The organism is Hydrogenophaga pseudoflava (assembly GCF_004353865.1).
Lineage (GTDB): Bacteria > Pseudomonadota > Gammaproteobacteria > Burkholderiales > Burkholderiaceae_C > Hydrogenophaga > Hydrogenophaga pseudoflava.
Window position 1 is genome coordinate 774,465 of record NZ_CP037867.1, and the last position, 56,498, is coordinate 830,962.

Consider the following 56,498-nt stretch of genomic DNA (forward strand, 5'->3'; position numbering starts at 1 on the left):
TGCGGCACCAGTTTGGGATAGCCCGCGCCGGTGAAGCCGCTCATGCCGACGTGGTCGCCGTGATGGATGAGGGCGGCGGCCGCGTCGGCCGACATGATTTTCTGGCGCAACCCGGCGTGGGCGATGCGGGACGGGAGGATGGCGGGCGGGTTCTGGGTCATGGGTATGCAATATTAGGGTTAACCCTAGGTTGTGGATATCGTAACGGAACCGGGCAGGCTCCAAAACCCGGAAAAACAGGGGGATGTGCGCCCATGCACGGCGCGCATAATCCGCCGCCATGGAAACCAAGTGGCTGGAAGATTTTGTGAGCCTGGCCGAGACGCGCAGCTTCAGCCGCTCCGCGCAGCTGCGCCACGTCACGCAACCCGCGTTCTCGCGCCGCATCCAGTCGCTCGAAGCCTGGGCTGGCACCGACCTGGTGGACCGCTCGTCCTACCCGACGCGCCTGACCCCCGCCGGCCAGACCCTGTACGACCAGTCGCTGGAGATGCTGCAGGCCCTGCAGAGCACGCGCGCCATGCTGCGCGCCCACACGGCGGCGGCGCAGGACGTGATCGAGTTCGCCGTGCCGCACACACTGGCCTTCACGTTTTTCCCGTCCTGGCTCTCGGGCCTGCGCGAGAGCTGCGGGCCGATCAAGAGCCGGCTGATCGCGATGAATGTGCACGATGCCGTGATGCGGCTGGTGGAGAGCAGCTGTGACCTGCTGATCGCCTATCACCACGCTTCGCAGCCCATCCAGCTGGACGCCGCGCGCTACGAGATGCTGCCGCTGGGCCGCGAGACGCTCTCGCCCTACGTCAAGCCCAACGAGCAGGGCGAGCCCATGTTCCGCCTGCCGGGCACCACGGCGCACCCGCTGCCCTACCTGGCCTACGCGCCCGGCGCCTACATGGGGCGGGCGGTCGAGCAGGTGCTCAAGAGCAGCCCGGTGCCGGTGCACCTGGACCGCATCTACGAAACCGACATGTCCGAAGGCCTCAAGGCCATGGCGCTCGAAGGCCATGGCATCGCCTTCCTGCCCGCCAGCGCTGTGCGGCGCGAGCTGCGCGCCAAGCGCCTGGTGAGCGCGGGCGAAGGGCTGGACACCACGCTGGACATCCGCATCTACCGCGAGCGCCCCGGCACCCGCAAGGCCAAGGGCTCGGTGGACGCGTTCTGGAACGATCTCGAGCGGCACCTGGCGACCCACAGCAAGTGAGCCGCGCGGGGTGGGAAAATCGGGATATGAACGCCCCCACCACCTCCCTCACGATCACCCGCCCCGACGACTGGCACCTGCACGTGCGCGACGGCGCCGCTCTGAACACCGTCGTGCCGCACACCGCCGCCCAGTTCGGCCGCGCGATCATCATGCCCAACCTCAAGCCGCCGGTGACCACCGCGGCGCAGGCTGTGGCCTATGCGGACCGCATCCGCGCCGCCGTGCCCGCGGGCGTGGCCTTCGAGCCGCTGATGACGCTGTACCTGACCGACAACCTGCCGGCCGACGAGATCGCCCGTGCCAAAGACGCCGGCGTGGTCGCCTGCAAGCTCTACCCGGCCGGCGCCACCACCAACAGCGACGCGGGTGTGACCGACATCCGAAAGACCTACAAGACGCTGGAAGCCATGCAGAAGGCGGGCGTGCTGCTGCTGGTGCACGGCGAAGTGACCAGCCCCGACATCGACCTGTTCGACCGCGAGGCGGTGTTCATCGAACAGCAGCTCGAACCGCTGCGCAAGGACTTCCCGGGCCTGAAGATCGTGATGGAGCACATCACCACCAAGGAAGCCGCGCAGTACGTGGCCGAGGCCGACGCCCACCTCGGCGCCACCATCACCGCCCACCACCTGCTCTACAACCGCAACGCCATCTTCACCGGCGGCATCCGCCCGCACTATTACTGCCTGCCGGTGCTCAAGCGCGAGACCCACCGCCAGTCCCTGGTGGCCGCGGCCACGGGCGGCAACCCCAAGTTCTTCCTGGGCACCGACAGCGCGCCGCACCCGGCCCACCTGAAGGAACACGCCACCGGCTGCGCCGGCTGCTACACCGCCCACGCCGCCATCGAGATGTACGCCGAGGCGTTTGAAGCTGCGGGTGCCCTGGACAAGCTCGAAGCCTTCGCCAGCTTCAACGGCCCGGCCTTCTACGGCCTGTCGCGCAACACCGGCACCATCACCCTGCGCAAGCAGAGCTGGACCCCGCCCGAGAGCTTCGCCTTCGGCGAGGCCGAGCTCAAGCCGCTGCGCTCGGGCGAGGCGCTGCCCTGGCAGCTGGTGGGCTGAACGGGGCATGTGCGCCGTCGGCAACGCCGTCGCCGGCTGGCCCGCGCCCGACTGGGCTCAGCCCTGGAACGCGCCCTTTGCCGTCGTTGGGGCGGCGGTGCGTGCGGCCTGTGAGCAAGGCGTTCCGCTGCCGCAGGCGCTGAACCTCCGCATCGGTACCGCCGGCCCGCGTTTCGTGCGGCAAGCAGAGCTGCCCGAGGGCGTGGCCTACGAGCAGTTCATCTTCGAGCAGGGCGCCGTGCCGACGCGCGAAGGCCTGCACGACTTCTTCAACGGCCTGGTGTGGGCCCGCTTCCCCGCCACCAAGCGCCTGCTCAACCGCCTGCAGGCGGCGCAGATTGCCCAGGCCGGTGTGGGCCAGGTGCGGGGGCCGGTGCGCGACGCGATCACCCTGTTCGACGAAAACGCGGTGCTGCTGCAGGCCCCCGATGCGATCTGGGATGCGCTGATCGCGCGCGAGTGGACCCGGTTGTTCGTGGACCTGCGGTCCCTGTGGGGGCAGACCCGGCTGGTACTGTTCGGCCACGCGCTGACCGAGAAGCTGGTCTCCCCCTACAAGTCCATCACCGGGCATGTCTACCGGGTGCCCGTGCCCCCCGAACTGGGGGGCGATGTGGCCGCCTGGGACCGCTGGCTGGCGGCGCGCCTGACCGCGGCCGAGCTGGCGACCAAACCCTTCACCCCGCTGCCCGTGCTGGGGGTGCCGGGCTGGTGGCCGGCGAACCAGGACCCGGCGTTCTACGACGACGCCACCGTGTTCCGGCCGCCCCGAACCGCTTTTGCCCCGACGACATGACTTCTTCCGTCTCGCCCTCCTGGTCCCACCTGAACCTCGCCCTCGACGCCGACCGCGCCACCCTGGCCGCGCACTTCCGCGAGACCGGCGTGCGCGACGTCGAGTGCCTGTTTGCCGATGTTACCGGCTACCCGCGCGGCAAGCTGATGCCGGCCGCCAGCTTTGCCGGCGGCACCGAGCTGCGCATCTGCCAGGCCATCCCGATGCAGTGCATCACGGGCGAGTACAGCTACGACCCCGTGTTCCCCGACAGCGACCCGGACGTGCGCCTGGTGCCGGACCTGGCCACGCTCAAGCGTTCGCCCTGGGCCAGCGTGCCGCGCTACCTGGCGGTGCACGATTGCCTGGAGCTGGATGGCTCGCTGTGCGAGTTCGCGCCGCGCTCGGTGCTGAAGAACGTGGTGGCCCGCTACGCCGCCGCCGACCTGACCCCGGTGGTGGCGCCCGAGATCGAGTTCTACCTGACCGCGGCCATGACCGACCCGGCCCAGCCGCTGGCCTCGCCCACCGGGAAGGGCGGCCGGCCCGAGGTCGGTCAGTCGGCCTTCAGCCTGAACGCGCTGAATGAGCTGGCGCCGTTCTGGGACGCCTTCCACGCCGCCATCGACGGCCTGGGCATCCGCGCCGACACCTGGCTGCACGAGGTGGGCGAGAACCAGTACGAGATCAACCTGCTGCACGGCGACCCGGTGGCGGTGGCCGACCAGGCCTTCCTGTTCAAGACCGCGGCGCGCGAGATCGCTCTGCAGCACGGACTCAACGCCGTGTTCATGGCCAAGCCCGTCGCGGGCCAGGCCGGCAGTTCCATGCACCTGCACCAGAGCGTGGTGGACGCGCAGGGCCGCAATGTGTTCAGCCAGGCCGACGGCTCGGCCAGCGAGGCGTTCTTGCATTTCATCGGCGGCCTGCAGGCCTATACGCCCGACCTGATGCTGGTCTACGCGCCCACCGTCAACAGCTACCGCCGCTACGTGGCCGGCAGCCAGGCGCCGACCAATGTGCAGTGGGGCCACGACAACCGCACCGCCGGCCTGCGCGTGCCGGTCAGCGGCCCGGCCGCGCGCCGGGTGGAGAACCGCCTGGCCGGCGCCGACGCCAACCCGTATCTGGCCATCGCTGCGACGCTGGCAGCCGGTCTGGCCGGAATCGAAGGGCGGATCGCACCGGCCGAACCGGTGAGCGGCAACGGCTACGACCAGGCGCGCAGCCTTCCGCGAACCTTTGACGGCGCGCTGGATCAGATGTCGCGGAGCCAGACCGCCAGCCGGCTGATGGGAGAGCGTTTCGTGCGCGGCTACCTGGCGGTCAAGACGCTGGAGCACGACCACTACCTGCGAGAGATCAGCGCATGGGAACGGCGCTACCTGCTGCCCCAGGTCTGAACACATCTTGAAACGGGGTCGACCCACCCCCACTATCATCGTCCCTCTTTGCCACGGAGCCTTCATGAAACGCATCTTCCTGTTCGTTCTGACCAACTTCGCCGTGATGGCGGTGCTGATGGTCACCTCGCGCATCCTGGGCGTGGACCGCTACCTCACGGCCAACGGCCTGAACATGACCGCACTGGCGGGCTTCTCGCTGATCATGGGTTTCGGCGGCGCGACCATCTCGCTGCTCATGAGCAAGACCATGGCCAAGATGAGCACTGGCGCGCGCGTGATCAACCAGCCGCAGACGGCGGACGAGGCCTGGATCGTGCAGACGGTGCAGAAATTCGCCGAGAAGGCGGGCATCGGCATGCCCGAGGTCGCCATCTACGACGGTGCCCCCAACGCCTTCGCCACCGGCGCCTTCAAGAACTCGGCCCTGGTGGCGGTGTCCACCGGGCTGCTGCAGAGCATGACGCGTGAAGAGGTCGAGGCCGTGATCGGCCACGAGGTGGCCCACGTGGCCAACGGCGACATGGTCACCATGACCCTGATCCAGGGCGTGATGAACACCTTCGTCGTGTTCCTCAGCCGCGTGATCGGTTACGCGGTGGACAGCTTCCTGCGCCGCGGCGACGACCGCGACAGCGGCCCGGGCATCGGCTACATGGTCACCACCATCGTGCTGGATATCGTGCTGGGCTTCGTCGCCGCCATCATCGTGGCCTGGTTCTCGCGCCAGCGCGAGTTCCGCGCCGACGCCGGCGCCGCCCAGCTGATGGGCCGCAAGCAGCCGATGATCAACGCCCTGGCCCGACTGGGCGGCCTGACCCCTGGCGAGCTGCCCAAGACCATGCAGGCCATGGGCATCACCGGCAACCTGGGCAAGCTGTTCTCGACCCACCCGCCGATGGAAGAGCGCATCGCAGCCCTGCAGAAATTGTGACCCCCCTGCGCCGCCTTCGGCGTCACCCCCCCGGGGGGCGATGCCTGCGGCCTGGCGAAGCCAGTTCCGCGGCATCCTCGACAGGGGACACGGTCTCCGGACATGAAAACGCGACCCTCGGGTCGCGTTTTTTGTTTCTGGCGGGGTTGTTCAGCGGTAGTAACGGTCCCACTGTTCGTCCTCGCGGTCGCGCCAGTGGCGGTTGTCGTGGCGATAGGGGCGCTGGCCCCCGATGCGCACCACCTCCGGCGCGTTCGACGCCTGCGGGCGGTAGCTCGGGCCGTAGGCCGGCGCGGCACCGACCGGCATCACGCTGACCGGCACCCAGCGGCCCGGGTCCTGCGGCATCTGGGTGGTGTAGCGGCGGCCCGCGTACTCGTAGACCACGTTGTAGGCCACGACCTGGTTTTCCATCACGTTCTGCGTGCTGCATTCCTGCACCGTGCGGGTGTGCGACTGGCCCTTGCCTTCGATCTTGTTGCCCAGGATGGCGCCACCGAACAGGCCGATGGCGGTGGCGGCGGCGCGGCCGTTGCCGTCACCGATCGCATTGCCCATCGCACCGCCGGCGATGGCACCCATGATGGCGCCGGCACCGGAGGTGCGGGCCGGTTCGCGCACGGTCACGTTCTGGCAGACCTGCTGCGGCACGGCGACCTGCTGGATCACCGGGGTGCTGCTGAGCACGCGGCCTCGTTCGTCCTGCGCCTGTGCGGCGCTGGCGCCGGCGAGGGCCATCACGCCGGTCAGGACGGGGATCAGGAGGGAACGGGGGGAGGAGTTCATGGAGGTCTCCGTGTGTTGAAGGAGCCTCCACTGTGCGGGGCCTGTGTCAAGCCGCCCCGCACCCGGTGTAAAGCTGGCGAGCCAGTTGTAACCAGCGGTGTTCAGAGGCCGAGAACGGCCTTGCTCACCGCCTCGGCTACCTTGATACCGTCCACCCCGGCCGACAGGATGCCGCCCGCGTAACCCGCGCCCTCGCCGGCCGGGTAGAGGCCGCGTGTGTTCAGGCTCTGGAGGTCCTCGCCGCGGGTGATGCGCAGCGGCGAGCTGGTGCGGGTCTCGACGCCGGTGAGCATGGCGTCGGGCATGTCGTAGCCCTTGATCTTGCGACCGAACACCGGCAGCGCCTCGCGCATGGCCTCAATCGCAAAGCCGGGCAGGGCGGGCGCCAGGTCGCCCAGCTTCACGCCCGGCTTGTACGACGGCAGCACCTCGCCAAAAGCGGTCGACGGTGTGCCGGCCAGGAAGTCGCCGACCTTCTGGCCCGGCGCCTCGTAGCTCTGCCCGCCCAGCTCGAAGGCCCGGGCCTCCAGCTGGCGCTGCAGCACGATGCCGGCCAGCGGGTGGGTCTGGCCTTTGGCGGCCAGCGCCTCGGCTTCTTTCGCATAGCGCGGGCCGTCGGCCTCGCCGAAAGCGGCGGTCCACAGCGGCGCGTCCTGCGGGAAGCGGGTCGGGTAGTCGGCCAGGTCGATGCCCACCACCATGCCGGCGTTGGCGTTGCGCTCGTTGCGCGAGTACTGGCTCATGCCGTTGGTGACGACGCGGCCGGGTTCGCTGGTGGCCGCCACCACGGTGCCGCCCGGGCACATGCAGAAGCTGTAGACCGCGCGGCCGTTCTTCGCGTGGTGCACCAGCTTGTAGTCGGCCGCGCCCAGCAGCGGGTGACCGGCGTGTTTGCCCCAGCGCGCGCGGTCGATCACGCCCTGCGGGTGTTCGATGCGAAAGCCCACCGAAAACGGCTTGGCTTCAAGGTAGACGCCCGCGTCGTGCAGCATTGCAAAGGTGTCGCGCGAACTGTGGCCGAGCGCGAAGACGGCGTGGCGTGCGGGCATTTCGATGGCGTCGCCGGTGTCGAGCCGCTGCACGCGCAGGGCGGTGAGCCGCTGCTGGCCGTCGCCGGCCGGCGCCAGCGCCACGCCCGTGACCTGGTGCTGGAAGCGGATCTCGCCGCCCAGCGCGACGATCTTCTCGCGCATGGCCTCGACCACCTTGACCAGCTTGAAGGTGCCGATGTGCGGGTGCGCCTGGTAGAGGATCTCGGTCGGCGCGCCGGCGTCGACGAACTCCTGCATCACCTTGCGGCCCAGGAAGCGCGGGTCCTTGATCTGGCTGTAGAGCTTGCCGTCGGAGAACAGGCCGGCACCGCCCTCGCCGTACTGCACGTTGCTTTGCGGGTTGAGCACCTTCTTGCGCCACAGGCCCCAGGTGTCCTTGGTGCGCTCGCGCACCGGCTTGCCGCGCTCCAGCACGATGGGTTTGAAACCCATCTGCGCCAGTGCCAGCGCGGTGAACAGGCCGCAGGGACCCAGGCCGATCACCACCGGGCGGTCGGCCTCGTCGGCGGGCCAGCCGGCCGGCGCATGGCCGGGCGGGTGCCAGGTCATGTCGGGCGTGGGCAGGATGTGCGGGTTCTTCTCGTGCCGGGCCAGCAGCTGCGGTTCCAGCGACGGGTCGGCCAGCGCCACGTCCACGATGTAGACCGCCAGCAGGTCGGCCTTGCGCGCGTCGAAGCTGCGTTTGAACACCGACAGCGTGGCAATGGCCTCGGGCGCCACCTGCAGCGCCTGGGCGGCCAGGCAGGTGAGGGCGGCCACCGGGTGCGGCGGCGGCACGCGGTCTTCGTCGGTTTCGGTGGGGGCGTCGGCGGCGCGGCGGTGCTCGGCGGGCACCTCGGCCAGAGGCAGTTTGAGTTCGGCGATGCGGATCATGATCTCGTGGGGCTTGTGTTCATCAAGCAGCGAAGGCCGTTATTGTCGCTGGGCGCCCAACCAGCAACGCTGTCACCAAATTTACCCGGATAAAATGATTTACCCGGATAAAATAAACCATGTCCCAGACTTTCGACCCCTCCCATCCGCCGCGCACCAAACCCCTGTGGCGCATCTACCTGCTGTTCCTCGTGCCCATGGTGCTGTCGAACATCCTGCAGGGCCTCTCGGGCACGCTCAACGGCATATACATCGGCCAGATGCTGGGCACCCACGCGCTGGCGGCCGTCTCGGGCATGTTCCCGATCGTGTTCTTCTTCATCTCGCTGATCATCGGCCTGGGCGCCGGTGCGTCGGTGCTGATCGGCCAGGCCTGGGGCGCACGCGAGCCGCACAAGGTCAAGGCCATCGCGGGCACCGCGATCACCCTGGGTGCGGTGATCGGTCTGATGGCCGCGGTGGCGGGCACGGTGTTCGCGCGCGAGGCCATGGTGGCGCTGGGCACGCCGGCCGACGTGCTGGACGACGCGGTGTCCTACGCCCGCATGATGATGCTGTTCATGCCGCTGCTGCTGGTGTTCATCCTGCTCACCCAGCTGCTGCGCGGTGTCAGCGACACCGTTTCGCCGCTGCTGGCGCTGCTGATGTCCACCACCATCGGGCTGGCGCTCACGCCGCTGCTGATCAAGGGCTGGATCGGCCTGCCGCCGCTGGGCATCCGCAGCGCGGCGCTGGCCGGTTTCGTCTCGACCGCGGCGGCGCTGGCTTTCCTGGGGCTGCGGCTGCACCGCCAGGGCCACGTGCTGGCGCCCGACCGCGAGCTGCTGCATGCGCTGAAGCTGGACCGGGCCATCCTGGGCAAGGTCATGCGCATCGGCCTGCCCACGGGCCTGCAGATGGTGGTGATCTCGCTGTCGGAGCTGGTGATCCTGGCGCTGGTCAACGGCCACGGCTCGCAGGCCACGGCAGCCTACGGCGCGGTGACGCAGATCGTGAACTACGTGCAGTTCCCGGCGCTCTCCATCGCCATCACCGCGTCCATCCTGGCGGCGCAGACCATCGGCGCGGGGCGCATCGAACGCCTGACCCCGATCCTCAAGACCGGCCTGGGCCTGAACGCCGCGCTCACCGGTGGGCTGGTGCTGCTGGGTTACACCGTCTCCGGCTGGGCGCTGGGCCTGTTCCTCACGCAGGACAGCGTGCATGCGCAGGCCCAGCACCTGCTGCACCTGATGCTCTGGAGCATCCTGGTGTTCGGCTTCCAGGCGGTGATCGGTGGCGTGATGCGCGCCAGCGGCGACGTGCTGGTGCCGATGGCGATCTCGGTGTTCTGCATCCTGGGCGTGCAGCTGCCGGTGGCCTATCTGCTGGACGCGCGCCTCGGTCTGGAAGGCATCTGGATCGCGTTCCCCGTGGCCTATGTGACCATGCTGGTGCTGCAGAGCGCGTACTACCAGGGCGTGTGGCGGCACCGCAAGATCCGCAAGCTGGTCTGACCGGGCGGGGACTACGGGATAATGCCGCCCGTGGAGCGCGCCAGACCGCCGCTGGCACGAGACCCGAAAGGGTGTGCTGGAGGAACGTCCGGACTGCACAGGACAGCGTAGGAGGTAACACCTCTCCACCGACAAGTCGCAAGACCCTAAGGTGAGGATCAGAGCAACAGAGACGAGTCCGGTGGGAGTGCCGCAAGGCAGACCAGCCGGGGTGAAACGGGCAATCTCTACGCGCAGCAATACCAAATAGGCCAGCGTTGATGTGGTTCCGCGGAGCTGGCGGGTAGGTAGCACCGAGCCGGGTGGGCGACCCCCGGCCCAGAGGAATGGCGGTCACACCCGGGGCAACCCGGGTGCACAGAATCCGGCTTATCGGCGCGCTTCACACTTATTTCAGACGTTGAACCCACCCAGGCTCTGGATGTGTTCGACATGCGCCAGCATGGAGCGCTTGGCCACCGGCCACAGCCGTTCGGGCACGTCGTCGTAGGCGATCTTCACCCAGTCGTCCATGCTGCCATCCGGAATGGCCTGCATGGCGCGGGCCACCTTGGCTTCGCGCGCCAGCCGGTGCGCCATCAGATGGGCGATGGCGGCTCGGGCGCCGCCGCGTTCGGGCGCGCCGGGGTTGTCACCGCTGCGCGGGTGGTCGCCCAGCACGTAGCCGTGCGCCGGCAGGATGAAGTGGACACCGTGCTGCTCGCACAGCTGGTCGAGTTTGTCCAGCGAATCGAGGTAGGTGCCCATGTTGCCGTCGGGCGGATCGATGACGGTGGTGCTGCCGTTGAGGATGTGGTCGCCGCTGAACAGCAGGCCGTCTTCCTCCAGCAGCAGGCACAGGTGGTTGGCCGCATGGCCGGGGGTGTGCACCACCTGCAGGGTGTGTGCTGTGCCGTCGGGGGCGCTCAGCACCAGGCGCTCGCCGTCGGCCAGGGTGCGCTCGGGGGTGAAGCGGCTGTTTTCGCGCGACGTGGGCGCGCTGGGCAGGCCGAGGATGGGCGGCCTGGCCCGACCGGCGTTGGCGCACAGCACCTGCAGCCGGGGCGCGCCAGGCGAGTGGTCGGGGTGCGAGTGGGTGCAGACGATGGCGCGGATGTCGCCGCCCGCCGCGCGCCACAGCCGTTCGATGTGCGCCGGTTCGTCCGGACCCGGGTCGATCACGATGTGGCCGGTGGACGGGTCGCCGACGATGTAGCTGTTGGTGCCCGGCCCGGTCATGAAACCCGGGTTGGGCGCGGTGAGCCGCTGCACGTTCCTGAGCAGCGGCACCGGGCGCTCGGTCTGCCAGGCCAGCTCGTGCACCATCTGCCCGTCCGGGCAGACCAGCGCCAGCTCGCCATAGGGCATCTCGTGCTCCATGTGCCGCGACTCGTGGCCGTTCATCAGGCCGGCGCGCGGACAGCTGGTGAACAGCGGCTCGTCGTTGACCGCGCAGGCCTTGAGCACATCGTCCACCGAGGCATAGGTCTGCAGGCGCTCCAGCGTGCGGATGGTCGGGAAGATGATGAAGAACTGGCCCGCGGCATGGCGCGCCAGCGCGTCGGCCGGGCGCACCCAGAGCGGTTCGAACTGCTCGGACTCGTCGGCCACCGGTTCCTGCCCCTCGGGCATGCGCGCCACGAGGAAGGGCACATCGAAGCGGCGCGGCAGGTCGCGGTCGGTGACCCAGTGCGCCAGCACGAAGACCTCGCCTCCCGAAAGCGTCAGGCCCTGCGCGGCGCACTGTGCGGCGAACGGGGCCTTTCGGTCCAGCGCGGCGATCTGTGCCGTGTCCAGGTGCGAGCCATCGGCGTGTCGCGCGAGCAGGATGCCCAGCTCTTCGAAGCTCTCGCGGATGGCGGCGATGGCCTGCGTCAGGTGCCCGTCGCTTTGCGTGGCGCGGCGCGTGGAATGGCCGTGTGCCTGGGCATCGGCGGCGTCGATGCCGCCGCCGGGGAAGACGTAGGCGCCGGGCGCGAAGCTCGCGGTCATCGAGCGGCGCGTCATCAGCACTTCGATGCCCTGAGGCGCATCGCGCAACAGCAGGACGGTGGCGGCGGGGCGCACCGGGGCGGGTGCGCGCTGGGGGTGGAGCAGTTGGGTGGGGCGGACCATGCATCCATTGTGCGTGGACCGCCCGCCCGGCGCTGTCGCGCGGGCTTGGGGTTTACGCCAGCCCCAGGGCGTGCATCTCCGGTGAAAGTCCCTGCCAGGCGTTGTCGAAACCGGGCGTCGCACGCAGGGGGGGCAGCGGCGGCGTGCGCAGCGCCCAGTGGGTGCCGGCGATGACGCTGTCGATCACCGGCACGGGCACCTGGGCCTGCACCGCGGCGGCCATGCCGGCCAGGCCCGCGCCGCCCAGGATGACGGCCTGGACGCCCAGCTGGTGAGCGGCGTCCCGGCAGGCCTGGGCCAGCAGGCGGTGGGCGCCGGCCGGGTCGGCGGCGAGCTGCGCGCCGGTGGGCGCCACGGTGTGGATGCCGGCCGGTTGCTGGGCCTGGCCCAATGCCTGCGCGAGCCGTTGCAGCATCGGCGCCCAGCGTTCGCCGCCGGTGACGATGGCGTAGCGCCCGTGGCGCGCGGCCTCGATGAAGGCCGCTTCGGCCAGGCCGGTCACCGGGGCCGGGCTGGACTCGCGCAACGCCATCAGGCCCGGGTCGCCGAAGCAGCCGATCAGCACGGCGTCGGGTTGGGTCGGCTCGCGGTCGAGTGCCGCCGCCCAGGCGTCGAGCGCCGCGTGCGCGGCCACGGCGTAGCTGGCCTCGTCGGCGATGTAGGGCGCACCGAAGCGGGCGGTGACCGTCTGCACCACCACGTGTGAACCGGCGGCGGCCTGCACGTGGGTCTGCAGCAGCGCGCTGACGCGCTCCGAGGTGTTGGGATTGATGACCAGCAGCCGTTTCATGAGCCGAACAGTTCCAGGAGGTCCGGTGCTGCTTCAGGAGCGGACGTGAAGCTGAGTTGTGATTCCAGCCGTTCCAGATGCTCGCGCATCAGCCGTGCGGCTTCCTTCGCATCGCGCAGCTGGATGGCGGCAATCAGGCCGCGGTGTTCCTGGCAGCCGCAGGCGGTGGCGTCCTCGCGCGCCTGGGCGTGCGGCGCGCTGTAGGCCATGAGGATGAGCGAGGTGCGCGAGACCAGCTCGCGCAGGATGCCGCCCAGGGTCTGGTGGCCGGCGTGTTCGGCGATCTGCAGGTGGAAGTCGCCCGAGAGGCGGATCGCACGCCGCATGTCGCCGGCCTTGCGCGCCGCCTCCTCGTCGCAGATGCAGGCCTTGAGCGCCTGGATGTGAGACGGGGTGGCCCGGCCGATGAAGCGCTCGACCAGCAGCGGTTCGATCATGCGCCGCACCTCGAACACCTCGTGCGCCTCCTGTTCGCTGGGTTCGGCAATCGCCGCGCCGCGGTTGGGTGTGAGCGTGACCACCTTCTCGTTGGCCAGCCGCACCAGCACGGGCCGGATGCGCGTGCGCGAGACACCGAAGGCCGCCGCCAGACGGTCCTCCACCAGCTTGGTGCCGGGCGGCAGCTGGTGGTCGAGGATGGCCGAGACCATGCGCTCGTAGATCGCCTGGTCGGACAGCGGCTGCGCGGCTGCTTTCATTTTTTCTTCAGCCACATCGCGAGACCGACGGTGAGACCCATGACCGCGAACGACACCACTGTGGTGACGGTGCCCAGCGCGTAGATGGCTGGCGTGGTGACGGTCGAGGTCAGGCCCTGCAGCTCCAGCGGCAGGGTATTGACGTCGCCGATGGCCTGCGAGGTGCGGGCGATCTCGTCCCAGCTGAGCGTGAAGCCGAACATGCCGATGCCGACCACCGAAGGACCGATGAGGGGCAGCACCACGTGGCGGAAGGTCTGCCAGGGCGTGGCGCCGAGGTCGCGCGCCGCTTCCTCGTAGGCCGGGTTGAATCGGTTGAAGACCGCGAACATGATCAGCAGGCCGAAGGGCAGGGTCCAGGTCAGGTGAGCGCCCAGCGCCGAGGTGAACAGGCCCAGCGCGGTGCCGTACTCCTCCAGCGTGGTGGTCGCGCCCACCGCTTCCAGCAGCCACTTGAGGCCGCCGTCGAGCAGGCGGAACTGCAGGCCGATGCCCAGCGACACGATGATGGACGGCATGATCAGGCTGGCCACCGTCACGTAGAACAGTGCGTTGCCGCCGCCCAGTTTCTTGCGGAAGGCCAGGCCCGCCAGCACCGACAGCACGACGGTGGAGGCCATGACCACCGCGCCCAGCATCAGCGAACGGGTGAACGCCGCCCCGATGTCCACCGTGCCCAGGCCTTCGGCCAGCTGGCGGAACCAGTGCAGTGACCAGCCCCGCATCGGGAAGGTGAGCCCACCCTCTGGCCCCTGGAACGAGAGCACGAAGATGACGGCCATCGGGCCGTACATGAACAGCACAAAGAGCGCGAAGACGGCAGCCAGCGGCCAGAAGCCGGGCGCGCGGGCGTCGGAGACTCGGGCTTGCATGCTCACAGCTCCTTCCTGATGTCGACCAACCGGGTCAGCCCCCAGATGATCATCAGAACCACGGCCAGCAGGATCACGGCGTTGGCCGCGGCCAGCGGGAACTGCAGGTAGGAGGTCTGCACCTGGATGATCTTGCCGACCGAGGCGATCTGCTGGCCGCCCATGACGCCGATGGTCACGAAGTCGCCCATGACGATGGTGATGACGAAGATCGAGCCGATGAGGATGCCGGTCTTGCACAGCGGCACGATCACGTTCCACAGCGTCTGCCAGGCACTCGCCCCGGCGTCGCTGGCGGCTTCGAGGAGGCTGCGGTCGATGCGCATCATGCTGTTGAAGATGGGCACGATCATGAACATGGTGTAGAGGTGCACGAAGGCCAGCACCACCGAGAAGTCGGAGAACAGCAGCCACTCGATGGGCTGGTCGATCAGGCCGATGCCCTGCAGGCCCTGGTTGACCAGGCCGTTGCGGCCCAGCAGCGGGACCCACGAGATCATGCGGATGACGTTGGACGTCCAGAAGGGCACGGTGCAGAGCACGAACAGCGCCGTCTGCATGCCCGAAGACCGCACGTGGAAGGCCAGGAAATAGGCGACAGCAAAGCCCAGCACCAGCGTGATCAGCCAGACCAGGAAGCTGAACTTGAGCGTCGAGAGGTAGGTCGAGAGCGTGACGCAGAAGTCACCGTGGTCGGTGAGTGCGGAGCAGCCCTCGAAGATGGCCAGGTAGTTGCGGACCGTGAAGGCCGGGATCAGCTCGTACTCGTTGAAGTCCCAGAAGCTGACCATCAGCACCAGGCCCAGCGGGATCAGGAAGAACAGCACGAACACCAGCGTGTACGGCGCGGCCTGCCACCCGGCGGGCACGGTGCGGTTGGGGCTGTCGGTGACGGGGGCCGTCACGGCGGTGTTCGTGCTCATGGGCTCAGAGGGGCTGGGTGGTCAGGCGGCGACGAACTCGTTCCACTTGCGGACCATGTACTCGTTCTCGTCCATCACGGCGTTCCAGCAGGCGATGCCGCCCATGCGCTGCTCGTAGCTGCCGCCGTCGCGCTTGGCGCCCTTCTTGGCCAGCAGGTCGCCGTTGGGGCTCTTGATGTCCTGGGTGGCTTCCTTGCCCTCCATCCAGTAGGCCCATTCGTACGGCTCCATCTTGGCCTTGGCGGTCTCCAGCACGGCGCTGTAGTAGCCCTGGCGGTTGAGGTAGGCGCCGGCCCAGCCGTCGAGGAACCAGTTGATGAACTCGTAGGCGCCGTCGAGCTTGCGGCCCGAGAGCGTGGTCGGCAGGCCAAAGCCGGCGGCCCAGGCGCGATAGCCCTCCTTGAGCGGCTGGAACACGCAGTCGATGCCCTTGGTGCGCACGGCGGTCACGGCCGGGCTCCACATGGACTGGATCACCACCTCGCCCGAGGCCATCAGGTTCACGGACTCGTTGAAGTCCTTCCACAGCGCGCGGAACTGGCCGGCCTTCTTGGCTTCGATCAGGGTCTTGATCGTCAGGTCGATCTCGGCCTTGGTCATGTTGCCCTTGTCGGCGTACTTGTGGATGCCCATGGCTTCCACCACCATGGCCGCGTCCATGATGCCGATGGACGGGATGTTCAGGATGGCGGTCTTGCCCTTGAACTCGGGGTTCAGCATTTCGGCCCAGCTGGAGATCGGGCGCTTGATCAGGTCGGGGCGGATGCCCAGCGTGTCGGCGTTGTAGACCGTGGGGATCAGGCTCATGAACTGGGTCGGGCTCTTGGCGAAGACCTTGCTCTTCTCGCCTTCCAGGAAGATCACCTTCTTGGGCGCGGTGCCCTGGTCGCCCACGGCCTTGCCGGCCACGGTGCCGGTGGTGAACAGCGACGTGATCTTGTCGGCGTTCTTGATCTTCTTGGTGTCAATGCCCTTGAGGTTGCCGGTGGGCACGATCTTCTTGAGCGAGAAGTACTCGGTGTCGATCAGGTCGAAGCTGTTGGGCGCGGTGACGGCGCGCTTGGTCACGTCGTCGGTGGTCACGGCCACGTACTGGATCTTGATGCCGGTGTCCTTCTCGAACTTCTCGGCGATGGCCTTGTCCTGGTTCACCGCGGTGCCCAGGTAGCGCAGGGTGATCTTTTCCTGGGCGATGGCCGGCGAGAGGCCGCTGGCCAGGATGCCGGCCAGGCCGGCGGTGCCTTGCAGCAGGCTGCGGCGCGACAGGCCGTCGTGCTGGATGTCGGTGGAATCGGGCATGGAGAACTCCTTGGTTGCAGGGGGAAGGACAGGGGAGGGGAAAACGGGCGCCATCAGGCGGCCAGGGCGTGCGCCTGGGTCGGGTTCCAGCTCAGGTCGGCGCGCTCGCCGGTCGCCCAGGGGCGGTCGACGAAGGCGGCTTCGGACAACATCACCGACACGTTGCGGTCGGCGCCGTCGCCGTCGAGCTGCAGGCCCAGCAGCACGTAGGTGCCCTGGTACTCCACGTCGCTCACGGTGGCGGTCCAGCCGGTGCTGCCGGCCTCGGCCAGGCGGATGTGGTCGTTGCGCACGGCCACTTTGCCGTCGGCGGTCTGCAGCACGTTGTGGCCGCCCATGAAGCGCGCCACGAACTCGCTGGCCGGCCGGTTGTAGACGGCGTGGGGCGGGCCGGCCTGTTCGATGCGGCCCTGGTTCATCACCACCATGGTGTCGGCCAGCGCCATGGCCTCTTCCTGGCTGTGTGTGACGTGCACGAAGGTCAGCCCCAGCTCGCGCTGCCAGTGGCGCAGCTCGGCGCGCATCTGGATGCGCAGGAAGGGGTCGAGCGCGGAGAGCGGCTCGTCCAGCAGCAGCACGCGCGGCTGGGTGATGAGGGCGCGCGCCAGCGCCACGCGCTGCTGCTGGCCACCCGAGAGTTCGCCCGGCTTGCGGTGCGCCAGGTGCCCCATGGCCACGCGCTGCAGGATGTCTTGCGCGCGGGCGTGGCGCTCGGCCTTGCCGATGCCCTTCATCTTCAGGCTGAAGGCCACGTTGTCCAGCGCCGAGAGGTGCGGGAACAGCGCGAAGCTCTGGAACATCATGGCCGTGCCGCGCGCGGCGGCGGGCAGGTTGGTGATGTTGCGGTTCTCCAGCAGGATGTCGCCGCTGGTGGTGCTCTCATGCCCGGCGACCATGCGCAGCGTGGTGCTCTTGCCGCAGCCCGAGGGGCCGAGCAGGCAGCAGTAGCTGTTGGCGGCGATGCGCAGGTCGATGGCGTCAACGGCCACGGCGCCCGGACCATACTGCTTGGTCAGGGCGATCAGTTCGACGGCGGCGGGGGCGGGGGTGACAGCGTCCATGCCGACCCTGTTGCACGAGCCGTGCCAGCTTTTTTGTATGCAATCCGCACAAGATTGCATACAAAACAGCACCGGCTTTGTGCGCAATGTGCTCGGTGGGGTGCGCCGCAGTCCGCGGCGGTGCGCATGCACCGGCACGGCGCGCACCGGGGTGGGCGGATAATCGAACCATGCGAGTGCACTTCACCAAAATGCAGGGCGCGGGCAACGACTTCGTCGTGCTCGACGAGACCCGTGGCCGCCTCGGTCTGAGCGCGGCCCAGTACCGTTTCCTGGCCGACCGCCACTTCGGCGTCGGCGCCGACCAGATCCTGTCGGTGCGCCCCGCGCCGTCGGACGGCGTGGACTTCGAATACGTGATCCACAACGCCGACGGCGGTGAGGTTGAACACTGTGGCAACGGTGCGCGCTGCTTTGTGCGCTACGTGCGCGACAAGGGGCTCACGGATCTGAACCCGGTGCGCGTGAAGGTGAAACACGGCGAGATCAGCCTGGCCCTGAACGACGATGGCCGCGTCACCGTGGACATGGGCGCGCCCATCTTCGACCTGGCGCGCGTGCCTTTCGACTCGGCGGGCCAGACGCCCACACCGATGGGCAACTTCGAGCGCTGGTCCCTGCCGCTGGCCGCTGGCGATGTGGCGCCGGTGGCCGTGCTCTCCATGGGCAACCCGCACGCCGTGCTGCTGGTGGACAACGTGGACACGGCGCCCGTGCCCACCTGGGGACCGCAGATCGAGCGCCATGCGCAATTCCCTGCGCGCGTGAACGCGGGTTTCCTGCAGGTGCTGGACCGCGCCCATGTGCGCCTGCGCGTGTACGAACGCGGCGTGGGCGAGACCCTGGCCTGCGGCACTGGCGCCTGCGCGGCGGTGGTGGCCGGCATCCGCCTGGGCCTGCTGGACGACAGCGTCGACGTCGAGACGCGCGGCGGCCGGCTCACCATCGCATGGGGCGACAATGCGGCCCATGACGCACCGGTCTTCATGACCGGACCGGCCACCTCGGTGTTCGAGGGCGAGATCGACGTCCCCGAGCTGGCCTGAACATCAGGATCGACACACTTCCATGACCGACCCGACCATTCCCCCGATCACCGAAGACGACATCGCCAACTACCTGGCCAACACGCCCGACTTCTTCGAGCGCCACGCGGGCGTGCTGGCGACGGTGCAGCTGAGCAGCCCGCACGGCCAGCGCGCGGTGAGCCTGCAGGAGCGCCAGGCCGAGATGCTGCGCGAGAAGATCAAGGGCCTGGAGCTGCGCTCGGCCGAGATGATCCGCCACGGCCAGGAAAACTCCGCCATCGCCGACCGCCTGCACCGCTGGACCCGCGAGCTGCTGATGACCCGCGACACGCAGGACCTGCCCCTGGTGGCGGCGCGCGAGATGGCGGCCCAGTTCAATGTGCCGCAGGTGGCGATCAAGCTGTGGGGCGTGGCGGACGACTTCTCCGGTCAGTCCTACGCCCAAGGCGCCAGCGACGACGTGCAGGCCTTTGCCTCGTCGCTGCCGCGGCCCTACTGTGGCGCCAACCCCGGTCTGGAAGCGGCCGGCTGGCTGGTCGATCCCGGTGCGGTGGCCTCGCTGGCCCTGATCCCGCTGCGCGCCGGTGAGGGCCAGGACGCATTCGGCCTGCTGGTGCTGGGCTCGCCCGATCCGCAGCGCTTTGCCGCCGACATGGGCACCGAGTTCCTCGAACGCATGGGCGACCTGACCAGCGCGGCCCTCTCGCGCCTGCGCCCCTGAACCTGGCAGAACCGTGGAGAGCGGTGCCGCGCCGATGAATAACGTCGACGACGCGGCGCTGGTCGAGGCCTACCTCGCCCATGTGCGCATCGACAAGCGGCTGGCGGCGCGCACCGTCGATCTCTACACCGGCGATCTGGCCCGGCTGGCGCAGAACGCGCAGACCGCCGGCGTCGGCCTGCGCCGGGTGCAGAGTGCGCACGTGCGGCGCTGGGTGGCGCAGATGCACAGCGCCGGCCGCAGCGCCCGCGGCATTGCACTGATCCTTTCAGGCTGGCGCGGCTTCTACGTGTGGCTGGGGCGCCAGGGCCTGGTGACCCAGAACCCGGTGCAGGACGTGCGCGCGCCCAAGGCCGGCAAGCCCCTGCCCAAGGCGCTGGGCGTGGACGAGTCGGTGCAGCTGGCCGCGCACGTGGAAGAGGGCGACGACCCGGCGCTGGAGACGCGCGACGCCTGCATCACCGAACTGCTCTATGGCTGCGGCCTGCGCATCGGCGAACTGGTGGGGTTGGATGTCGCCGCCAGCGGCACGGCGCGCGGCTGGATCGACCTGCAGGCGGGCGAGGCCCATGTGCTGGGCAAGGGCTCCAAGCGGCGCAGTGTGCCGGTGGGCCGCGCGGCGCTGGAGGCGCTGCAGCGCTGGCTGGCGGCGCGCCCGGCCCTGGCCGCCGAAGACCCGGCGCTGTTCGTCGGCCGCCACGGCACCCGCTTGACCCCCCAGCACATCCGGGTGCGGCTCAAGCGCCGGTCGCTGCTGGCCGGGCTCTCGACCCCGGTCCACCCGCACATGCTGCGGCATTCCTTTGCCAGCCACGTGCTGCAGAGCAGCGGTGACCTGCGCGCGGTGCAGGAGCTGCTGGGGCACGCCAGCATCGGCACCACGCAGGTGTACACCCGGCTGGACTTCCAGCACCTGGCCCGTGCCTACGACGCAGCCCACCCGCGCGCCAAGGGGCGCGGGCCGGCCAAGTCCTGATGGCGGTCCTTCGACCGACCGGGAATACCCGCTGACGAAACAGGGCGGGTCGATCAAAAATTCTTCTTGCAAATATCATTGCTTGCTTCTTTTAAATGCGCTGTCTGGCGCGACACCACTGGAGACTCCACCATGCCCCGTCTGCTTCTGGCCTTCAAGGCCGCATTGCTCGCCCTTTTCCTTGCGGTGTCGGCGCCGTCGCACGCGGCCGACGACGTGATCAAGACGGTCTACCACATGAGCGAAGGCATTCCCCAGGCCTCGCGCGCCATCAACAACATTCGCAACCACCTGGCGGCCGACCCCAAGGCCAAGATCGTGGTGGTCGCCCATGGCCTGGGCATCGACTTCCTGCTCGATGGCGCGACCAACCAGATGGAGCAGCCGTTTGCCGGCGCCATCGGCGAACTGGCGGCCAAGGGCGTGGAGTTCCGGGTCTGCAACAACACCCTGGTCTCGCGCAAGATCGACGCTTCCAAAGTGGCGATGGAAGCCAAGATCGTGCCTTCGGGCGTGGCCGAGGTGGCCCGGCTGCAGGCCCGCGAAGGCTTCGTCTACCTGAGACCCTGAACTGGCCCACCCCTGCGCCGCGCCTCGCGGCGCGTCACCCCCTCAAGGGGGCGATGCGAGCGGCCCGGCAGAGCCGGTTCCGCCGCATCCTTGGAAGAAGGCACGTTCGCCGGAGGGGTAGCTGTTCCAGGGCACCGCGGAACTGGCTTTGCCAGGCCGCCAGTGCCGCCCCCTGGGGGGTGACGCCGCAGGCGGCGCGAGGGGGACAATACCTCTCATGAAGATCATCAGACTCAAGCCCGGCAAGGAGCGCTCGCTGCAGCGCCGCCATCCCTGGGTGTTCGACGGCGCGATTGCCAAGGGCGGCGCCGATGCCGGAGAAACCGTGCGTGTGGACAGCGCCGACGGCCAGTTCTTGGCTTGGGGCGCGTACTCGCCCAGTTCCAGGATCCGTGTGCGCGCCTGGAGCTTCGACCAGGCCCAGCGCATCGACGCCGTTTTCTTCCGTGACACGCTGCGCCGCGCCATCGCACTGCGCGAGCGCATGGGTATTGCCAGCAATGGGCTGCGCCTGGTGCACGGCGAGTCCGACGGCCTGCCGGGCCTGGTGGTGGACCGCTATGGCGACACCCTGGTGGCCCAGTTCGGTGCGGCCGGGGTGGAGCGCTGGAAAGACGTGATCGCCGACGCGCTGGTCGAGCTGACCGGCTGCCCGCGCCTGTACGAACGCTCCGACGCCAGCGCCCGCGCGCTCGAAGGCCTGCCCGAGGTGACCGGCTGGCTGCGCGGCGACGGCCCCACCGCCTTTGAACTGCAGGAACACGGTTGGCGCCTGGGCCTGGACATCGCCCTGGGCCACAAGACCGGCTACTACCTGGATCAGCGCGACAGCCGGCTGGCGTTGCACGGGTACACGAAGCGCCTGAAGTTCGCCCAGGTGCTCAACTGCTTCAGCTACACCGGCGGCTTCTCGGTGGCGGCGCTGGCCGGCGGGGCCGGGCATGTGACCAGCATCGACTCGTCGGGTCCGGCGCTGGAGCGGGCGCGCGCCAACCTGGTGCTCAACGGGCTGGACCCGACCCAGGCGACTTTCCTCGACGCCGATGTCAACGCCTCGCTGCGCCAGTTTGTGGCCGAGGGCCGGTTGTTCGACGCCATCGTGCTCGATCCGCCCAAGCTGGCGCCGACGGCGGCGCACGCCGAACGTGCCGCCCGCGCCTACAAGGACATCAACCGCCTGGCCTTCAAGCTGCTGCCACCCGGTGGCGTGCTGTTCACCTTCTCGTGCTCGGGTGGCATCGGCGTCGAGCTGTTCCACAAGATCGTGGCCTCGGCGGCCTGCGATGCGGGCGTGGACGGCGCCATCCTGCAGCGCCTGGGCGGTGCCTGCGACCACCCGATGACCACCGCGTTCCCCGAGGGCGAATACCTGAAGGGATTGGTCGTTATGAAAAAGCTCTGAACAGCCTGGTCACATCGCTGCACTACACTCCCGGCCTGCTTTTTGCATACGGAACCTGCCATGTCGCTCATCCCCGCCACCATCCTCACCGGCTTCCTCGGCTCGGGCAAGACCACGCTGCTCAAGCGCGTGCTCACGGAAGCCCACGGCCAGAAGATCGCCGTGGTCGAGAACGAGTTCGGCGAAGAAAACATCGACAACGAGATCCTGGTGGCCGACACGCAGGAAAACATCATCCAGATGAGCAACGGCTGCATCTGCTGCACCATCCGCGACGACCTGCGCGCCACACTGGCCGACCTGGCACAGAAAAAACGCAAGGGTGAGCTGGACTTCGAGCGCGTGGTGATCGAGACCACCGGCCTGGCCGACCCGGGGCCCGTGGCGCAGACCTTCTTCATGGACGACGAGGTGGCCGAGCAGTACCTGCTCGATTCCATCCTGACCCTGGTGGACGCCAAACACGCCGCCGACCAGCTCAACGACCGCCAGGAAGCGCGCCGCCAGGTGGGCTTTGCCGACCAGATCTTCATCAGCAAGGCCGACCTGGTGTCCCAGGACGAGGTGGACGCGCTGATCCACCGCCTCAAACACATGAATCCGCGCGCGCCCATGCGCCCGGTGCATTTCGGCGAGGTGGCGCTCAAGGAGGTGTTCGACCTGCGCGGCTTCAACCTGAATGCCAAGCTGGACATCGACCCGGACTTCCTGAGCGTGGACGACCACGATCATGGCCATGAGCACCACGACCATGACCACGAACACGGCGAGCACTGCAACCACCCCTCACACCAGCACGGGCACGCCCATGGCCACCACCATCACCACGACGACGATGTGAAAAGTTTCGTCTACCGGGCCGACAAGCCGTTCGACCCTGCCAAGCTGGAGGACTTTCTGGGCGCCATCGTGCAGGTCTACGGCCCCAAGATGCTGCGCTACAAGGGCGTGCTGAACATGCAGGGCACCGACCGCAAGGTGATCTTCCAGGGCGTGCACCAGCTCATGGGCAGTGACCTGGGGCCGCTGTGGGCCGAAGGTGAGGCCCGCACCAGCAAGATGGTGTTCATCGGCATCGACCTGCCCAGGGACATCCTGGTCCAGGGTCTCGACCAGGCGCTGGTTTGAGCAGACGCTTGTGCCAACAAAGCGGGAACGGAGCCCCTGATGCTGTTTGTCTCGCTTCTCCAGAGCCTGGGTTTTCCCTCGGATCCCACGTCAGTGTCTTTGAGGGCCGCGTCGTTACAATCGCCGCCCAAGTCGGCAGCCCGCAGCCTACCCGAGTCATCTGTCCGCCAGCAGAGGCAGGCAGGCGCTACCGACGTTCGCAAACGGGGTATAACCACAAACCAGCCGGCTTCGGCCGAGCAAAGCGATGCGGTCGGGGGCTCCACCCCGTCCAGCGCGCCACCCCGCCACCAGGCAGCGTCAGGCACTGAGAGGAGATCCTTTGTGAAAGCCCAGGCCACCCCCACCGCGAAGAATCGCAAACCCGCCGCGTCGGCCGGCAAGGGGCGATCCGCGTCTGCTGTGGCCCCGGCTTCCAAGGCGCCTGCCAAGGCCGCTGCGAAAACCACGGCGAAGCCGGCCAGTGCCAGGGCTACGGTCGGCAAGCCGGCGGCCAAGTTGGCCTCCAAAACCGCTCTGCCTGCCGCCAAAAAGACGGCTGGCCCCAAGGCGCTGGCTGCCGCCAAGCCTGCGGCAGCTCCCAAGCCTGCAGCGAAGCCAGCCAGCAAACCGGCTCCGGTCAAGGTGCCGGCGCCACCGGCCAAGGTGGTGACCAAACAGAAGACGACGGTCGTGCCACCCCCCGTGGCCGCTCCGGCGCCCATCATCATCGAACCGACGCCGCGCCCTCTGGGCAAGCGGGCCGCCAAGAAAGTGATGATGGAACAGATGACACAGGCTGCGGTCATTCCGACCCATGCTCCCAACGCCGCCAAGGCGACCTTCTCTTTATCGAACGAACGTGTGATGACTGCTCCCGCGCCCACCGCCATCCAGAAAGACCCGAAACGTGCCAACAACTGGAAGTCTCTGCCGGTCGAGAAACTGACCGACCAGGACGTCCAGTCCATGCCCGATTCGGAGTACATGAACGACGTGCAACTCGCTTTCTTCCGTCGAAAGTTGACGCAGCTGAAGGACGACATGCTGGCCAACGCCGGCGAAACCACCGAGCACCTGCGCGAAGACACCGTCGTGGTTCCCGACCCCGCGGACCGTGCGACGATCGAGGAAGAGCATGCTCTGGAGTTGCGCACCCGCGACCGGGAACGCAAGCTTCTCAAGAAGATCGAGCAGGCCATTGCCCGCATCGACTCGGGCGATTACGGGTACTGTGAAGAGACAGGTGAGCCGATTGGTGTTGGCCGCCTGATGGCGCGCCCGACGGCCAGCCTGTCGCTGGAGGCACAACAGCGGCGCGAGCTCAAGCAGAAGATGTTTGGTGACTGATTGCGGCCTTTTCTGCGGAACACTCTCATACCCTGATCCATGTCCAAGGACGATTCCAGCGGCGGCTTTCTGTCCAAGGTGGTGAAGTTCGTGCGTCATCCGACCACGAGCTGGGCGGATCTGGACACCCGCAACGCCGACCGGGAGAGCGAATACAACAAGGCGGCGCTCAAGGAGATGATCGAGCGCAAGCGGCGCAACGACTTCGTGCGCAAGCGCGAGTTCGACATGCTGCGCAAGATTCGCAGCCGTGAGGGCGCCGTGGACGGGGCCCAGGGTGTTCGGCCGTCTTTCTTCCAGAGCAGTCTTCCTTCCAAGCCCGATGACCGGGCGATGACGCTCAAGAAGATCGACGAGATCGAAGCCCAGATGTCGATGCAGTGGTGGAAGACCAAGGGGCCTGACTCGCTGGTGACCGGCGGGTCCAATTCCGGGACGCACTCTACCGGAGGTACGCCCCTTGAGCGCAAGGTGGAAAAACCGGTTTCCCCCAGGGAGGCGGAAGAGCAGAGGCGCCTCAGAGCCCAGTACAACGAAACCGAAGCGGCGACACTGAGCGACGGCGAACCCACCACCTCGCCACCCCAGCCGCTTTCGGTGCCCGCTGCGAAGACGCAGGCACCGGCACCCACCCCGGACAACGTGCCGGTGCTTCGCGAAGCGGTTCCTCCGCCCAAGTCGGGGCCAGATACTGGCCCGGCGCCGTCGACTGCGCGCACAGGCCTGATGGCGCCCACTTCGGGTACGGCGATCGCAGGCGCCGCTCGCGGCGGGTCGGGGTCGGGCTTCTCGGCCTCGCATTTCTATGCGCTGGACGTGCACGAAATTGCCCAGGACCCGGAGGTCGAGGAAGCCGCCATCCGCTTCGCCAATGGAGACGATGCAGGCGCCGAGCAGGGGCTCAAGGACACGATTGCAGAAGGCGGGCCGCGCGAGAACCAGCTGGACGACTGGCTGGCCCTGTTTGACCTGTACCGGGCGACCGGGCAGATGGCACCGTTTGAGAGCCGTGCCGTGGATTTTGTGAATCGCTTCGGCCGCTCGCCACCCCAGTGGTACGACATGCCCGAGCTGGTGTCGTCCATGACCGGCAAGGCCTTCAAGCCGTCCGTCACGCCGACCCGGGCGTCCTGGGCCTGCGATCCTGAGCTGGATGCCCATGCTGTGGGCACGCTGCAGAACGTGTTGCTTCGAGCGCCTCAGCCCTGGGTGCTGGAATGGACCGAGCTGGAGTCCATCGACGTGAAGGCGGCGCGCGCATTGCTGGGCATCTTCACGCTCTGGGGCGATCAGGAGGTCGAGATCTCCTTCATTGACGCACCTCGCCTGCGCGAGGTCCTCAAGCAACTCACGCCTTCGGGGCGCCGGGACGTCGAACAGCTCTGGTGGGAGTTGCGCATGGCCGTCTTGCGGGTGATGAACCGGCCCGACGAGTTTGAGCTGACGGCGCTGGACTTCTGTGTCACCTACGAGGTGTCGCCGCCGGGATGGGAGCGCCCGCGCTGCCACTTCAAGGCCATGACCAACGGCGCCGTGGACCCCGATGAGGGCGCCTCTGTGCTGGGCGAGGTGGTGCGGGAGACCGTTTCTTCCGGCTACACGACGGAGTCGGGGGCCGAAGGCCCGTCGACAGAGTTCAATCATCTGGGGCTGGTGGAACTGTCTGGCGAGATCCGTGGTGATCCGCAGGCCACCCTGGAGGATCTGGAGCATCGGCTGCAGGGGGCCGATGTCATGATCATTTCGTGCCGCAACCTGATCCGTGTGGACTTCTCCGCGGCTGGCACGCTGCTGAACTGGGTGGCCGGGCACCATGCCTCCGGGCGACTTGTGCAGTTCGTGGATGTGCACCGACTGGTGTCGGCATTCTTCAATGTCATCGGCATCACCGAATACGCCAAGGTCGTCGTGAGGAACGATTAGGCCCGCCCCTGCCGCGCTGCGCGCGATCCCCTCAAGGGGATGGCACGGGCGGCCCCGGCGTAGCCGGTTCCGCGGTGCCTTGGAACGACTCCCTTCAATGCGCCGACGGGCTTGAGTTCGGCCCAGTTGCCTCCACTTTCTTTTGCTATGGACACTTTTCACGGAACCACCATCGTCTGCGTGCGCCGCGAGACGCCCGACGGTGTTCAGGTCGCCATCGGAGGCGACGGCCAGGTCACCCTGGGCAATGTCGTCGTCAAGGGCACCGCTCGCAAGGTGCGCAAGCTCTACCGCGACCAGGTGCTGGCGGGTTTTGCCGGTGCCACCGCCGATGCCTTCACCCTGTTCGAGCGTTTCGAGGCCAAGCTGGAAAAGCACCAGGGCCACCTGGTGCGCGCGGCCATTGACCTCACGCGCGACTGGCGCACCGACCGGGTGCTGCGCCGGCTCGAAGCCATGCTGGCAGTCGGTGACCGCAGTGCCGCGCTGATCATCACCGGCAACGGGGACGTGCTGGAGCCCGAACACGGGGTGGTTGCCATCGGCTCGGGCGGCGCCTACGCGCAGGCCGCGGCGCGGGCGCTGGTGCAGCACACGGCGCTCAGCGCCGAGGACGTGGTGCGGCAGTCGCTGGCCATCGCCGGCGAGATCTGCATCTACACCAACATGAACCACACGGTCGAGGTGCTTTGAACATGTCCTCCATGACGCCGCAGGAGATCGTTTCCGAACTTGACCGTTTCATCATCGGCCAGAACGGTGCCAAGCGCGCCGTCGCCATCGCGTTGCGCAACCGCTGGCGCCGCCAGCAGGTCGACGAAAAGCTGCGACCCGAAATCACTCCCAAGAACATCCTGATGATCGGACCCACCGGCGTGGGCAAGACCGAGATCGCGCGTCGCCTGGCGAAGCTGGCCGATGCGCCCTTCATCAAGGTCGAGGCCACCAAGTTCACCGAGGTGGGCTATGTGGGCAAGGATGTCGACAGCATCGTGCGCGACCTGGTCGAGATCGCGGTGAAGCAGACGCGCGAAACCGATATGCGCAAGCAGCGCATGCGCGCCGAGGACGCGGCCGAAGACCGCATTCTTGACGTGCTGCTGCCGCCGCCGCGTGGCCTGTCCGGTGAACCGCAGCCCAACCCCGACAGCACGGCTCGCCAGACCTTCCGCAAGAAGCTGCGCGAGGGGCAGCTGGACGACCGCGAGATCGAAATCGACCTCGCCGAGTCGGCGCCCGCCATGCAGGTCATGGGGCCGGCCGGCATGGAAGAAATGGCCGAGCAGCTGCGTGGCATGTTCAGCCAGATGGGACAGGAGCGGCGGCGCAAACGCAAGCTCAAGATCGCCGAGGCGAGGAAGCTGCTGATCGACGAGGAGGCCGGCAAGCTGGTCAATGAGGAAGACGTGCGGACGCGTGCGCTGCACAACACCGAGCAGAACGGCATCGTCTTCATCGACGAGATCGACAAGGTGGCCTCGCGCAGCGAGTCGGGCGGTGCCGAGGTGTCCCGCCAGGGTGTGCAGCGCGACCTGCTGCCGCTGGTGGAAGGCACCACCGTCTCGACCAAGTACGGCATGGTCAAGACCGACCACATCCTGTTCATTGCCAGCGGGGCCTTCCACCTGGCCAAGCCCAGCGACCTGATTCCCGAGCTGCAGGGGCGTTTCCCGATCCGGGTCGAGCTGCAGTCGCTGTCGGTGGACGACTTCGAGGCCATCCTCACCAGCACCCACGCCAGCCTGGTCAAGCAGTACCAGGCCCTGCTGGCCACCGAGGGCGTGGCGCTGGAGTTCAAGCCCGATGGCATCCGCCAGCTCGCGCAGATTGCCTGCGACGTGAACGAGCGCACCGAGAACATCGGCGCGCGCCGCCTGGCGACGGTGATGGAGCACCTGCTGGACGAGGTCAGCTTCGGCGCCACCTCCCTGCAGAACAGCACGGTGGTGATCGACGCCGCGTATGTGAACGGCCGGCTGGCCGAACTCAGCCGCAACGAGGATCTGTCCCGCTACATCCTCTAATGGCCGTTCCTGGCATGCAGTCCCGGCCGCCCTCAGGGTCGCTGGGATTTTTCATTGACCCCTGGCGGGCGATGCCCGCATCACTGGCCGTCTGTCGCCCACCCTGTGTGTAACAGGGTTTTCAAGCATCACATTCACAGCGCGCTGTAAGTGCTTGCTTTTGCTGCGTATTTTGAAGTTGAAATTGCTTCAAAATGTGTTCTAAGTGATTGATTTCATTGGAAAAAAACTGCCCGCAGAAGCTTGCAGCCACTGCTTTTCCTGCTACAGTGGAAAAAAGTGCAATTAAGTGGTGAAAAGTGTTTTTAGCAGGGTGATTCCGGGTGTTCCAAGGCGCTTCCTCTCTCAGTCTCGATGCCAAAGGCCGGCTGTCCATGCCGACCCGGCACCGCGACGCCCTGAGCGCCCAGTCCGGTCAGCTGACCATCACCAAGCACCCTCATGGCTGTCTGATGGTATTCCCCCGCGACGAGTGGGAGAAGTTCCGGGCCCGCATTGCCTCGCTGCCGATGGATGCGCAGTGGTGGCGTCGCATTTTTCTGGGTAATGCGATGGATGTGGATATGGACGCCTCGGGCCGGATCCTTGTATCGCCCGAGCTGCGCGCCGCAGCCGGCATCAGCCGCGACGCCGTGTTGCTGGGCATGGGTTCCTACCTGGAACTCTGGGATGCGCAGTCCTACGCCGCCAAGGAGGCCGAGGAAATGCAGAAACCCATGCCCGATGTGCTCAAGGACTTCAGTTTCTGAGGACGGCGGTGAACGACCCATGGGTACACCAAACCGTACTGCTGAACGAGGCTGTGGAAGCACTCTCCGTTCGGCCCGACGGACAGTATGTGGACGCCACCTTCGGCCGTGGCGGACATTCGCGCGCCATCCTGGGGCGGCTGGCCGCGTCGGGGCGGCTGACGGCGTTCGACAAGGACCCGCAGGCGATCGCTGTGGGCGAGGCACTGGCGGCTGCCGACCCGCGGTTTGTCATCCGTCACCAGGGCTTCCGGCAACTGGGCGAGCTTGGGCCGCAGAGTGCGGACGGGGTGTTGATGGACCTGGGTGTGAGTTCTCCCCAGATCGACGACCCCGAAAGGGGTTTTTCTTTTCGTCACGACGGTCCTCTGGACATGCGCATGGACACCACGCGCGGACAGAGCGTCGCCCAATGGCTGGAAACGGCCGATGTGTCCACCCTGTCGGAGGTCATCCGTGAATACGGCGAAGAACGGTTTGCTCAACAGGTTGCAAAGGCGATTGATCGTCGCCGACAGGAACGGGGCCCTCTTCGAACCACCCGCGAGCTGGCCGAAGTCGTGGCTGGCGCGGTCAAAACCCGCGAGCCGGGCAAGGACCCTGCAACGCGCACATTTCAGGCTTTTCGGATTTTCATCAACGCCGAGCTTGAAGAGCTGCAACAAGCGCTAGAGGACAGCCTTCATGTCTTGCGTCCCGGAGGTCGGCTGGTCGTGATCAGCTTCCATTCACTGGAAGACCGCATGGTCAAACAGTTCATGGCGCGCCACTCGCGCGCCGTTGTGGACCGGCGCGTGCCCTTCGCCGAGCCGGCGCCCACGCGCCTGGCCGAGGTGCACCGGGTGATGCCTTCGCAGGCCGAGGTCGAGGGCAATCCGCGCGCTCGCAGCGCCGTGATGCGTGTGGCCACGCGCACGGAGGTGGCGGCATGATCCGGCTCAACCTCATGCTGCTCGCGGCCGTGATGGCCAGTGCCTTCTACCTGGTGCACACCCAGTACGAATCGCGCCGCCTCTACACGGCCATCGACAAGGCCAATGCCCAGGCGCACCGTCTGGCGGCCGATCACGAGCAGTTGCAGGTGCAGAAGCGCGAACAGGCGACGCCGGCCCGGGTGCAGCAGCTGGCCGTGCGCCAGCTCAAGATGCGCCCGGTCACGCCGGGCATCACCGAATACGTCACGGTCAACGAGCCGGCGCCTGCGGCCGGTGCAGTGGAGGGCGCGCGATGAGCAAGTCCGGCCACCGCGCCATCAACTACAGCGCCAGCCCGCTGCTGGCCAGCAAGACGCCGGTCTGGCGCAGCAAGTTCGTCGTGGCCTTGCTGGCGCTGGCGTTCGCCGGTCTGGGCGCCCGCGCGGCCTACGTGCAGGTGTTCGGCAACGAGTTCTTCCAGCGCCAGGGCGAGGTGCGTTTTGCCCGCACGCTGGAGCTGCCGGCCAACCGCGGCCGGGTGCTGGACCGCAATGGCCTGATCCTGGCCTCCAGTGTGGTGGCGCAGAGCATCTGGGCCATTCCCGAGGACGTGGACAAGTCCGAGCCCAAGCTCAAGGACCTGGCCAAGCTGCTGGAAATGCCGCTGAGCGCCCTGAGGAAGAAGCTGGCCAACGAGGACAAGACCTTTGTCTGGATCAAGCGCCAGGTCGACGAGCCGATCGCCAAGGAGATTGCGGCCCTCGGCATCAAGGGCATCTACCAGCGCCGTGAGTACAAGCGCCAGTACCCTGAAGGGGAGGCGGCAGCGCATGTGGTGGGTTTCACCAACGTGGAAGACCGTGGCCAGGAGGGTGTCGAGCTGGCCTTCAACTCCCAGCTGGCCGGCAAGGCCGGTTCGCGCCGGGTGATCAAGGACCGCCTGGGGCGTGTGATCGAGGACGTGCGCGACGTGATCCCGCCGGTCGACGGGCCGGACCTGCAGCTGTCCATCGACAGCAAGGTCCAGTTTTTCGCCTATGAGAAGCTGCGTGAGGCGGTCAAGGAGAACAAGGCCAAGGCCGGCAGCGTGATCGTGCTGGATGCCCAGACCGGCGAGGTGCTGGCGCTGGCCAATTTCCCCAGCTACAACCCCAACAAGCGCGTCAACCTCAGCGGCGAGCAACTGCGCAACCGCGTGCTGACGGACAGCTTCGAGCCCGGCTCCACGATGAAGCCCTTCATCGCGGCGCTGGCGCTGGAGAAGGGTTTGGTCCGGCCCACCACGCAGATTCAGACTGCGCCCGGACGCGTCACCATCGGCGGCTCGACCATCAGCGACGCCCACCCGCACGAGGTGCTGACGGTCAACGAGATCATCCAGAAGTCGAGCAACGTCGGCACCGTCAAGATGGCGATGCAGATGCATCCGCGCGAGATGTGGGAGACCTACGCCCAGGCCGGTTTCGGCCAGAAGCCGCAGGTGCCGTTCCCCGGCGCCGTGTCGGGCCGTCTGCGGCCGTACAAGACCTGGCGCCCCATCGAACAGGCCACCATGAGTTACGGCTACGGCCTGTCGGCGTCGCTGTTCCAGCTGGCGCAGGCCTACACGATCTTCGCCCGCAACGGCGAGCTGATCCCGGTGAGCATGCTCAAGACCGAGGGCCCCGCCACCGGCGTGCGGGTGTTCAGCGAGAAGAACGCGGTGGCGGTGCGCAAAATGCTGGAGCTGGCCACCGGCCCCGGCGGCACGGCGCCCAAGGCACAGACCATGGGCTATTCGGTGGGCGGCAAGACCGGCACGGCCCACAAGCAGGAGGGCAAGGGCTACGCCGCCAACAAGTACCGCAGCTGGTTTGTGGGCATCGCGCCCATTGAGCAGCCGCGCATCGTGGTGGCGGTGATGATCGACGAGCCATCCAACGGGGTCTACTTCGGCGGCCTGGTTGCGGCGCCGGTGTTCAGCGAGACGGTGCAGCAGACCCTGCGCATCCTGGGCGTGCAGCCGGACATGAACGTCAAGCCGCAGATCGTGACCGAAGTGGTTGAGGAGTCGTTCTGATGTCTCAGCACAGCGATCCCCGCCACATTGCCAACTGGTTGCGCGAACGCGTGACCGGCGAGCTGCAGTGCGACAGCCGCCGGGTGCGCCCGGGCGATGCCTTTGTGGCCTGGCCGGGTTTTGCGACCGATGGCCGCCGGTTTGTGCCCGCTGCCCTGCAGGCCGGGGCCACGGCGGTGCTGGTCGAGGCCGAAGGCGTGGAGGCCTTGGGCTTCAGCGACGAACGGGTGCGGGCGGTGCCCGGGCTCAAGGCGCTGGCGGGTCCGATCGCGAGCGCTTACCACGGCGATCCCAGTGCGTCGCTGGACCTCGTGGCCTTCACGGGCACCAACGGCAAGACCTCGTCGGCCTGGTGGATGGCGCAGCTGCTCAACGCCGTGGGGCGCGGGTGCGCGGTGGTCGGCACCCTGGGCATCGGCCGCCCGCCGGCGACCGGAGAGCGCAGCCACACCCTGGTCCCAACCGGCCTGACCACGCCCGATCCGGTGCTGCTGCAGGCGCGGTTGCGTGGCATGGTCGACGAAGGGCTGTCGGCCTGTGCCATCGAGGCCTCGTCCATCGGCCTGGTCGAGGGCCGTCTCAACGCCTGCCAGATCCGCGTCGCGGTGTTTACCAATTTCACGCAGGACCACCTGGACTTCCATCGCAGCATGGCCGACTACTGGGAGGCCAAGTCCCGGCTGTTCCACTGGCCCGGCCTGGCGCACGCCGTGGTGAATGTCGACGATGACCAGGGCATGGTGCTGGACCAGGCCCTGGCCGGTTGCCCGTCGCTGAGCCGCTGGAGCGTCGGCATCGAGCGCGCGGCGCGGTTGATGGCGCGCGACATCCGTTACACCGACCACGGCATGCGCTTCGTGGTGGTCGAACGCGACGCCCACGGGGCCGAGGTGGACCGGGGTGATCTCGCGCTGGACCTGATCGGGCACTACAACGTGTCGAACCTGCTGGGTGTGGTCGGGGCCGCGCGCGCCCTGGGGGTGTCGCTGGCCGAGGCCCTGCGCGCCTGCGCCGCGCTCAGCCCGGTGCCCGGGCGCATGGAGCAGGTGCCGGCCGTGGCCGGCCAGCCGCTGGTGCTGGTGGACTACGCCCACACGCCGGACGCGCTGGAGAAGGCTCTGAGAGCCTTGCAACCCATGGCCCGCCAGCGCGGGGGCGCCCTATGGGCCATCGCCGGGTGTGGCGGTGATCGCGACCCGGGCAAGCGCCCGCTCATGGCCGCGGTGGCGGAACGCGAGGCCCAACGGGTGGTGCTGACCAGCGACAACCCGCGCACCGAAGACCCGGCCGAGATCCTGCGGCAGATGGCAGCGGGGCTGGCGCATCCGGCATCGGCGCAGATCGAGGCCGACCGCGGCCAGGCGATCGCGCAGGCGGTGATGGCGGCCGGTGCGCGCGACGTGCTGCTGATCGCGGGCAAGGGGCACGAGGATTACCAGGAGGTCATGGGCGTCAAGCGCCCGTTCTCCGATCTGGAGCAGGCGCAGTTGGCCTTGGCGAAGCGCATGGCGGCAGGAGGTGCGGCATGAAGGCCCTGCAGCAACTGCTGCCCCGCCTGACCGGCGCGCGCACGGTGGGCGAGTTGCCGCCGTCGATCCGCCGCGTGCACACCGACACCCGCAGCCTGCAGCCCGGCGACCTGTTCGTGGCGCTCAAGGGCGAGCGCTTCGACGCCCACGACTTTCTGCCGCAGGCCCAGGCCGCTGGCGCCGTGGCGGCCATCGCCCACGGGGGCCTGGCGGCGGCCGGCCTGCCGGGCGCCGAGGTGCCGGACACGCGCCTGGCCCTGGGCGAGCTGTCGCGGCTGTGGCGCGAACAGTTTTCGCTGCCGCTGATCGCCGTGACCGGCAGCAACGGCAAGACCACGGTGACGCAGATGATCGCGTCCATCCTGCGGGCGGCGGCGGGCGATGCGGCCCACGCCACGCAGGGCAACCTGAACAACGACATCGGGGTGCCGCTGACCCTGCTCCGGCTGCGGCCCGAGCACCGGCTGGCGGTGATCGAGCTGGGCATGAACCACCCCGGCGAGATTCCCTACCTGGCCGCCCTGGCCCAGCCGACGGTGGCCCTGGTCAACAACGCGCAGCGCGAGCACCAGGAGTTCATGGGCACGGTGGAGGCGGTGGCGCGCGAAAACGGCGCGGTCATCGCTGCCCTGCAGGCCACGGGTGTGGCCGTGTTTCCTTCCGACGATGAGCATTCGGGCCTCTGGCGCGCACTGGCCGACGGGCGCCGCGTGCTCACCTTCAGCGACACCGACCCGCAGGCCGATGTGCGGGCCCTGCGCGCCGAGTGGCGCGACGGCGCCTGGGTGTTGGACTTCACGACGCCCTCCGGCGCGGGGGCCTGCCACCTGCACATCGCCGGTCGCCACAACGTGCGCAACGCGCTGGCCGCGGCCGCCTGCGCCCTGGCCGCGGGCGTGGCGCTGCGCGACATCGAACGCGGCCTGGAAACCTTCGAGCCGGTGGGCGGGCGCTCGCGCGCGCTGGCCCTCCCGCTGGGCGGCCGCACGCTGACCCTGGTGGACGACACCTACAACGCCAACCCCGACTCCGTGGTCGCCGCCATCCGCGTGCTCGCCGAACTGCCGGCGCCGCGCCTGCTGGTGCTGGGCGACATGGGCGAGGTGGGCGAGCAGGGGCTGGCCTTCCACCTGGAGGTGCTGCGCCACGCCATGACCTCGGGCATCGAGGCCGTGCACTGCAGCGGCGACTGGATGGCGCAGGCGGTGCAGGCCATGCAGGCCGCCGGCGAGGCCGCTCCGCGCCACTGGACCGACGTGTCGGCCCTGGTCGCGCACGTCTGCCACGCGGTGTCGGCGCCGCAGCCCTCGCCGGTGCTGAGCGTGCTGGTCAAGGGGTCGAGGTTCATGCGCATGGAGCGGGTCGTGCAGGGGCTGCAGGCCCTGATCACACCGGACGGACGGAACAACACAACAAAGGACGCTTCCCATGCTGCTTAGCCTGGCCCTCTGGCTGCAAAGCCTGGGACCCGAATTCGGGTTCCTGCGGGTCTTTCAGTACCTCACGTTCCGCGCGGTGATGGCCGCGATGACGGCGCTCATCCTCGGCCTGGTGGCCGGTCCGTATTTCATCCGCCGGCTGACCGCGCTCAAGATCGGCCAGCCGATCCGCGGCTACGCCATGCAGACCCACCTGAGCAAGAGCGGCACGCCGACCATGGGGGGCGTGCTGATCCTGTTTTCCATCGCGCTGTCCACCATCCTCTGGTTCGACCTGACCAACCGCTTCGTCTGGATCGTGCTGGTGGTGACGCTGGGCTTTGGCGCCATCGGCTGGGCCGACGACTGGCGCAAGGTGGTGCACAAGAATCCCGAGGGCATGCGCTCGCGCGAGAAGTACTTCTGGCAGTCGCTGATCGGTCTGCTGGCCGCGTTCTACCTGGTGTTCAGCGTCTCGGGCACCTCGAACCTGCGGGTGATCGAGCTGTTCTTCCAGTGGGTGCTCTCGGGCTTCACGGTCGAGCTGCCGCCGCAGGCCGGGCTCATGGTGCCGTTCTTCAAGGAAATCAGCTACCCGCTGGGCGTGTTCGGCTTCGTGGTGATGACCTACCTGGTCATCGTCGGCGCCAGCAACGCGGTCAACCTCACCGACGGTCTGGACGGCCTGGCCATCATGCCGGTGGTGATGGTGGGCTCGGCGCTGGGCGTGTTCGCCTACGTCACCGGCAGCTCGGTGTTCTCCAAGTACCTGCTGCTGCCCTACATCCCCGGCGCGGGTGAGTTGCTGATCTTCTGCGCGGCCATGGCCGGCGCCGGCCTGGCCTTCCTGTGGTTCAACACTCACCCGGCGCAGGTCTTCATGGGCGACGTCGGCGCGCTGGCCCTGGGCGGCGCGCTGGGCACCATCGCCGTGATCGTGCGGCAGGAAATCGTGCTGGCCATCATGGGCGGCATCTTCGTGGTCGAGGCCCTGTCGGTGATGCTGCAGGTGAGCTGGTTCAAGTACACGAAGAAGAAATACGGCGAAGGCCGGCGCCTGTTCCAGATGGCGCCGCTGCACCACCACTTCGAGAAAAAGGGCTGGAAGGAGACCCAGGTGGTGGTCCGTTTCTGGATCATCACCATGCTGCTGTGCCTGGTCGGCCTGTCCACCCTGAAGCTGCGTTGACACCACGATGAACGCCCTTCAAAACCAACACGTCCTGATCCTCGGCCTCGGCATTTCCGGGCTGTCGATGGCGCGCTGGTGCGTGCGTCATGGGGCACAGGTCACCGTGGCCGACACGCGCGAGAACCCGCCGTCGCTGGCGGCGCTGCGCGCCGAGTGCCCGTCGGTCGATTTCGTGCACGGTGCCTTCGACGAGACCCTGCTGGCGCGCGCGGCCTGGAACGTGATCGCGCGCAGCCCCGGCCTGCCGCCCGAGCAGCTGGCGCCCGCCCGCACCTGGGCGCAGTCGCACGGGGCGGCCTTCGTCGGCGAGCTCGACCTGTTTGCCCAGGCGCTGTGCGACCTGTCGCAGCGCGAGGAGCTGCCCTATCGCCCGAAGGTGCTGGCCATCACCGGCACCAACGGCAAGACCACCGTGACCTCGCTGACCGGCCTGCTGCTGCAGCGCGCCGGGCTGCGGGTGGCCGTGGCCGGCAACATCGGGCCGGCGCTGCTGGACGTGCTGTCCGCGTCGCTGGACGCGGAGCGCGAAGCCGTCGCACAGGACGCCGCCCGCGCGGCGGAGGAAACCGCACAGGACCCCGCCGAAGTGGTGCAGGACACCCCGGAGGTGCCCGCCAGCGCCGAGGCTGACGATGGCGCGGAAGAGGGCGTGGAAGAGAGCGTGGAAGAGGGCGACGCGCTGCAGGACGCCGCAGCCGCGGCCGACGACGAAGGCCCGACCCTGCTGGTGCCGCCGCCCCCGCCGGAACCCGAGCCGCCCCACCTGCCGCAGGCCTGGGTGCTCGAACTCTCCAGCTTCCAGCTCGACGGCACCGCCGGTGGCGCTTGGGACCAGGTGCCCACCGCCGCCACCGTGCTCAACATCACCGAAGACCACATCGACTGGCACGGTTCGATGGTGGCCTACGCCCAGGCCAAGGCCGCCGTGTTCGGCGTGCGGGCGCTCATGCTGCTCAACCGCGAGGACCCGCTGGTGGCCGCCATGGCGCCGGGCATGGTCACGGTCAAGATCGGTGGCCGCAACCGCCAGCAGCCGGCCCGCCCCTGGACCAGCTTCGGTCTGGACACCCCGGTGCGCGCGGGCGACTGGGGCATCGAGTCGGTCAATGGCATGGACTGGCTGGTGCGGGCGCTGGCCCTGGACGAAACCCGCCAGCGCGGGCGTGGCCAGGACGCCGGCGAAGAGATCTACTTCCAGCGCCTGATGCCGGTGGATGCGCTGCGCATCCGCGGTCGCCACAACGCTGCCAACGCGCTGGCGGCGCTGGCGCTCGCCACTTCCACCGGTGCGCCGCTGGCCCCGATGCTGCACGGCCTGCGCGAGTACCGCGGTGAGCCGCACCGCGTCGAGCCCATCGGCATCCTGGACGACGTCGAATACTTCGACGACAGCAAGGGCACCAATGTCGGCGCCACGCTGGCCGCCATCCGCGGCCTGGGCGTCGACCGGCGCCTGGTGGTCATCCTCGGCGGCGACGGCAAGGGCCAGGACTTCGGTCCGCTGGCCGAGCCACTGGCCCGCCATGCGCGCGCGGTGGTGCTGATCGGGCGCGACGGCCCCAGGATCCGCGAGCAGATCGCCGAGGCCCTGCAACAGGCTGGCGTGCCGATGGTCGAGGCCGAGACGATGCCCGGCGCGGTGACCCTGTCCGCCCAGCTGGCCCAGGCCGGGGATGCGGTGCTGATGTCGCCTGCCTGCGCGAGCCTGGACATGTTCCGCGACTACAAGCACCGTGCCGACGTGTTCATTGAGGCGGTGCGTGCGCTGGCCGATGAGCGCGGTGTGATGCTGGGAGGGGAGTCGTGAAGGCCGCCCTCGCCAGCTTCCTGCAGCGCCTGCGCACCACCCTGGGCGGCAAGATGCCCGCGCTCGTGGGCCTGGGCAACGCGCTCGGCACCGATGGCCTGCCGGTGCGCCTGTCCAGCCGGACCTACGCCGGCCTGCGCCAGCGGCCCGTGCGCGAGCTGGGCTTCGACCAGCCCCTGCTGTGGGTGGTGGTGGCCCTGCTGGCCTGGGGCCTGGTGATGGTCTATTCGGCCTCCATCGCGCTGCCCGACAACCCCCGCTTCGCCAACTACGCCCAGACCCACTTCGCGCTGCGGCACGGCCTGTTCATCGTGATCGGTCTGGTGGCCGCGTTGATCGCGTTCCAGGTCCCGATGCAGACCTGGGAGCGTTATGCGCCTTGGCTGTTCGCGCTGGCGCTGCTGCTGCTGGTGGTGGTGCTGATTCCCTTCATCGGCAAGGGCGTGAACGGCGCCCGCCGCTGGATTCCGCTGGGGGTCATCAACTTCCAGCCCTCCGAGCTGGCCAAGCTCACCATCCTGCTGTACGCCGCCGACTACATGGTGCGCAAGATGGACGTGAAGGAGCGCTTCTTCCGCGCCGTGGCGCCGATGGCCGTGGCATTGGCCGTGGTGGGCATGCTGCTGCTGGCCGAGCCCGACATGGGCGCGTTCATGGTGATCGTGGTGATCGCCATGGGCATCCTGTTCCTGGGCGGCGTCAACGCCCGCATGTTCTTCCTGATCGTGCTGGTGGTGGTGACCGCGTTCGCCCTGATGGTGATGATGAGCGAGTGGCGGCGCGAGCGCATCTTCGCCTACCTCGACCCCTGGTCCGAGCAGTACGCGCTGGGCAAGGGCTACCAGCTGTCGCATTCGCTGATCGCCTTCGGCCGTGGCGAGATCTTCGGTGTCGGCCTCGGCGGCAGCGTGGAGAAGCTGCACTGGCTGCCCGAGGCGCACACCGACTTCCTGCTCGCGGTGGTGGGCGAGGAGTTCGGTCTGGTGGGCGTGACGATCATCATTGCCGCCTTCCTCTGGCTGGTGCGGCGCATCGTGCTGATCGGGCGCCAGGCGATTGCGCTGGACCAGGTGTTCGCCGGGCTGGTGGCCCAGGGCGTGGGGCTGTGGATCGGCTTCCAGGCCTTCATCAACATCGGCGTGAACCTCGGCGCCCTGCCCACCAAGGGCCTGACCCTGCCGCTGATGAGCTACGGCGGCTCGGCCATCCTGCTGGAGCTGGTGGCGCTGGCCATCGTGCTGCGGGTGGACCACGAGAACCGCCTGCTGATGAAGGGAGGACGCTCATGAGCAGCGTCCACCAGGGTCAGCCCTGCGCCCTCATCATGGCCGGCGGCACCGGTGGCCACATCTTCCCGGGCCTCGCCGTGGCCGAAGCCCTGCGCGAAAAAGGCTGGCGCGTGCACTGGCTGGGTTCGCCGGGCAGCATGGAAAGCCGCCTGGTGCCACCGCGCGGCATCCCGCTGGAGCTGATCGACTTCGGCGGCGTGCGTGGCAAGGGCCTGTCCACCCTGGTGCTGCTGCCGTTGCGCCTGCTCAAGGCGTTCGCGCAGGCTTTCGCCATGGTCGGGCGCGTGAAGCCCGACGTGCTGGTCGGCCTGGGCGGCTACATCACCTTCCCGGGCGGCATGATGGGCGTGCTGCGCGGCAAGCCGCTGGTGCTGCACGAGCAGAACTCGGTGGCCGGCATGGCCAACAAGGTGCTCTCGGGCATCGCCGACCGCGTGTTCACCGCCTTCCCGAACGTGTTCAGGAAGGCGGAGTGGGTGGGCAACCCGCTGCGCGCCGAGTTCCTGCGGCAGGCGGCACCCGCCGAGCGCTTCTCGGGTCGCAGCGGCCCGCTGCGGCTGCTGGTGGTGGGTGGCAGCCTGGGCGCCAAGGCGCTCAACGACACCGTGCCGCAGGCGCTGGCGCTGCTGCCCGAACACGAGCGCCCGGTGGTGGTCCACCAGAGCGGCGAGAAGCAGATCGAGGCGCTGAAGGCCAGTTACGCCGCCGCGGGCGTGCAGGCCGAACTCACGCCCTTCATCGACGACACCGCCACGGCCTTCGCCGAGGCCGACCTGATCGTCTGCCGCGCCGGCGCGAGCACCGTGACCGAGATCGCCGCGGTGGGCGCCGCCGCGCTGTTCGTGCCCTTCCCGCACGCGGTCGACGACCACCAGACCACCAACGCCCGTTTCCTCGTCGAGGCGGGTGGCGCCTGGCTGGTGCCGCAAACCGAGCTGACCGCGCAGTCGCTGGCCGAGCGCCTGCGCTCGGTGAACCGCGCACAACTTTTGGAGATGGCCATCAAGGCCAAACAGATGGAAAAAACACAGGCCGTGGCCGCCGTGGTGACGGCCTGCGAGCAACTCGCGAAGGTGAAGGCGTCATGAAGCACGCGATCCGGCACATCCATTTCGTGGGCATCGGCGGCTCGGGCATGAGCGGCATCGCCGAGGTGCTGCTCAACCAGGGCTACGTGGTCTCGGGCACCGACCTGGGCGAGAACGCGGCCACGCGGCGGTTGGTCTCGCTGGGCGCCACGGTGCACAAGGGCCACGACGCGAGGTTCATCGAAGGCGCCGACGCCATCGTCACCTCCACCGCGGTCAAGGACGACAACCCCGAGGTGGTCGCGGCGCACGCGAAGCTCATCCCGGTGGTGCCGCGCGCGGTGATGCTGGCCGAGCTGATGCGCATGAAAAAGGGCGTGGCCATCGCCGGCACCCACGGCAAGACCACCACCACCAGCCTGGTGGCCAGCGTGCTGGCCGCCGCCGGGATGGACCCGACCTTCGTGATCGGCGGGCGCCTGAACAGCGCCGGCGCCAATGCGCAGCTGGGATCGGGCGAGTACATCGTGGTCGAGGCCGACGAGTCGGACGCCTCGTTCCTGAATCTATTGCCGGTGCTTTCGGTCGTCACCAACATCGACGCCGACCACATGGACACCTACGGGCACGACTTCGGCAAGCTCAAGTCGGCCTTCGTGGACTTCCTGCACAAGATGCCGTTCTACGGTGCGGCCGTGGTCTGCGTGGACGACCCGGCGATCCGAGACATCCTGCCGCGCATCGCCCGGCCGATCACACGCTACGGCTTCTCGGAAGATGCCCAGCTGCGCGCGGTCGACGTGCAGGCGGTCGGTGGGCAGATGCACTTCAACGTGCTGCGCGAGGACACGCCCCCACTGCCGGTGGTGCTGAACCTGCCGGGCATGCACAACGTGCTCAACGCGCTGGCCGCCATCGGCATCGCCGAGGAGCTGGGGGTGCCGGACGCCGCTGTGCAGCAGGCGCTGGCCGAGTTCAAGGGCGTGGGTCGCCGCTTCCAGCGCTATGGCGAGGCCGCGCTGCCCACGGGCGGCACCGCCACCCTGGTGGACGACTACGGCCACCACCCGGTGGAGATGGCCGCCACGCTGTCGGCCGCACGTGGCGCCTTCCCGGGACGCCGCCTGGTGCTGGCTTTCCAGCCGCACCGCTACAGCCGCACGCGCGACTGCTTCGAGGATTTCGTGAAGGTGATCGGCCAGGCCGATGCGGTGCTGCTGGCCGAGGTCTACGCCGCCGGCGAGGCGCCCATCGTGGCGGCCGACGGTCGTTCGCTGGCCCGTGCGCTGCGCGTGGCGGGCAAGGTGGAGCCGGTGTTCGTGGACGACATCGCCGGCATGCCGCAGGCGGTGCTGGACAACGCGCGCGACGGCGACGTGGTGCTGTGCATGGGCGCCGGCTCCATCGGCGCAGTGGCCGGGCAGGTGGTCGACCTGGCCGGCAAGGACAAGGTGTGAACGTGGGAAATGCTGTGAACCCCATTGATGTGAAAGCGCTCGGCAAGGTGGCCGTGTTGCTGGGCGGCCGCTCCGCCGAACGCGAGGTCTCGCTGATGTCCGGCACCGGTGTGCTGGCCGCGCTGAAGTCCAAAGGTGTGGACGCGCACGCGTTCGATCCGGCCGAACGCGACCTGTCCGAGCTCAAGCGCGACGGGTTTGACCGCGTCTTCATCGCGCTGCACGGCCGCTTCGGCGAGGACGGCACGGTGCAGGGCGCGCTGGAGCTGCTGGGCATTCCCTACACCGGCTCGGGCGTGATGGCCTCCAGCGTGGCCATGGACAAGCTCATGACCAAGCGCATCTGGATCGCCGAAGGCCTGCCGACGCCGGCCTGGCGCCAGGTGCACAGCGCCGCCGAGACCCGCGCCGCCTTCGAGGCGCTGGGCTCGCCGATGATCGTCAAGCCGGTGCGCGAGGGCTCGACCATCGGCTTGACCAAGGTGATGACGCTGGAACAGTGCGACTCCGCCTATGCGCTGGCCTCGGGCCAGGACCCGATGGTGATGTGCGAGCAGTTCATCGCTGGCGACGAGGTCACGATTCCGGTGCTCGGCACAGGGGCCGCGGCCCGCGCGCTGCCGGTGATCCGTATCGTGGCGCCCGATGGCAACTACGACTACCAGCACAAGTACTTCACCGACGACACGCAGTACCTCGTGCCCAGCGGCCTGCCCGAAGGCGAGGAGGCAGCGATCCAAGCCCTGGTGCTCAAGGCCTTCCGCGCGCTGGACTGCCGCGGCTGGGCGCGCGCCGACGTGATGATCGACGCCGCCACGCGCAAGCCCTGGCTGCTGGAAATCAACACCTCGCCCGGCATGACCGGCCACTCGCTGGTGCCGATGTCGGCGCGTGCGACCGGCCTGTCCTACGAGGACCTCTGCCTGACCGTGCTGGCGACCGCGTCGCTGGACAACGCCAAGGCCTGAAGCACGCACCATGCAGCACACCGACCTGCCCCTGGACATCCGACTCATGACCGTGGTCACGCGTGGCCTGGTCGTGGTCTTTGTCCTGCTCTGCCTGGGCGCGGTCGGCACCTGGATCGCGCGCCACCCGGCCTGGACCCTCAAGGGCATCAGCGTGCAGGGCGACCTGGGCCATCAGAACGCCGTCGGTCTGCGGGCGCAGCTCGCGACCCCGCTGCGCAAGCTGGAAGGCAGCTTCCTGACCCTGGACCTGCAGCAGGTGCGCCGGATGTTCGAGGCCGTGCCCTGGGTGCGCCACGCCCGGGTGCAGCGCGAGTTTCCCAACCGCTTGCGGGTCACGCTGGAAGAGCACGAGGCCGTGGCCTGGTGGGGCCAGTCCGGCTCGGGCCAGCTGGTCAGCCGCCTGGGCGAGGTGTTCGAGGCCAGCCCCGACGAAGGCGACGGCCTGCCCGAACTGGCCGGGCCGCCGGAGCAGGCGCCGCTGGTGTGGACCCTGTACCAGAGCCTGTCCGAAGAAGTCGCCCGGCTGGACCGGACCCTGGTCCGCCTGGAACTCAACGAGCGGGGCAGCTGGCGCGCCGAACTGGACAACGGCACCCGCCTGGAACTCGGGCGGGGCGACAGCGACGAGCTGCTCGCGCGCACGCGCCGCTTCACCACCACGGTGGGGCAACTGGCGCAGCGCTATCCCGGTGCCCTGCAGTCGGTGGACCTGCGTTACCCCAATGGCTACGCCCTGCGCGTGCAGGGCGTGACGACCGTGACCGAAGACACCCCTGCGACCCCAACACGAAACCGCTGAACAGACAACGATCATGGCCAAGGAATACAAGGATTTGGTGGTGGGACTGGACATTGGCACCGCCAAGATCATGGTGGTGGTGGCCGAAGTCCAGGCCAACGGCGAGCTCAAGCTGGCCGGGCTGGGGGTGTCCGCCAGCCACGGCCTCAAGCGCGGCGTGGTGGTCAACATCGACGCCACCGTGCAGAGCATCCAGCAGGCGCTGAAAGAGGCCGAGCTGATGGCCGACTGCCGCATTGCCCGCGTCTACACCGGTATCACCGGCAGCCACATCCGCGGCATCAACAGCAGCGGCATGGTGGCCATCAAGGACCGCGAGGTGACCACCGCCGACGTGGCGCGCGTGATCGAGACCGCCAAGGCGATCAACATCTCGACCGACCAGCGCCTGCTGCTGGTGGAGCCGCAGGAGTTCGTGATCGACGGCCAGGAGGTGAAAGAGCCGATCGGCATGAGCGGCATCCGCCTGGAAGCCAAGGTGCACATCGTCACCGGTGCCCAGAGCGCGGCCGAGAACATCATCAAGTGCGTGCGCCGCTGCGGCCTGGAGGTCGACCAGCTGATGCTCAACCCGCTGGCGTCGAGCCAGGCGGTGCTGACCGACGACGAGAAGGACCTGGGCGTGGCCCTGGTGGACATCGGCGCCGGCACGACGGATGTGGCGATCTTCGCCGGCGGCGCGATCCGCCACACGGCGGTGATCCCGATCGCGGGCGACCTGATCACCAGCGACATCGCCATGGCGTTGCGCACGCCGACCAAGGACGCCGAGGACATCAAGGTCGAGAGCGGCTGCGCCAAGCAGCTGCTGGCCGACCCGGACACCCAGGTCGAGGTGCCCGGTCTGGGCGACCGCGGTCCGCGCATGCTCAGCCGCCAGGCCCTGGCCGGCGTGATCGAGCCGCGCGTCGAGGAGATCTTCGCCCTCGTGCAGCAGGTGGTGCGCGATTCGGGCTTCGAGGAGGTGCTGTCCTCGGGCATCGTGCTCACCGGCGGCAGCGCGGTGATGCAGGGCATGGTCGAACTCGGTGAGGACATCTTCCTCAAGCCGGTGCGCCGTGGCGTGCCGCAGTACACCAGCGCCCTGTCGGACATGGTGGCGCAGCCACGGGCCGCCACCGTCATGGGACTGCTTGAAGAGGCGCGGCTGGCCCGTGTGCGAGGTCACAAGGTGGCGCAGAAGGCGGGCTCCATGCAGAGCGCGCTGGACCGCGTGAAGAACTGGTTTGTGGGGACCTTCTGATGAACACGATCAACACCGGAGCCCGCCGTCTCGACCGCTGCCGCGAATGCACCGGGCCGCCTGGCTGAGGGTTCTCCTCGACAGCTTTCAAACCCCCCGTCAATACAATCGAAACCATGCCCGGACCCCAGCGGAAAAGGGCCTCACAGGAGAGTGACATGAGCATCGAAATGATCGAAGTGGAAGAGTTCAACATGGGTACCCAGATCAAGGTCATCGGCGTCGGAGGCGGTGGCGGCAACGCGGTGGACCACATGATCGACCGCAACGTCCAGGGCGTGGAGTTCATCTGCGCCAACACCGATGCACAGGCGCTCACGCGCAGTCTGGCCAACCGCACCATCCAGCTCGGTGGCACCGGCCTGGGTGCCGGCAGCAAGCCCGAAAAGGGGCGCGAGGCGGCCGAGATGGCGGTCGACGAGATCCGCACCGCCATCAATGGCGCACACATGCTGTTCATCACCGCCGGCATGGGCGGCGGTACCGGCACCGGCGCCGCGCCGGTCATCGCCCGCGTGGCCAAGGAGATGGGCATCCTGACCGTGGGCGTGGTGACCAAGCCCTTCGACTTCGAAGGCGGTAAGCGCATGCAGAACGCCGACGCCGGCCTGGCCGAGCTGGAAGCCAATGTGGACTCGCTGATCGTGGTGCTCAACGACAAGCTGCTGGAGGTGCTGGGCGACGAAGTCACGCAGAACGAGGCCTTCGCGCATGCGAACGACGTGCTCAAGAATGCGGTCGGCGGCATCGCCGAGATCATCAACGAGTACGGCAACGTGAACGTCGACTTCGAAGACGTGCGCACCGTGATGGGTGAGCCCGGCAAGGCCATGATGGGCACGGCCACCGCCAGCGGCCCGGACCGCGCCCGCATCGCTGCCGAGCAGGCCGTGGCCTGCCCGCTGCTGGATGGTGTGGATCTGTCCGGCGCCAAGGGCGTGCTGGTGCTGGTGACGGCATCGAAGGACAGCCTGAAGCTCAAGGAGTCGAAGGAAGCGATGAACGCCATCAAGGCCTACGCCGCACCGGATGCGCACGTGATCTACGGCGCCGCCTACGACGAAAGCCTGGGCGACGAGATGCGCGTGACCGTGGTGGCCACGGGCCTGAGCCGCGTCGGCGCCCGCCGCACCGCGCCGCCCCTGCAGGTGCTGCGCACGGGCACCGACAACACCCCGTTCACCGTGCCCACGGTCAATGCCGCGGTGGCCGGCACCGGGGCTGCGCAGCCCAACTACGAGACCATGGCCGTGCCGAGCGTGTGGCGCACCAACCGCACCCAGGCGGCGGCCAAGGTCGATGCGCTGGCCTCGGGCGGCATGGACGACTTCGAGATCCCCGCGTTCCTTCGCAAGCAAGCCGATTGAGGATCCCCCCGCGCCGCCTGCGGCGTCACCCCCCAAGGGTGCAACACCTGCGGCCCGGCGAAGCCGGTTCCGCGGTGTTTGCTTGAGGGGAAGGGCGCTCTCGCATATCGCGGGGATAGTTTTTCTGCTCGATGCGAAAACGTTTGCCAACCTAAAATCGACGGATGCTCGCTCAACGCACCCTCAAATCCCTGACCAAGGCGGTCGGCGTCGGCCTGCACGGCGGGCAGCGGGTGGAGCTGACGCTTCGGCCGGCGGCGCCGGACACCGGCATCGTGTTCCGCCGTGTCGACCTGCCCGAACCGGTGGACATCCCGGTCACCGCCGAATCAGTGACCGACACCCGGCTGGCCTCGACCATCTCCAACGGTAGCGTCAAAGTCAACACCATCGAGCACCTGATGAGCGCCTGCGCCGGGCTCGGGCTGGACAACCTCTACATCGACATCACCGCTGAAGAGGTGCCCATCCTCGATGGATCGTCGGCGTCCTTTGTCTACCTGCTGCAGAGCGCTGGCATCGCGTTGCAGAACAAGGCCAAGCGCTTCATCCGTGTGAAGAAGCCGGTCGAGGTGCGCGAAGGTGAGGGGCGCAACCTGAAGTGGGCGCGGCTGGACCCGTTCCACGGCTACAAGCTCGCGTTCGAGATCGAGTTCGACCATCCGGCGGTGAACGCCACCGGCCAGCGCGTCGAGTTCGACATGGGCAGCGGCCGCTATGCGCGCGAGATCGCCCGCGCCCGCACCTTCGGCTTCACTCGCGACGTGGAGATGATGCGTTCGCGCGGCCTGGGACTGGGCGGCGGCCTGGACAACGCCATCGTGATGGACGATGTGAAAGTGCTCAACGCCGACGGGCTGCGCTACTCCGACGAGTTCGTCAAGCACAAGATCCTGGACGCCATTGGCGACCTGTACATCGTGGGCAAGCCGCTGCTGGCGGCCTACAGCGCCTTCCGCAGCGGCCACGCGATGAACAACCAGCTGCTGCGCGCCCTGCTGGCGCAGCCCGACGCCTACGAGATCGTGAGCTTCGAGCACGAGCGCGAAGCGCCGCTGGGCTTTGCCCAGCTCGCACCGGCCTGGTGACCGGGCCCATCCGCAACCACCGGTCATGCTGTTGCTGCGTTTCGTCCTGGTCCTGCTGCTGATCGGTTCGGGCGTCTGTTTCGCCGCCTACGCCGTCACACGCAACACCCGCTACCTGCGCTGGGGCTGGATGGTGCTGAAGGTGGCGCTGGCCGCCGCACTCGGCTTCTTCGGCATCCTGTTCCTTGAGCGCATCCTGTAGCTGCGCCACGCATTGATCCGGCGAGGGTGAACCCCATCCAGTGATGCCGTGGAACCGGCTTCGCCGGGCCACAGGCATCGCCCCCTGGGGGGTGACGCCGCAGGCGGCGCGGGGGGGTCAATAGTTCCGCCCACCCTTGTAGGCCGCGTGGGTGCGCGCCCGGGTCGGGGCCACCTTGTTGATCGCCGCCACGCTGCGCGCCACCTGTGCGTGGGTGATGCACAGCCCGAGCGCGTCGGCCGCGTCCTTGCCGGGCAGGCCCGGCAGCTGCAGCAGGCGCTTGACCATCTCCTGCATCTGCGCCTTGTCCGCCCGCCCGTAGCCGACCACGGCCTTCTTCAGCTGCAGCGCGGTGTATTCGGCCACCGGCAGGCCGTTGGCCACCAGCGCCGTGAGGCAGCAGCCTCGCGCCTGGCCCAGCAGCAGCGTGGCCTGGGGGTTGACGTTGACGAACACGATCTCGCAGGCCGCCACGCCGGGCTGGTAGCGCTGCACCACCTCGCCTATGCCATCGAACAGGATCTTCAGCCGCTCGGGCAGCAGGGCGCCGTCTTTGGGACTGGTCTGGATGGTGCCGCTGGCGACGTAGTGCAGCGCAGAACCCTCTGCGTCAACCACGCCGAAGCCGGTGCATTGCAGGCCGGGGTCGATGCCGAGGATGCGCATGGCGGTCGGTTCAGAGGTCGAAGGTCCAGCGGACCGAGTGAAAGAACACTGGCGCGGCGAAGCACAGGGCATCGACCCGGTCGAGCACACCACTGGCGCCGGTGACCGAGCGGCCGGCGGCACCCCAGTGGGTCACGCCGCGGTCGCGCTTGATGGCTTTCATGACCAGGTGACCGAGCGAGCCGGCCGCGCAGGCGATCAGCGCCATGGCCAGCGCCCGTCCGGGTTTGAACGGCGTCAGGCCGGCGAGCGCGGCGCCCAGCAGACCGCCGGCCACCAGACCGGCGGCCCAACTGCGCCACTGGAAGCTCTCGCTGATGGCCGGGGCCACCGGCCGGTCCAGCCGGCGCGCCACCAGGTGCTGCACCAGCATGCAGGTCTGCACCACCAGCACCAGGAAGACCAGCAGAAAGGCCATCCGGCCCTCGAAGCCGCGGAACTGCAGCAGCAACAGGGCGGGCACGTGGCTCATGCCGTAGACGCAGACCATGATGCCCCACTGCAGCTTGGCGTTGCGTTCCAGGAAGCGCTGCGGGTCGTTCCCCAGGGCGCTCACCACCGGGATGGCGAGGAACACGTAGACCGGGATGAACACGGTGAACAGGTTGAACTCGCGGTGCCAGACCAGTGCGTACTGCAGCGGCAGCACGATGAAGAAGGCCAGCACCAGGCTGCGGTGGTCGCCGCGTCGGGTGGGCGAGAGGCTGATGAACTCGCGCAGCGTGAAGAACGAGACGATGCCGAACAGCACGATGGCCACGTGCTCGCCCGCCGCCCAGGCGAGCCAGAACACCAGGGTCATCAGCCAGGAGTTGCGCAGCAGGGTGGTGTAGTCCTGCAGCCGGTGGTGCTGCCGCTCGTCCACCTCGGACTGCCGCCGCTCGCGCAGCGACAGCAGCACCGCCGCGCCGCTGGCCAGCGTGAGCAGCCCGAACAGGACCACGAACAGCAGGCTGACCTGTTGTTCGGCGCTGAGGCTGCGGAGGAAGGAGGTCATGCGGGGCCTACACGTCTCGCAGGGTGACGACGGCGTCCCGGGCGCGCCGCAGGAAGTCGGCGCGGTCCTCGTCGGCGCCGAGCTTCAGGGGCTCGCCGAAGGTGACCGAGCACAGCACCGGCACCGGGATCACCTCGCCTTTGGGAATCACGCGCTGCACGTTGTGGATCCAGGCCGGCACCAGCACCACGTCCGGAAAGCGTCTGGCCAGGTTGTACAGCCCGGACTTGAAGGGCTGCGGTTCTTCGCCGTGGCCGCGCGTGCCCTCGGGGAAGATGATCAGCGAGTCGCCGCTGTCCAGTGCGTCGATCAGCGGCTGCAGCGGGTCCTCGTCGCCCTTGCGCTCGCGCTCGACATAGACGGCGTTGAACACCGCGGTGGTGATCCAGCGCTTGAAGGTGGAGGCGGTCCAGTAGTCCCGGGCCGCGATGGGCCGGGTGATGCTGCGCAGCTCGGTCGGCAGGGCGGCCCAGATCAGCACCAGGTCGGCGTGGCTCTGGTGGTTGGCAAAGTAGATGCGCTGTTCGGCCTTGGGGGGGCAGCCGTGCCAGCGCGCCTGGGCGCCGGTGAGCGCGCGCACCAGCCCGAGCAGGAACATGCCCATGGCCTGGGCGCGCCAGTTCATGGTGGACTCACATCACCCATGCGCGCGACGATGGTGGCCGTGCGCCGGGACAGGTAGGCCGAGCCCGGGCGGGTTTCAAAGAACTTGGGGCTGGGCAGCATCACCGCCAGCCGGGCGGCCTCATAGGCACTGAGCTTGCTGGCCGGTTTCTTGAAGTACCGCTGGGCGGCCGCCTCGGCCCCGAACACCCCTTCACCCCATTCGACGCTGTTGAGGTAGATCTCCAGGATGCGGCGCTTGGACAGCAAGGCCTCCAGCGTCAGGGTCAGCACCAGCTCCTGACCCTTGCGCAGCAGGTTGCGCTCGCCCGAGAGCAGCAGGTTCTTGGCCAGTTGCTGGGTGATGGTCGATCCGCCGAGGATCTTGGCCGGCTTGATGGCCTTGAGCGCGGCCTCCGCGGCCTCGGGTTTCTTCGCCAGCTTCTTCTCGATCTGCTCCTGGCGCTTCTCGATCAGCTCCTGCCGGCGTTCGTTCTTGGCCCAGGCGGCCTCGATGGCCTCCCAGTCCACGCCGCCGTGCTCGGCAAAGCCCGCGTCTTCGGAGGCCATGACCGCGCGCTTGAGGTTCGGACTGATGTTGTCGTAGTCGACCCACTGCGAGGACCAGCGCCATTGCTTGTCGGCGGTGGTCAGGCTCTCGGTGGCCACGCGCCAGGCCTCCGAACGCATGAAGGCGGTGCTCTGCGGATCGATCACCAGCATCAGCGCGATCCGCAGCACGAAAAACAGCTGCAGCGCCACGCCCGCCAGCAGCATCCACAACAACCAACGCCCGAACGAACGCATCACCGCTCCCGACCTACTGCGAACTCATCTGGGTCTGCAGGCCCGCATCCCGGGTGAACCGGAAGCGCGACACGACCACGATCTGGTCGGCGCGCCGGCGCATGGCCTCGTTGAACTTGCCGAACTTCAGGCTGCGCACGATCGACTCGGCCCGCCGGTCCAGCGTCAGCGTGCCCGAGGTCTGGACCACCTCGGTGTCCAGCACCGCGCCGGTGTGGTTGACCGTGATGACCATGGTCAGCTCGCCATAGAGCTTGCGCCCGGCCACCTCGGGGAAGTTGGTCGTGCCGCGGTCCTCGATCCGGCGCCGCAGTTCGTCGTAGTAGATCGCGTAGACCTCTTCCCGCGTGGCAGGGCTGATGTAGCGCTTGCGCGGGCGGGCGTTCTCTTCGTTGATGCGCTTTTCGATCTCGGCCAGCAGCTTGGTCAGCAGCTGCCGGCGCTGTTCGCGTTCGACCGATTCCGGGCTGGGGTTGACGGCCTGCAGATCGGGCGGCGGCATGCTCGCCAGCTGTTGCCGGACCTGGGCCAGGATCTGGCTCTGGCGCTCCTTGAGCGCTTCGATCATCTGCTCGTCCTTCTCGGGGGTGTCGCCGATCCGGGCTTGCTGCATGGACGGCAGGGGCGAGGTGGCGCGGCCTTTTTCCACATCCCCACCACCGGCCAGGGAGGCCTGTGCGATGGCCTGCGCCTTGTCCGGCCGGTCGTTGCTCTTCGCGTTGACCAGGATCACTTCCAGCGGCGTGTCCTGGAACACGCGGTTGAAGCCTTCGGGGTCGACGAAGCGCACCGTGAGCAGGGCGGCATGCACCGCCACCGAGATGCCCAGGGCGATCTGGAGCGTGCTCAGCCGCCGCAGGAAGTTCAGAACCGGATTCACGGGCGCGATTATCCGTGCAGCGTCAGGAGGCCGCGGGGTCGGCGGCACCGGCCTCGGCTTCGTTGACGTCGATGGCCAGGGCCAGCGGCGCGGCCAGCTCTTCGTCCTCTGCCTCGGCCGATTCGTCCAGCGCTTCGACCGGCCCGTCCAACCGCTCGACCACGGTGCCCGACACATCCAGCGCGATCTCGTCGATGGCGCCCAGGCGCACGCGCACATGCGCGCCGCGCGGCAATCCCTCGGCGCCCAGCACGGGCAGCACCAGCGGCAGGGTGTCGGCGCGCACCAGGTTGTCCTTGATCAGCGTGGCCGTCAGCTCGGTGATGCCCACCTGCTGCAGGTGTTTGAGCGTCCAGAAGCGTTCCATGCCGTTCTGGAAACCGTTGTAGGCGGTGTAGGCCGCGTCGAAGCCGCTGATGATGGCGAACAGATTGGCGTCCTTGGGCTTGAACGGTGCGGCCAGCGCGGCCGTGGTGCCATGGCGGGCGCAGGCAATGATCTGCCATTGGTTGACCAGGTCCACGTAGCGGCGCAGGGGCGAGGTGCTCCAGGCGTAGGCCTTGACGCCGAGGCCGGCGTGCGGCGCGACCTTGGTGCCCATGCGCACCTTGACGCCGGGCGCCAGGCTGGCCTGGCTGCGGTAGATGCCGGGCACGCCGCAGGCGGCCAGCCACTGGCCCCAGTGGCTGTTGGCCAGGATCATGGCTTCGGCCACCATCAGGTCCAGCGGGGCGCCGCGCGAGCGGGTGCCGATCACCACGGTCTCGCTGCCGTCGGGCTCGTCGCCCGCCATGCCCTGCAGCTTGAAGGTGTAGTCGGGCCGGGTGAACGTCTCGGGCTTGCCCCGCACCACCTCGCGCTGGGCCTTCAGGTGCCCGGCGAGGCGGAAGATGAAGGCCAGCTGCGGCTGCAGCGCGGCGATCTCGCCACCCGCCGCGTCGACCGGCGACTCGCCGTTCAGCCAGGATTCGGTGATCACGCTGTCGAGCTGGTCGTGGCGCAGGTTGTGCGCAATGGGCACGCGCTCCAGCGCGGTGCGGCTGTCCCTGATCTCCAGGGTCGCTTCGTCGAAGCTCACGTACAGCGACACCGCCGGACAGTCGCGCCCGGCCTCCAGCGTGTAGCGCTGCACCACCTCGTCGGGCAGCATGGTGATCTTGTGGCCCGGCATGTAGACCGTGGACAGGCGCTGGCGTGCCACGTGGTCGATGGCGTCGTCCGGTTTGATCGCCAGGCCCGGCGCCGCGATGTGGATGCCCAGCGTGACCGTGCCGCTGCCCAGCCCCTGCAGCGAGAGCGCATCGTCGATCTCGGTGGTGTGCGAGTCGTCGATGGAGAAGGCCTGCACCGCGGCCACCGGCAGCTCGTCGGTGATGGCCGGTGCCTGCAGGGCCGGGAAGCCCGTGCCCTTGGGGAACTGGTCGAACAGGAAGCGCTGCCAGTGGAACTGGTAGGCGCTGGTGATGGCGCCGGCCTTTTCCAGCAGGGCCAGCGGGTTGAGGTGGCTGCTGCGCGCGGCCTCGACCACGGCCTTGTATTCGGGCGCATTCTTGTCCGGCTTGAACAGGATCTTGTAGAGCTGCGCGCGCACCGGCTCGGGGCAGGTGCCGGCGACCAGCTCGGCCGCCCAGGCGTCGATCTGCGCCTGGATCTGCTTCTTCTTTTCGATGGCGGCGAGCGCCTGGGCCACGACCTCGGCCGGCGCCTTCTTGTAACGGCCCTTGCCGGCGCGGCGGAAGTAGTGCGGCGCGCCCTGCAGGCAGATCAGCGCCGCCACCTGCTGCTCGGTGGTGGCCGGGTCGCTGAAGTAGTCGGCGGCCAGGTCGGCGAAGCCGAACTCGTCCTCGGGCGCGAACTCGTAGGCCAGCTCCAGTTCCATGGTGGCGGCCAGGGCGGTGGCGGCAGGCATGAGCTGGGCGGGGGCGGGCTTCTCGAAACGCAGCAGGGTGTTGGCCAGCTTGACCTTCACGCGCTTGCCCGAATCGAGCTCCACCTGCAGGGAGCTCTCGGCTTCGGACATGAGGCGGCCGGTCATCAGCTTGCCGGCTTCGTCGAACAGGATGTGCATGGGCGCGATTGTCCCACGCAGGGCAGGGCGTTCCTCGTCTCAGGCTGCCAGCCCAAGAAACTGGAACAGCCGGTCGATGTGCCGGTCGAAGTCGGAAATGGCGTGGTCGCCTTCTGGCAGGCGGTGGATGCTGCCGCCTGCGCAGAAGGTCATCATTTCGCGCCAGTCCAGTACCTCGTCCTGCTCGGAGACGATTGCGAAGAGGCGGTCGGGAGTGATCGGTTGGGCTGGCGCCAGCCGGGAGATGTCGCCGGCCAGCGCCACCAGCTCGTCCACGAACTCGGCCCGGAAAAAAATGTGTTCGTCCGGGTTCTGCCAGACCGGGTGTTCGCCGATGTACTTCGCCAGATCGCGCTGCGGAAATGGCGCCGGGTTGAGCAAGGCCGCCACGCAGCCCCGTTGCAGCGACAGCCAGCGGGCGTAGAAGCCGCCCAGCGAAGAGCCGATGACGGCCATGCGGTCGGCCGGCCAGCCGTCTGTGAGCCGCCGCATCAGGTCCGCGGCTTCGCGCGGGGACGGCGGCAGCTGCGGGCAGCACCAGACCACGCCCGGGTGCTGCGAGCGCACCCGCTCGGCCACCAGCAGGGCCTTGGCCGATTGCGGCGAGGAGCGGAAACCGTGCAGATAGAGCAGGTGGCTGACCGGAGGGCGGGGAGGAGTGTGCATGCCGGAAGGATAATGGCTGCCTCATGGCCGCCGTACTCGACAAACCTTCGCTCTGGCAACGCATCCGACCCATCTTCCAGGGCTTTGACGGACCGCTGGCGCTGGCCATCCTGCTGCTGGCCGGCGCGGGCCTGATGACCATGTACTCGGTCGGCTTCGACCACGGCACGCGCTTCACCAGCCATGGCCGCAACATGCTGCTGGCCGCTGTGGTGCTGTTCACCGTCTCCCAGGTGCCGCCGCAGCGGCTGATGGCGCTGGCGGTGCCGATGTACGTGGTCGGCGTGATGCTGCTGCTGGGGGTGGAGCTGTTCGGCATCACCAAGAAAGGCGCCACGCGCTGGATCAATGTGGGCATCGTGATCCAGCCCAGCGAGCTGATGAAGGTGGCCATGCCGCTGATGCTGGCCTGGTGGTTCCAGCGCCGCGAGGGCATGCTCAAACCGCTGGACTTCGCCATGGCGGGGCTGCTGCTGGCGGTGCCGGCCTTCCTGATCCTCAAGCAGCCCGACCTGGGCACCACGCTGCTGGTGCTGGCCTCGGGCCTGGCGGTGATCTTCTTTGCCGGCCTGAGCTGGAAGCTGATCATCCCGCCCGTGCTGCTGGCGGCGGTCGGTATCGTCACGCTGATCATCATGGAGCCCCAGTGGTGCGCACCGGACGTCGACTGGAAAGTGCTGCACGAGTACCAGCGCCAGCGCGTCTGCACCCTGCTGGACCCGTTCAAGGACCCACTGGGCAAGGGCTTCCACATCATCCAGGGCATGATCGCCATCGGCTCTGGCGGCGTGTGGGGCAAGGGCTTCATGCAGGGCACGCAGACCCACCTGGAGTTCATTCCCGAGCGCACCACCGACTTCATCTACGCCGCGTTTTCCGAGGAGTTCGGCCTCGTGGGCACCCTGGGCCTGATGGCGGGGTTCATCTTCCTGATCGTGCGCGGCCTGACCGTCGCGATGGAGGCGCCGACCCTGTTCGCGCGCCTGCTGGCCGGCGCCATGACGCTCAACATCTTCGTCTACGCCTTCGTCAACATGGGCATGGTCAGCGGCATCCTGCCGGTGGTGGGGGTGCCGCTGCCCTTCATCAGCTACGGCGGCACGGCCATGGTCACGATGGGCGTGGGGCTGGGCATCCTGATGTCGATTGCCAAGTCCAAACGACTCATGCAATCGTGATGACCCCGTCCTTTCCCGTCGTGGTCGTCGGCGCCGGCAACATGGGCGGCGCCATGGTGGAGCGCATGTGCGAGGCCGGCACGGCCGTGGTGGTCTGCGATATCGATTCCGCGCGGCAGCAGCAGGCCCTTGTGGCCGGCGCCGAACTGGCCGACACGCCGTCGCTGGCGGCTTCTGTGCTGGAAGACGGCGGCGTCCTGATCGTTTGTGTCGTGGATGCGCAGCAGTCGCACGATGTGCTGTTTGGCACCGACGGCGCGGCCTCTCGCATGCGCGCCGGCCAGACAGTGATGCTCTGCCCCACCATCGCGCCGCAGGACACCGAGGCCCTGGCCGCCCGCCTGGCGGAGCATGGCATCGGCTGCATCGATGCTCCCATGTCGGGCGGCCCGGCGCGGGCGCGCGACGGCAGCATGAGCCTGATGCTGGCCGCACCGGAACCCTTGCTGCAGCGCCACGAAGCGCTTCTGGCCCGGTTGTCCTCGCGCCGCTTCGTCATCAGCGGGCGCGTGGGCGACGGCGCCCGCACCAAGCTGGTCAACAACCTGCTGGCGGGCATCAACCTCGTCGGCGCGGCCGAGGTACTGGCGCTGGCCGACCGCATGGGGCTGGACCTGGGCACCACGCTGGACGTGATCGAGCAGTCCAGCGGCCAGAGCTGGATCGGCTCGGACCGCATGCGCCGTGCGATCGCCGGCGATTTCGAACCCCGCGCGCACGTGACCCTGCTGGAAAAGGACACGCGGCTGGCGGTCGAGGCCGCCCGGCAGGCCGGCTTCGACGGCCCGCTCGGCGCGCGGGCGGCGGCCGTGTTCGCCCAGGCCCGCGCCGCCGGACTGGCCGACCGCGACGACGGCACCCTGCTGCCGCTGCTGCGCGGGCAGGCCGGGCAATCCCACTGATCCGCCCGGGGTCACGACCGGCGGCAGGCGCTCTGGCGCCCGGCTTCCTACAATCGACCCATGATTGCCCGCGAACCCACCCTGGCCCGACTGGCCACCGCCGAAAGCCTGTTGCTCACCCCCTACGGCCTGAGCATGTCCCACCTGCAGCGTGCGCTGGGCGAGATGACCTCGCACGGCGTCGACGA

Annotated in this window: 54 protein-coding genes and 1 other RNA gene (2 of these 55 cut by a window edge); 37 read left to right on the forward strand and 18 right to left on the reverse strand. The window is 68.3% G+C overall.

Features of this window, described 5'->3' with window-relative positions; genetic code table 11:
• Positions 1-161, reverse strand: the start of a protein-coding gene (locus tag HPF_RS03870; RefSeq protein ID WP_207959299.1) for an acetyl-CoA hydrolase/transferase family protein. The gene continues 1,390 nt to the left of window position 1, outside the view; 161 of the gene's 1,551 nt are visible here — the first part of the coding sequence; it begins with the start codon at positions 159-161; its stop codon lies off the left edge, out of view.
• A 119-nt stretch (positions 162-280) separates the two neighbouring features.
• Here HPF_RS03870 and HPF_RS03875 point away from each other — a divergent pair, with 119 nt between their 5' ends.
• The 5 genes from HPF_RS03875 (at position 281) to htpX (ending at position 5,386) form a co-directional block, all read left to right on the forward strand.
• Positions 281-1,204, forward strand: coding sequence for a LysR substrate-binding domain-containing protein (locus tag HPF_RS03875; RefSeq protein WP_133155804.1), 924 nt, complete (start codon positions 281-283; stop codon positions 1,202-1,204).
• Positions 1,205-1,230: 26 nt separating this feature from the next.
• Positions 1,231-2,274 (forward strand): dihydroorotase, encoded by a 1,044-nt coding sequence (pyrC, locus tag HPF_RS03880; protein ID WP_133155805.1) that lies wholly within the window; start codon positions 1,231-1,233, stop codon positions 2,272-2,274.
• Between the two features lie 7 nt (positions 2,275-2,281).
• Positions 2,282-3,070 carry a DUF3025 domain-containing protein gene (locus HPF_RS03885; protein ID WP_133155806.1) on the forward strand — a complete coding sequence of 263 codons (789 nt, stop codon included), beginning with the start codon at positions 2,282-2,284 and terminating at the stop codon, positions 3,068-3,070.
• Entirely contained in the window at positions 3,067-4,452 is a 1,386-nt protein-coding gene (locus tag HPF_RS03890) for a glutamine synthetase family protein (RefSeq protein WP_207959301.1), read from the forward strand. Before HPF_RS03885 ends, HPF_RS03890 begins: the two co-directional genes overlap by 4 nt.
• Before the next feature lie 64 nt (positions 4,453-4,516).
• Positions 4,517-5,386, forward strand: coding sequence for a protease HtpX (gene htpX / locus HPF_RS03895; protein WP_066153595.1), 870 nt, complete (start codon positions 4,517-4,519; stop codon positions 5,384-5,386).
• Between the two features lie 150 nt (positions 5,387-5,536).
• Here htpX and HPF_RS03900 read toward each other — a convergent pair whose 3' ends face one another.
• Complete coding sequence (locus HPF_RS03900) at positions 5,537-6,172, reverse strand: glycine zipper 2TM domain-containing protein (RefSeq protein WP_066153592.1); 636 nt, start codon at positions 6,170-6,172, stop codon at positions 5,537-5,539.
• A gap of 101 nt (positions 6,173-6,273) precedes the next feature.
• Positions 6,274-8,097 carry an NAD(P)/FAD-dependent oxidoreductase gene (locus HPF_RS03905; RefSeq protein ID WP_133155807.1) on the reverse strand — a complete coding sequence of 608 codons (1,824 nt, stop codon included), beginning with the start codon at positions 8,095-8,097 and terminating at the stop codon, positions 6,274-6,276.
• Between the two features lie 119 nt (positions 8,098-8,216).
• On the opposite strand from HPF_RS03905, the gene HPF_RS03910 reads away from it, so the two are divergent.
• Positions 8,217-9,593 (forward strand): MATE family efflux transporter, encoded by a 1,377-nt coding sequence (locus tag HPF_RS03910; protein ID WP_133155808.1) that lies wholly within the window; start codon positions 8,217-8,219, stop codon positions 9,591-9,593.
• Positions 9,594-9,625: 32 nt separating this feature from the next.
• Positions 9,626-9,981, forward strand: an RNA gene (rnpB, locus tag HPF_RS03915) — RNase P RNA component class A.
• A 5-nt stretch (positions 9,982-9,986) separates the two neighbouring features.
• Here rnpB and HPF_RS03920 read toward each other — a convergent pair.
• Genes HPF_RS03920 through HPF_RS03950 form a run of 7 tightly spaced genes read right to left on the reverse strand, consistent with a single transcriptional unit; the run spans position 9,987 to position 17,330 of the window.
• A complete protein-coding gene (locus tag HPF_RS03920; protein ID WP_133155809.1) occupies positions 9,987-11,687 on the reverse strand; it encodes an MBL fold metallo-hydrolase in 1,701 nt (566 codons plus the stop codon).
• Between the two features lie 52 nt (positions 11,688-11,739).
• A complete protein-coding gene (locus HPF_RS03925) occupies positions 11,740-12,477 on the reverse strand; it encodes an aspartate/glutamate racemase family protein (protein ID WP_133155810.1) in 738 nt (245 codons plus the stop codon).
• A complete protein-coding gene (locus HPF_RS03930; protein ID WP_079364427.1) occupies positions 12,474-13,175 on the reverse strand; it encodes a GntR family transcriptional regulator in 702 nt (233 codons plus the stop codon). Before HPF_RS03930 ends, HPF_RS03925 begins: the two co-directional genes overlap by 4 nt.
• Positions 13,172-14,047, reverse strand: coding sequence for an ABC transporter permease (locus HPF_RS03935; RefSeq protein WP_079364428.1), 876 nt, complete (start codon positions 14,045-14,047; stop codon positions 13,172-13,174). The genes HPF_RS03930 and HPF_RS03935 overlap by 4 nt, the downstream gene beginning before the upstream one ends.
• A 2-nt stretch (positions 14,048-14,049) precedes the next feature.
• Positions 14,050-14,970, reverse strand: coding sequence for an ABC transporter permease (locus HPF_RS03940; protein ID WP_079364429.1), 921 nt, complete (start codon positions 14,968-14,970; stop codon positions 14,050-14,052).
• A 21-nt stretch (positions 14,971-14,991) separates the two neighbouring features.
• Positions 14,992-16,269 carry an ABC transporter substrate-binding protein gene (locus HPF_RS03945; RefSeq protein ID WP_066153568.1) on the reverse strand — a complete coding sequence of 426 codons (1,278 nt, stop codon included), beginning with the start codon at positions 16,267-16,269 and terminating at the stop codon, positions 14,992-14,994.
• A gap of 53 nt (positions 16,270-16,322) precedes the next feature.
• Entirely contained in the window at positions 16,323-17,330 is a 1,008-nt protein-coding gene (locus HPF_RS03950) for an ABC transporter ATP-binding protein (RefSeq protein ID WP_133155811.1), read from the reverse strand.
• A gap of 170 nt (positions 17,331-17,500) precedes the next feature.
• Here HPF_RS03950 and dapF point away from each other — a divergent pair, with 170 nt between their 5' ends.
• From dapF to hslU, 10 genes are all read left to right on the forward strand, one after another.
• The gene (gene dapF / locus HPF_RS03955) at positions 17,501-18,376 is read left to right on the forward strand and encodes a diaminopimelate epimerase (RefSeq protein WP_079364432.1); all 876 of its coding nucleotides are present in this window, start codon (positions 17,501-17,503) and stop codon (positions 18,374-18,376) included.
• Positions 18,377-18,398: 22 nt separating this feature from the next.
• Positions 18,399-19,079: a DUF484 family protein gene (locus HPF_RS03960; RefSeq protein WP_066153560.1), complete on the forward strand. Its 681-nt coding sequence runs from the start codon at positions 18,399-18,401 to the stop codon at positions 19,077-19,079.
• Positions 19,080-19,113: 34 nt separating this feature from the next.
• Positions 19,114-20,055 carry a tyrosine recombinase XerC gene (locus tag HPF_RS03965; protein ID WP_133155812.1) on the forward strand — a complete coding sequence of 314 codons (942 nt, stop codon included), beginning with the start codon at positions 19,114-19,116 and terminating at the stop codon, positions 20,053-20,055.
• A 132-nt stretch (positions 20,056-20,187) separates the two neighbouring features.
• Positions 20,188-20,625: a DsrE family protein gene (locus HPF_RS03970; protein ID WP_133155813.1), complete on the forward strand. Its 438-nt coding sequence runs from the start codon at positions 20,188-20,190 to the stop codon at positions 20,623-20,625.
• 217 nt (positions 20,626-20,842) lie between these two features.
• Positions 20,843-22,027 (forward strand): class I SAM-dependent rRNA methyltransferase, encoded by a 1,185-nt coding sequence (locus HPF_RS03975; protein WP_133155814.1) that lies wholly within the window; start codon positions 20,843-20,845, stop codon positions 22,025-22,027.
• A 60-nt stretch (positions 22,028-22,087) separates the two neighbouring features.
• Complete coding sequence (locus HPF_RS03980) at positions 22,088-23,155, forward strand: CobW family GTP-binding protein (protein ID WP_133155815.1); 1,068 nt, start codon at positions 22,088-22,090, stop codon at positions 23,153-23,155.
• A gap of 324 nt (positions 23,156-23,479) precedes the next feature.
• Positions 23,480-24,484, forward strand: coding sequence for an RNA polymerase-binding protein DksA (gene dksA / locus HPF_RS03985; RefSeq protein ID WP_243721676.1), 1,005 nt, complete (start codon positions 23,480-23,482; stop codon positions 24,482-24,484).
• A gap of 39 nt (positions 24,485-24,523) precedes the next feature.
• Complete coding sequence (locus HPF_RS03990) at positions 24,524-26,407, forward strand: type IV pilus assembly protein FimV (RefSeq protein ID WP_127804616.1); 1,884 nt, start codon at positions 24,524-24,526, stop codon at positions 26,405-26,407.
• 147 nt (positions 26,408-26,554) lie between these two features.
• Positions 26,555-27,100, forward strand: a complete 546-nt coding sequence (gene hslV / locus HPF_RS03995) for an ATP-dependent protease subunit HslV (protein WP_066153541.1) — start codon at positions 26,555-26,557, stop codon at positions 27,098-27,100.
• Positions 27,101-27,102: 2 nt separating this feature from the next.
• Entirely contained in the window at positions 27,103-28,431 is a 1,329-nt protein-coding gene (hslU, locus tag HPF_RS04000; protein ID WP_079364438.1) for an ATP-dependent protease ATPase subunit HslU, read from the forward strand.
• 121 nt (positions 28,432-28,552) lie between these two features.
• On the opposite strand, the gene HPF_RS23610 is transcribed toward hslU, so the two are convergent.
• On the reverse strand, positions 28,553-28,807 hold the full coding sequence (locus HPF_RS23610) for a hypothetical protein (protein WP_164868307.1): 255 nt from the start codon (positions 28,805-28,807) through the stop codon (positions 28,553-28,555).
• Here HPF_RS23610 and mraZ point away from each other — a divergent pair.
• From mraZ to HPF_RS23615, 17 genes are all read left to right on the forward strand, one after another.
• Entirely contained in the window at positions 28,755-29,180 is a 426-nt protein-coding gene (gene mraZ, locus HPF_RS04005; RefSeq protein WP_066153535.1) for a division/cell wall cluster transcriptional repressor MraZ, read from the forward strand. The genes HPF_RS23610 and mraZ overlap by 53 nt on opposite strands.
• Before the next feature lie 8 nt (positions 29,181-29,188).
• On the forward strand, positions 29,189-30,112 hold the full coding sequence (gene rsmH, locus HPF_RS04010) for a 16S rRNA (cytosine(1402)-N(4))-methyltransferase RsmH (protein WP_066153532.1): 924 nt from the start codon (positions 29,189-29,191) through the stop codon (positions 30,110-30,112).
• The gene (gene ftsL / locus HPF_RS04015; protein ID WP_066153528.1) at positions 30,109-30,411 is read left to right on the forward strand and encodes a cell division protein FtsL; all 303 of its coding nucleotides are present in this window, start codon (positions 30,109-30,111) and stop codon (positions 30,409-30,411) included. The genes rsmH and ftsL overlap by 4 nt, the downstream gene beginning before the upstream one ends.
• Positions 30,408-32,153, forward strand: coding sequence for a peptidoglycan D,D-transpeptidase FtsI family protein (locus HPF_RS04020; RefSeq protein WP_066153527.1), 1,746 nt, complete (start codon positions 30,408-30,410; stop codon positions 32,151-32,153). The genes ftsL and HPF_RS04020 overlap by 4 nt, the downstream gene beginning before the upstream one ends.
• The gene (locus HPF_RS04025) at positions 32,153-33,682 is read left to right on the forward strand and encodes a UDP-N-acetylmuramoyl-L-alanyl-D-glutamate--2,6-diaminopimelate ligase (RefSeq protein ID WP_066153526.1); all 1,530 of its coding nucleotides are present in this window, start codon (positions 32,153-32,155) and stop codon (positions 33,680-33,682) included. Before HPF_RS04020 ends, HPF_RS04025 begins: the two co-directional genes overlap by 1 nt.
• Positions 33,679-35,121, forward strand: a complete 1,443-nt coding sequence (locus HPF_RS04030) for a UDP-N-acetylmuramoyl-tripeptide--D-alanyl-D-alanine ligase (RefSeq protein ID WP_133155816.1) — start codon at positions 33,679-33,681, stop codon at positions 35,119-35,121. Before HPF_RS04025 ends, HPF_RS04030 begins: the two co-directional genes overlap by 4 nt.
• Complete coding sequence (gene mraY, locus HPF_RS04035; RefSeq protein ID WP_133155817.1) at positions 35,111-36,289, forward strand: phospho-N-acetylmuramoyl-pentapeptide-transferase; 1,179 nt, start codon at positions 35,111-35,113, stop codon at positions 36,287-36,289. The genes HPF_RS04030 and mraY overlap by 11 nt, the downstream gene beginning before the upstream one ends.
• A 7-nt stretch (positions 36,290-36,296) precedes the next feature.
• Positions 36,297-38,099 carry a UDP-N-acetylmuramoyl-L-alanine--D-glutamate ligase gene (murD, locus tag HPF_RS04040; RefSeq protein ID WP_066153518.1) on the forward strand — a complete coding sequence of 601 codons (1,803 nt, stop codon included), beginning with the start codon at positions 36,297-36,299 and terminating at the stop codon, positions 38,097-38,099.
• 53 nt (positions 38,100-38,152) lie between these two features.
• Entirely contained in the window at positions 38,153-39,388 is a 1,236-nt protein-coding gene (gene ftsW, locus HPF_RS04045) for a putative lipid II flippase FtsW (protein ID WP_084397188.1), read from the forward strand.
• Positions 39,385-40,476, forward strand: a complete 1,092-nt coding sequence (gene murG, locus HPF_RS04050; RefSeq protein WP_133155818.1) for an undecaprenyldiphospho-muramoylpentapeptide beta-N-acetylglucosaminyltransferase — start codon at positions 39,385-39,387, stop codon at positions 40,474-40,476. The genes ftsW and murG overlap by 4 nt, the downstream gene beginning before the upstream one ends.
• A complete protein-coding gene (murC, locus tag HPF_RS04055; protein WP_133155819.1) occupies positions 40,473-41,873 on the forward strand; it encodes a UDP-N-acetylmuramate--L-alanine ligase in 1,401 nt (466 codons plus the stop codon). The genes murG and murC overlap by 4 nt, the downstream gene beginning before the upstream one ends.
• Positions 41,874-41,887: 14 nt before the next feature.
• Complete coding sequence (locus HPF_RS04060) at positions 41,888-42,841, forward strand: D-alanine--D-alanine ligase (RefSeq protein WP_243721677.1); 954 nt, start codon at positions 41,888-41,890, stop codon at positions 42,839-42,841.
• 10 nt (positions 42,842-42,851) lie between these two features.
• Entirely contained in the window at positions 42,852-43,643 is a 792-nt protein-coding gene (locus HPF_RS04065) for a cell division protein FtsQ/DivIB (RefSeq protein ID WP_127804596.1), read from the forward strand.
• A 13-nt stretch (positions 43,644-43,656) separates the two neighbouring features.
• Positions 43,657-44,886: a cell division protein FtsA gene (gene ftsA, locus HPF_RS04070; RefSeq protein WP_066252986.1), complete on the forward strand. Its 1,230-nt coding sequence runs from the start codon at positions 43,657-43,659 to the stop codon at positions 44,884-44,886.
• 158 nt (positions 44,887-45,044) lie between these two features.
• Positions 45,045-46,253 (forward strand): cell division protein FtsZ, encoded by a 1,209-nt coding sequence (ftsZ, locus tag HPF_RS04075; protein WP_066153500.1) that lies wholly within the window; start codon positions 45,045-45,047, stop codon positions 46,251-46,253.
• A 164-nt stretch (positions 46,254-46,417) separates the two neighbouring features.
• A complete protein-coding gene (lpxC, locus tag HPF_RS04080; protein WP_066153498.1) occupies positions 46,418-47,341 on the forward strand; it encodes a UDP-3-O-acyl-N-acetylglucosamine deacetylase in 924 nt (307 codons plus the stop codon).
• Between the two features lie 25 nt (positions 47,342-47,366).
• A complete protein-coding gene (locus tag HPF_RS23615) occupies positions 47,367-47,543 on the forward strand; it encodes a hypothetical protein (RefSeq protein ID WP_164868359.1) in 177 nt (58 codons plus the stop codon).
• A 117-nt stretch (positions 47,544-47,660) separates the two neighbouring features.
• Here the strand turns inward: HPF_RS23615 and ruvC are convergent, their stop codons facing one another.
• From ruvC to HPF_RS04115, 7 genes are read right to left on the reverse strand one after another with little or no spacing between them, the layout of a single operon-like run.
• Positions 47,661-48,209 (reverse strand): crossover junction endodeoxyribonuclease RuvC, encoded by a 549-nt coding sequence (gene ruvC, locus HPF_RS04085; RefSeq protein ID WP_127804592.1) that lies wholly within the window; start codon positions 48,207-48,209, stop codon positions 47,661-47,663.
• Positions 48,210-48,219: 10 nt separating this feature from the next.
• A complete protein-coding gene (locus tag HPF_RS04090) occupies positions 48,220-49,206 on the reverse strand; it encodes a phosphatidate cytidylyltransferase (RefSeq protein ID WP_079364445.1) in 987 nt (328 codons plus the stop codon).
• A 7-nt stretch (positions 49,207-49,213) separates the two neighbouring features.
• Positions 49,214-49,831, reverse strand: coding sequence for a lysophospholipid acyltransferase family protein (locus HPF_RS04095; RefSeq protein WP_079364446.1), 618 nt, complete (start codon positions 49,829-49,831; stop codon positions 49,214-49,216).
• Entirely contained in the window at positions 49,828-50,616 is a 789-nt protein-coding gene (locus HPF_RS04100) for a transglycosylase domain-containing protein (protein ID WP_127804588.1), read from the reverse strand. The genes HPF_RS04095 and HPF_RS04100 overlap by 4 nt, the downstream gene beginning before the upstream one ends.
• A gap of 13 nt (positions 50,617-50,629) precedes the next feature.
• Positions 50,630-51,496, reverse strand: coding sequence for an energy transducer TonB (locus HPF_RS04105; protein WP_241559696.1), 867 nt, complete (start codon positions 51,494-51,496; stop codon positions 50,630-50,632).
• Between the two features lie 22 nt (positions 51,497-51,518).
• Positions 51,519-53,564 (reverse strand): ribonuclease catalytic domain-containing protein, encoded by a 2,046-nt coding sequence (locus tag HPF_RS04110; protein WP_066153484.1) that lies wholly within the window; start codon positions 53,562-53,564, stop codon positions 51,519-51,521.
• A gap of 39 nt (positions 53,565-53,603) precedes the next feature.
• On the reverse strand, positions 53,604-54,230 hold the full coding sequence (locus tag HPF_RS04115) for a YqiA/YcfP family alpha/beta fold hydrolase (protein ID WP_066153481.1): 627 nt from the start codon (positions 54,228-54,230) through the stop codon (positions 53,604-53,606).
• 23 nt (positions 54,231-54,253) lie between these two features.
• On the opposite strand from HPF_RS04115, the gene rodA reads away from it, so the two are divergent.
• The 3 genes in view from rodA to tldD are tightly spaced (at most 60 nt apart) and all read left to right on the forward strand, a layout consistent with a single transcriptional unit that may run on beyond the window.
• Entirely contained in the window at positions 54,254-55,408 is a 1,155-nt protein-coding gene (gene rodA, locus HPF_RS04120; protein WP_066153477.1) for a rod shape-determining protein RodA, read from the forward strand.
• Positions 55,408-56,310 (forward strand): NAD(P)-dependent oxidoreductase, encoded by a 903-nt coding sequence (locus HPF_RS04125; RefSeq protein ID WP_066153475.1) that lies wholly within the window; start codon positions 55,408-55,410, stop codon positions 56,308-56,310. The genes rodA and HPF_RS04125 overlap by 1 nt, the downstream gene beginning before the upstream one ends.
• 60 nt (positions 56,311-56,370) lie before the next feature.
• Positions 56,371-56,498, forward strand: the start of a protein-coding gene (tldD, locus tag HPF_RS04130) for a metalloprotease TldD (RefSeq protein WP_133155820.1). 1,333 nt of this gene lie beyond the right edge of the window; 128 of the gene's 1,461 nt are visible here — the first part of the coding sequence; it begins with the start codon at positions 56,371-56,373; the stop codon falls past the right edge of the window.

Coding starts and splice junctions, on each gene's coding strand:
- HPF_RS03875 (WP_133155804.1), top strand. CDS start 281: ATGGAAACCAAGTGGCTGGAAGATTTTGTGAGCCTGGCCGAGACGCGC.
- pyrC (WP_133155805.1), top strand. CDS start 1,231: ATGAACGCCCCCACCACCTCCCTCACGATCACCCGCCCCGACGACTGG.
- HPF_RS03885 (WP_133155806.1), top strand. CDS start 2,282: ATGTGCGCCGTCGGCAACGCCGTCGCCGGCTGGCCCGCGCCCGACTGG.
- HPF_RS03890 (WP_207959301.1), top strand. CDS start 3,067: ATGACTTCTTCCGTCTCGCCCTCCTGGTCCCACCTGAACCTCGCCCTC.
- htpX (WP_066153595.1), top strand. CDS start 4,517: ATGAAACGCATCTTCCTGTTCGTTCTGACCAACTTCGCCGTGATGGCG.
- HPF_RS03900 (WP_066153592.1), bottom strand. CDS start 6,172: ATGAACTCCTCCCCCCGTTCCCTCCTGATCCCCGTCCTGACCGGCGTG.
- HPF_RS03905 (WP_133155807.1), bottom strand. CDS start 8,097: ATGATCCGCATCGCCGAACTCAAACTGCCTCTGGCCGAGGTGCCCGCC.
- HPF_RS03910 (WP_133155808.1), top strand. CDS start 8,217: ATGTCCCAGACTTTCGACCCCTCCCATCCGCCGCGCACCAAACCCCTG.
- HPF_RS03920 (WP_133155809.1), bottom strand. CDS start 11,687: ATGGTCCGCCCCACCCAACTGCTCCACCCCCAGCGCGCACCCGCCCCG.
- HPF_RS03925 (WP_133155810.1), bottom strand. CDS start 12,477: ATGAAACGGCTGCTGGTCATCAATCCCAACACCTCGGAGCGCGTCAGC.
- HPF_RS03930 (WP_079364427.1), bottom strand. CDS start 13,175: ATGAAAGCAGCCGCGCAGCCGCTGTCCGACCAGGCGATCTACGAGCGC.
- HPF_RS03935 (WP_079364428.1), bottom strand. CDS start 14,047: ATGCAAGCCCGAGTCTCCGACGCCCGCGCGCCCGGCTTCTGGCCGCTG.
- HPF_RS03940 (WP_079364429.1), bottom strand. CDS start 14,970: ATGAGCACGAACACCGCCGTGACGGCCCCCGTCACCGACAGCCCCAAC.
- HPF_RS03945 (WP_066153568.1), bottom strand. CDS start 16,269: ATGCCCGATTCCACCGACATCCAGCACGACGGCCTGTCGCGCCGCAGC.
- HPF_RS03950 (WP_133155811.1), bottom strand. CDS start 17,330: ATGGACGCTGTCACCCCCGCCCCCGCCGCCGTCGAACTGATCGCCCTG.
- dapF (WP_079364432.1), top strand. CDS start 17,501: ATGCGAGTGCACTTCACCAAAATGCAGGGCGCGGGCAACGACTTCGTC.
- HPF_RS03960 (WP_066153560.1), top strand. CDS start 18,399: ATGACCGACCCGACCATTCCCCCGATCACCGAAGACGACATCGCCAAC.
- HPF_RS03965 (WP_133155812.1), top strand. CDS start 19,114: ATGAATAACGTCGACGACGCGGCGCTGGTCGAGGCCTACCTCGCCCAT.
- HPF_RS03970 (WP_133155813.1), top strand. CDS start 20,188: ATGCCCCGTCTGCTTCTGGCCTTCAAGGCCGCATTGCTCGCCCTTTTC.
- HPF_RS03975 (WP_133155814.1), top strand. CDS start 20,843: ATGAAGATCATCAGACTCAAGCCCGGCAAGGAGCGCTCGCTGCAGCGC.
- HPF_RS03980 (WP_133155815.1), top strand. CDS start 22,088: ATGTCGCTCATCCCCGCCACCATCCTCACCGGCTTCCTCGGCTCGGGC.
- HPF_RS03990 (WP_127804616.1), top strand. CDS start 24,524: ATGTCCAAGGACGATTCCAGCGGCGGCTTTCTGTCCAAGGTGGTGAAG.
- hslV (WP_066153541.1), top strand. CDS start 26,555: ATGGACACTTTTCACGGAACCACCATCGTCTGCGTGCGCCGCGAGACG.
- hslU (WP_079364438.1), top strand. CDS start 27,103: ATGTCCTCCATGACGCCGCAGGAGATCGTTTCCGAACTTGACCGTTTC.
- HPF_RS23610 (WP_164868307.1), bottom strand. CDS start 28,807: ATGGACAGCCGGCCTTTGGCATCGAGACTGAGAGAGGAAGCGCCTTGG.
- ftsL (WP_066153528.1), top strand. CDS start 30,109: ATGATCCGGCTCAACCTCATGCTGCTCGCGGCCGTGATGGCCAGTGCC.
- HPF_RS04020 (WP_066153527.1), top strand. CDS start 30,408: ATGAGCAAGTCCGGCCACCGCGCCATCAACTACAGCGCCAGCCCGCTG.
- HPF_RS04025 (WP_066153526.1), top strand. CDS start 32,153: ATGTCTCAGCACAGCGATCCCCGCCACATTGCCAACTGGTTGCGCGAA.
- HPF_RS04030 (WP_133155816.1), top strand. CDS start 33,679: ATGAAGGCCCTGCAGCAACTGCTGCCCCGCCTGACCGGCGCGCGCACG.
- mraY (WP_133155817.1), top strand. CDS start 35,111: ATGCTGCTTAGCCTGGCCCTCTGGCTGCAAAGCCTGGGACCCGAATTC.
- murD (WP_066153518.1), top strand. CDS start 36,297: ATGAACGCCCTTCAAAACCAACACGTCCTGATCCTCGGCCTCGGCATT.
- ftsW (WP_084397188.1), top strand. CDS start 38,153: ATGCCCGCGCTCGTGGGCCTGGGCAACGCGCTCGGCACCGATGGCCTG.
- murG (WP_133155818.1), top strand. CDS start 39,385: ATGAGCAGCGTCCACCAGGGTCAGCCCTGCGCCCTCATCATGGCCGGC.
- murC (WP_133155819.1), top strand. CDS start 40,473: ATGAAGCACGCGATCCGGCACATCCATTTCGTGGGCATCGGCGGCTCG.
- HPF_RS04065 (WP_127804596.1), top strand. CDS start 42,852: ATGCAGCACACCGACCTGCCCCTGGACATCCGACTCATGACCGTGGTC.
- ftsA (WP_066252986.1), top strand. CDS start 43,657: ATGGCCAAGGAATACAAGGATTTGGTGGTGGGACTGGACATTGGCACC.
- ftsZ (WP_066153500.1), top strand. CDS start 45,045: ATGAGCATCGAAATGATCGAAGTGGAAGAGTTCAACATGGGTACCCAG.
- lpxC (WP_066153498.1), top strand. CDS start 46,418: ATGCTCGCTCAACGCACCCTCAAATCCCTGACCAAGGCGGTCGGCGTC.
- HPF_RS23615 (WP_164868359.1), top strand. CDS start 47,367: ATGCTGTTGCTGCGTTTCGTCCTGGTCCTGCTGCTGATCGGTTCGGGC.
- ruvC (WP_127804592.1), bottom strand. CDS start 48,209: ATGCGCATCCTCGGCATCGACCCCGGCCTGCAATGCACCGGCTTCGGC.
- HPF_RS04090 (WP_079364445.1), bottom strand. CDS start 49,206: ATGACCTCCTTCCTCCGCAGCCTCAGCGCCGAACAACAGGTCAGCCTG.
- HPF_RS04095 (WP_079364446.1), bottom strand. CDS start 49,831: ATGAACTGGCGCGCCCAGGCCATGGGCATGTTCCTGCTCGGGCTGGTG.
- HPF_RS04100 (WP_127804588.1), bottom strand. CDS start 50,616: ATGCGTTCGTTCGGGCGTTGGTTGTTGTGGATGCTGCTGGCGGGCGTG.
- HPF_RS04110 (WP_066153484.1), bottom strand. CDS start 53,564: ATGCACATCCTGTTCGACGAAGCCGGCAAGCTGATGACCGGCCGCCTC.
- HPF_RS04115 (WP_066153481.1), bottom strand. CDS start 54,230: ATGCACACTCCTCCCCGCCCTCCGGTCAGCCACCTGCTCTATCTGCAC.
- rodA (WP_066153477.1), top strand. CDS start 54,254: ATGGCCGCCGTACTCGACAAACCTTCGCTCTGGCAACGCATCCGACCC.
- HPF_RS04125 (WP_066153475.1), top strand. CDS start 55,408: ATGACCCCGTCCTTTCCCGTCGTGGTCGTCGGCGCCGGCAACATGGGC.